Annotated in this window: 58 protein-coding genes and 2 pseudogenes (1 of these 60 only partly in view); 31 read left to right on the top strand and 29 right to left on the bottom strand. The window is 62.1% G+C overall.

The features are described 5' to 3' along the window. A protein-coding gene (locus A8V01_RS15955; RefSeq protein ID WP_025290614.1) for a DeoR/GlpR family DNA-binding transcription regulator crosses the window boundary here: on the top strand, positions 1-527 show its 3' portion. It extends 271 nt beyond the left edge of the window; 527 of the gene's 798 nt are visible here — the last part of the coding sequence; the start codon falls outside the window, past its left edge; its stop codon occupies positions 525-527. Positions 528-1,277: 750 nt separating this feature from the next. Here A8V01_RS15955 and A8V01_RS15950 read toward each other — a convergent pair. Continuing rightward, entirely contained in the window at positions 1,278-2,126 is an 849-nt protein-coding gene (locus A8V01_RS15950) for a LysR family transcriptional regulator (RefSeq protein WP_245892597.1), read from the bottom strand. Positions 2,127-2,178: 52 nt separating this feature from the next. Between A8V01_RS15950 and A8V01_RS15945 the strand changes: the two genes are divergently transcribed. From A8V01_RS15945 to A8V01_RS29300, 3 genes and pseudogenes are all read left to right on the top strand, one after another. Continuing rightward, the gene (locus A8V01_RS15945) at positions 2,179-3,081 is read left to right on the top strand and encodes an NAD(P)-dependent oxidoreductase (protein ID WP_047099720.1); all 903 of its coding nucleotides are present in this window, start codon (positions 2,179-2,181) and stop codon (positions 3,079-3,081) included. Further along, entirely contained in the window at positions 3,078-3,797 is a 720-nt protein-coding gene (locus tag A8V01_RS15940; RefSeq protein ID WP_103096777.1) for a haloacid dehalogenase type II, read from the top strand. Before A8V01_RS15945 ends, A8V01_RS15940 begins: the two co-directional genes overlap by 4 nt. 167 nt (positions 3,798-3,964) lie before the next feature. Beyond that, positions 3,965-4,348: pseudogene (locus A8V01_RS29300) on the top strand (AAA family ATPase); the annotation flags it as partial. A gap of 23 nt (positions 4,349-4,371) precedes the next feature. Here A8V01_RS29300 and A8V01_RS15925 read toward each other — a convergent pair. After that, entirely contained in the window at positions 4,372-5,355 is a 984-nt protein-coding gene (locus A8V01_RS15925; protein WP_125989423.1) for a LysR family transcriptional regulator, read from the bottom strand. Between the two features lie 37 nt (positions 5,356-5,392). On the opposite strand from A8V01_RS15925, the gene A8V01_RS15920 reads away from it, so the two are divergent. Further along, the gene (locus tag A8V01_RS15920; RefSeq protein ID WP_082733398.1) at positions 5,393-6,406 is read left to right on the top strand and encodes an NADP-dependent oxidoreductase; all 1,014 of its coding nucleotides are present in this window, start codon (positions 5,393-5,395) and stop codon (positions 6,404-6,406) included. An 86-nt stretch (positions 6,407-6,492) separates the two neighbouring features. Here the strand turns inward: A8V01_RS15920 and A8V01_RS15915 are convergent, their stop codons facing one another. Genes A8V01_RS15915 through A8V01_RS15905 form a run of 3 tightly spaced genes read right to left on the bottom strand, consistent with a single transcriptional unit; the run spans position 6,493 to position 8,542 of the window. Further along, positions 6,493-7,470 carry a zinc-binding dehydrogenase gene (locus A8V01_RS15915; RefSeq protein WP_004207037.1) on the bottom strand — a complete coding sequence of 326 codons (978 nt, stop codon included), beginning with the start codon at positions 7,468-7,470 and terminating at the stop codon, positions 6,493-6,495. 9 nt (positions 7,471-7,479) lie between these two features. Continuing rightward, on the bottom strand, positions 7,480-7,890 hold the full coding sequence (locus A8V01_RS15910; protein ID WP_025290610.1) for an organic hydroperoxide resistance protein: 411 nt from the start codon (positions 7,888-7,890) through the stop codon (positions 7,480-7,482). A 13-nt stretch (positions 7,891-7,903) separates the two neighbouring features. Next, positions 7,904-8,542: a TetR/AcrR family transcriptional regulator gene (locus A8V01_RS15905; RefSeq protein ID WP_004207029.1), complete on the bottom strand. Its 639-nt coding sequence runs from the start codon at positions 8,540-8,542 to the stop codon at positions 7,904-7,906. A gap of 86 nt (positions 8,543-8,628) precedes the next feature. On the opposite strand from A8V01_RS15905, the gene A8V01_RS15900 reads away from it, so the two are divergent. Continuing rightward, complete coding sequence (locus A8V01_RS15900) at positions 8,629-9,174, top strand: hypothetical protein (RefSeq protein WP_245892595.1); 546 nt, start codon at positions 8,629-8,631, stop codon at positions 9,172-9,174. A gap of 60 nt (positions 9,175-9,234) precedes the next feature. After that, a complete protein-coding gene (locus tag A8V01_RS15895; RefSeq protein WP_004207027.1) occupies positions 9,235-9,489 on the top strand; it encodes a hypothetical protein in 255 nt (84 codons plus the stop codon). A 126-nt stretch (positions 9,490-9,615) separates the two neighbouring features. Here the strand turns inward: A8V01_RS15895 and A8V01_RS15885 are convergent, their stop codons facing one another. Genes A8V01_RS15885 through A8V01_RS15865 form a run of 5 tightly spaced genes read right to left on the bottom strand, consistent with a single transcriptional unit; the run spans position 9,616 to position 15,909 of the window. Next, positions 9,616-12,105, bottom strand: a complete 2,490-nt coding sequence (locus A8V01_RS15885) for a heavy metal translocating P-type ATPase (protein WP_039996361.1) — start codon at positions 12,103-12,105, stop codon at positions 9,616-9,618. Between the two features lie 41 nt (positions 12,106-12,146). Further along, on the bottom strand, positions 12,147-13,913 hold the full coding sequence (locus tag A8V01_RS15880) for an oleate hydratase (RefSeq protein ID WP_103096776.1): 1,767 nt from the start codon (positions 13,911-13,913) through the stop codon (positions 12,147-12,149). A 27-nt stretch (positions 13,914-13,940) separates the two neighbouring features. Beyond that, positions 13,941-14,804, bottom strand: a complete 864-nt coding sequence (locus tag A8V01_RS15875) for a 3-hydroxyacyl-CoA dehydrogenase (RefSeq protein ID WP_004207023.1) — start codon at positions 14,802-14,804, stop codon at positions 13,941-13,943. Then, entirely contained in the window at positions 14,801-15,298 is a 498-nt protein-coding gene (locus A8V01_RS15870; RefSeq protein WP_004207018.1) for an acyl-CoA thioesterase, read from the bottom strand. Before A8V01_RS15870 ends, A8V01_RS15875 begins: the two co-directional genes overlap by 4 nt. Beyond that, positions 15,295-15,909 (bottom strand): TetR/AcrR family transcriptional regulator, encoded by a 615-nt coding sequence (locus tag A8V01_RS15865; RefSeq protein ID WP_103096775.1) that lies wholly within the window; start codon positions 15,907-15,909, stop codon positions 15,295-15,297. The genes A8V01_RS15870 and A8V01_RS15865 overlap by 4 nt, the downstream gene beginning before the upstream one ends. 160 nt (positions 15,910-16,069) lie before the next feature. Here A8V01_RS15865 and A8V01_RS15860 point away from each other — a divergent pair, with 160 nt between their 5' ends. From A8V01_RS15860 to A8V01_RS15820, 13 genes are all read left to right on the top strand, one after another. After that, positions 16,070-17,119: a catalase family protein gene (locus A8V01_RS15860; protein WP_245892588.1), complete on the top strand. Its 1,050-nt coding sequence runs from the start codon at positions 16,070-16,072 to the stop codon at positions 17,117-17,119. Positions 17,120-17,159: 40 nt separating this feature from the next. Then, positions 17,160-17,771: a hypothetical protein gene (locus tag A8V01_RS15855; protein WP_017503242.1), complete on the top strand. Its 612-nt coding sequence runs from the start codon at positions 17,160-17,162 to the stop codon at positions 17,769-17,771. Between the two features lie 3 nt (positions 17,772-17,774). After that, on the top strand, positions 17,775-18,998 hold the full coding sequence (locus A8V01_RS15850) for a Dyp-type peroxidase (RefSeq protein ID WP_245892586.1): 1,224 nt from the start codon (positions 17,775-17,777) through the stop codon (positions 18,996-18,998). After that, positions 18,922-19,140: a hypothetical protein gene (locus A8V01_RS29295; protein WP_245892584.1), complete on the top strand. Its 219-nt coding sequence runs from the start codon at positions 18,922-18,924 to the stop codon at positions 19,138-19,140. The genes A8V01_RS15850 and A8V01_RS29295 overlap by 77 nt, the downstream gene beginning before the upstream one ends. A gap of 124 nt (positions 19,141-19,264) precedes the next feature. Further along, positions 19,265-19,603, top strand: coding sequence for a hypothetical protein (locus tag A8V01_RS29290; RefSeq protein WP_017503244.1), 339 nt, complete (start codon positions 19,265-19,267; stop codon positions 19,601-19,603). Positions 19,604-19,631: 28 nt separating this feature from the next. Then, complete coding sequence (locus A8V01_RS29285) at positions 19,632-19,967, top strand: MFS transporter (RefSeq protein ID WP_237235359.1); 336 nt, start codon at positions 19,632-19,634, stop codon at positions 19,965-19,967. 97 nt (positions 19,968-20,064) lie between these two features. Continuing rightward, positions 20,065-20,421 carry an MFS transporter gene (locus A8V01_RS29280; protein WP_245892582.1) on the top strand — a complete coding sequence of 119 codons (357 nt, stop codon included), beginning with the start codon at positions 20,065-20,067 and terminating at the stop codon, positions 20,419-20,421. A 111-nt stretch (positions 20,422-20,532) separates the two neighbouring features. Then, positions 20,533-20,910 (top strand): SMI1/KNR4 family protein, encoded by a 378-nt coding sequence (locus A8V01_RS28240; protein WP_146037283.1) that lies wholly within the window; start codon positions 20,533-20,535, stop codon positions 20,908-20,910. 160 nt (positions 20,911-21,070) lie between these two features. Then, the gene (locus tag A8V01_RS15840) at positions 21,071-22,663 is read left to right on the top strand and encodes a GMC family oxidoreductase (protein WP_025290602.1); all 1,593 of its coding nucleotides are present in this window, start codon (positions 21,071-21,073) and stop codon (positions 22,661-22,663) included. A 12-nt stretch (positions 22,664-22,675) separates the two neighbouring features. Beyond that, positions 22,676-23,077 carry a DUF2147 domain-containing protein gene (locus tag A8V01_RS15835; RefSeq protein ID WP_004207001.1) on the top strand — a complete coding sequence of 134 codons (402 nt, stop codon included), beginning with the start codon at positions 22,676-22,678 and terminating at the stop codon, positions 23,075-23,077. Between the two features lie 429 nt (positions 23,078-23,506). Then, complete coding sequence (locus A8V01_RS15830; protein WP_025290601.1) at positions 23,507-24,094, top strand: recombinase family protein; 588 nt, start codon at positions 23,507-23,509, stop codon at positions 24,092-24,094. A 36-nt stretch (positions 24,095-24,130) separates the two neighbouring features. Beyond that, a complete protein-coding gene (locus tag A8V01_RS15825) occupies positions 24,131-24,430 on the top strand; it encodes a BrnT family toxin (RefSeq protein ID WP_228221671.1) in 300 nt (99 codons plus the stop codon). Further along, positions 24,411-24,746 (top strand): BrnA antitoxin family protein, encoded by a 336-nt coding sequence (locus tag A8V01_RS15820; protein WP_004206995.1) that lies wholly within the window; start codon positions 24,411-24,413, stop codon positions 24,744-24,746. The genes A8V01_RS15825 and A8V01_RS15820 overlap by 20 nt, the downstream gene beginning before the upstream one ends. Positions 24,747-24,793: 47 nt before the next feature. Here A8V01_RS15820 and A8V01_RS15815 read toward each other — a convergent pair whose 3' ends face one another. Further along, positions 24,794-26,224: an aldehyde dehydrogenase family protein gene (locus A8V01_RS15815; RefSeq protein ID WP_103096774.1), complete on the bottom strand. Its 1,431-nt coding sequence runs from the start codon at positions 26,222-26,224 to the stop codon at positions 24,794-24,796. Between the two features lie 153 nt (positions 26,225-26,377). On the opposite strand from A8V01_RS15815, the gene A8V01_RS15810 reads away from it, so the two are divergent. Continuing rightward, entirely contained in the window at positions 26,378-28,729 is a 2,352-nt protein-coding gene (locus A8V01_RS15810) for a helix-turn-helix transcriptional regulator (protein ID WP_103096773.1), read from the top strand. A gap of 76 nt (positions 28,730-28,805) precedes the next feature. Here A8V01_RS15810 and A8V01_RS15805 read toward each other — a convergent pair whose 3' ends face one another. After that, a complete protein-coding gene (locus A8V01_RS15805) occupies positions 28,806-29,429 on the bottom strand; it encodes a TetR/AcrR family transcriptional regulator (RefSeq protein WP_025290597.1) in 624 nt (207 codons plus the stop codon). A gap of 46 nt (positions 29,430-29,475) precedes the next feature. On the opposite strand from A8V01_RS15805, the gene A8V01_RS15800 reads away from it, so the two are divergent. Genes A8V01_RS15800 through A8V01_RS15785 form a run of 4 tightly spaced genes read left to right on the top strand, consistent with a single transcriptional unit; the run spans position 29,476 to position 34,209 of the window. Further along, positions 29,476-30,888: a TolC family protein gene (locus A8V01_RS15800; protein ID WP_245648743.1), complete on the top strand. Its 1,413-nt coding sequence runs from the start codon at positions 29,476-29,478 to the stop codon at positions 30,886-30,888. Continuing rightward, entirely contained in the window at positions 30,885-31,922 is a 1,038-nt protein-coding gene (locus A8V01_RS15795; RefSeq protein ID WP_004206989.1) for an HlyD family secretion protein, read from the top strand. The genes A8V01_RS15800 and A8V01_RS15795 overlap by 4 nt, the downstream gene beginning before the upstream one ends. Then, positions 31,919-33,082: an ABC transporter permease gene (locus A8V01_RS15790; RefSeq protein WP_004206986.1), complete on the top strand. Its 1,164-nt coding sequence runs from the start codon at positions 31,919-31,921 to the stop codon at positions 33,080-33,082. Before A8V01_RS15795 ends, A8V01_RS15790 begins: the two co-directional genes overlap by 4 nt. Further along, positions 33,079-34,209, top strand: coding sequence for an ABC transporter permease (locus A8V01_RS15785; RefSeq protein WP_004206985.1), 1,131 nt, complete (start codon positions 33,079-33,081; stop codon positions 34,207-34,209). The genes A8V01_RS15790 and A8V01_RS15785 overlap by 4 nt, the downstream gene beginning before the upstream one ends. 163 nt (positions 34,210-34,372) lie before the next feature. On the opposite strand, the gene A8V01_RS15780 is transcribed toward A8V01_RS15785, so the two are convergent. The 10 genes from A8V01_RS15780 to A8V01_RS15735 form a co-directional block, all read right to left on the bottom strand. Further along, positions 34,373-35,284, bottom strand: coding sequence for an alpha/beta hydrolase family protein (locus A8V01_RS15780; RefSeq protein WP_004206984.1), 912 nt, complete (start codon positions 35,282-35,284; stop codon positions 34,373-34,375). Positions 35,285-35,579: 295 nt separating this feature from the next. Next, entirely contained in the window at positions 35,580-35,819 is a 240-nt protein-coding gene (acpP, locus tag A8V01_RS15775) for an acyl carrier protein (protein ID WP_004206981.1), read from the bottom strand. 102 nt (positions 35,820-35,921) lie between these two features. After that, on the bottom strand, positions 35,922-36,221 hold the full coding sequence (locus A8V01_RS15770; protein WP_004206980.1) for a polyhydroxyalkanoic acid system family protein: 300 nt from the start codon (positions 36,219-36,221) through the stop codon (positions 35,922-35,924). 14 nt (positions 36,222-36,235) lie between these two features. Next, positions 36,236-36,661: a PaaI family thioesterase gene (locus A8V01_RS15765; protein ID WP_103096772.1), complete on the bottom strand. Its 426-nt coding sequence runs from the start codon at positions 36,659-36,661 to the stop codon at positions 36,236-36,238. 8 nt (positions 36,662-36,669) lie between these two features. Further along, a complete protein-coding gene (locus A8V01_RS15760) occupies positions 36,670-37,596 on the bottom strand; it encodes an electron transfer flavoprotein subunit alpha/FixB family protein (RefSeq protein WP_004206978.1) in 927 nt (308 codons plus the stop codon). A 115-nt stretch (positions 37,597-37,711) separates the two neighbouring features. After that, positions 37,712-38,455, bottom strand: coding sequence for an electron transfer flavoprotein subunit beta/FixA family protein (locus A8V01_RS15755; protein ID WP_004206977.1), 744 nt, complete (start codon positions 38,453-38,455; stop codon positions 37,712-37,714). Positions 38,456-38,464: 9 nt separating this feature from the next. After that, complete coding sequence (locus tag A8V01_RS15750) at positions 38,465-39,373, bottom strand: NAD(P)H-dependent flavin oxidoreductase (protein WP_017503706.1); 909 nt, start codon at positions 39,371-39,373, stop codon at positions 38,465-38,467. Further along, positions 39,370-41,160, bottom strand: coding sequence for an acyl-CoA dehydrogenase C-terminal domain-containing protein (locus A8V01_RS15745; protein ID WP_004206973.1), 1,791 nt, complete (start codon positions 41,158-41,160; stop codon positions 39,370-39,372). The genes A8V01_RS15750 and A8V01_RS15745 overlap by 4 nt, the downstream gene beginning before the upstream one ends. Before the next feature lie 45 nt (positions 41,161-41,205). Then, positions 41,206-43,557, bottom strand: a complete 2,352-nt coding sequence (locus A8V01_RS15740; protein ID WP_004206971.1) for a 3-hydroxyacyl-CoA dehydrogenase/enoyl-CoA hydratase family protein — start codon at positions 43,555-43,557, stop codon at positions 41,206-41,208. After that, positions 43,554-44,690: a thiolase family protein gene (locus A8V01_RS15735; protein ID WP_103096771.1), complete on the bottom strand. Its 1,137-nt coding sequence runs from the start codon at positions 44,688-44,690 to the stop codon at positions 43,554-43,556. The genes A8V01_RS15740 and A8V01_RS15735 overlap by 4 nt, the downstream gene beginning before the upstream one ends. Before the next feature lie 282 nt (positions 44,691-44,972). Between A8V01_RS15735 and A8V01_RS15725 the strand changes: the two genes are divergently transcribed. From A8V01_RS15725 to A8V01_RS15705, 5 genes are all read left to right on the top strand, one after another. Beyond that, a complete protein-coding gene (locus A8V01_RS15725; RefSeq protein WP_026109760.1) occupies positions 44,973-45,617 on the top strand; it encodes a DUF3422 family protein in 645 nt (214 codons plus the stop codon). Between the two features lie 211 nt (positions 45,618-45,828). Beyond that, positions 45,829-46,233 (top strand): DUF2147 domain-containing protein, encoded by a 405-nt coding sequence (locus A8V01_RS15720; RefSeq protein ID WP_026109759.1) that lies wholly within the window; start codon positions 45,829-45,831, stop codon positions 46,231-46,233. Positions 46,234-46,265: 32 nt separating this feature from the next. Beyond that, positions 46,266-47,573, top strand: coding sequence for an OmpP1/FadL family transporter (locus tag A8V01_RS15715; RefSeq protein WP_036526777.1), 1,308 nt, complete (start codon positions 46,266-46,268; stop codon positions 47,571-47,573). After that, the gene (locus A8V01_RS15710) at positions 47,573-49,249 is read left to right on the top strand and encodes a long-chain-fatty-acid--CoA ligase (RefSeq protein ID WP_017503286.1); all 1,677 of its coding nucleotides are present in this window, start codon (positions 47,573-47,575) and stop codon (positions 49,247-49,249) included. The genes A8V01_RS15715 and A8V01_RS15710 overlap by 1 nt, the downstream gene beginning before the upstream one ends. Before the next feature lie 81 nt (positions 49,250-49,330). Then, entirely contained in the window at positions 49,331-49,801 is a 471-nt protein-coding gene (locus A8V01_RS15705) for a MerR family transcriptional regulator (protein ID WP_017503287.1), read from the top strand. Positions 49,802-49,860: 59 nt separating this feature from the next. Here the strand turns inward: A8V01_RS15705 and A8V01_RS15700 are convergent, their stop codons facing one another. Both A8V01_RS15700 and A8V01_RS15695 read right to left on the bottom strand, forming a co-directional pair. Next, positions 49,861-50,133, bottom strand: a complete 273-nt coding sequence (locus tag A8V01_RS15700) for a hypothetical protein (protein ID WP_017503288.1) — start codon at positions 50,131-50,133, stop codon at positions 49,861-49,863. Beyond that, on the bottom strand, positions 50,130-50,882 hold the full coding sequence (locus A8V01_RS15695) for a DUF6796 family protein (protein ID WP_004206961.1): 753 nt from the start codon (positions 50,880-50,882) through the stop codon (positions 50,130-50,132). Before A8V01_RS15695 ends, A8V01_RS15700 begins: the two co-directional genes overlap by 4 nt. An 86-nt stretch (positions 50,883-50,968) precedes the next feature. Here A8V01_RS15695 and A8V01_RS29275 point away from each other — a divergent pair. After that, positions 50,969-51,097: pseudogene (locus tag A8V01_RS29275) on the top strand (IS110 family transposase); the annotation flags it as partial. Between the two features lie 404 nt (positions 51,098-51,501). On the opposite strand, the gene hmpA reads toward A8V01_RS29275, so the two are convergent. The 5 genes from hmpA to A8V01_RS15665 all read right to left on the bottom strand — a co-directional run. Further along, complete coding sequence (hmpA, locus tag A8V01_RS15685) at positions 51,502-52,713, bottom strand: NO-inducible flavohemoprotein (protein WP_004206960.1); 1,212 nt, start codon at positions 52,711-52,713, stop codon at positions 51,502-51,504. A 39-nt stretch (positions 52,714-52,752) separates the two neighbouring features. Continuing rightward, positions 52,753-53,028, bottom strand: a complete 276-nt coding sequence (locus A8V01_RS15680) for a TehB family protein (protein WP_004206958.1) — start codon at positions 53,026-53,028, stop codon at positions 52,753-52,755. Then, positions 53,021-53,500 carry a group III truncated hemoglobin gene (locus A8V01_RS15675; RefSeq protein ID WP_017503290.1) on the bottom strand — a complete coding sequence of 160 codons (480 nt, stop codon included), beginning with the start codon at positions 53,498-53,500 and terminating at the stop codon, positions 53,021-53,023. Before A8V01_RS15675 ends, A8V01_RS15680 begins: the two co-directional genes overlap by 8 nt. Positions 53,501-53,819: 319 nt before the next feature. Further along, positions 53,820-55,022 (bottom strand): tyrosine-type recombinase/integrase, encoded by a 1,203-nt coding sequence (locus tag A8V01_RS15670; RefSeq protein WP_103096770.1) that lies wholly within the window; start codon positions 55,020-55,022, stop codon positions 53,820-53,822. Positions 55,023-55,153: 131 nt separating this feature from the next. Then, a partial coding sequence (locus A8V01_RS15665) for a tyrosine-type recombinase/integrase (RefSeq protein ID WP_425437338.1) occupies positions 55,154-56,103 on the bottom strand: 950 nt, incomplete at its 5' end.

The raw sequence follows: 56,103 nt of genomic DNA, 5'->3' as shown, positions 1-56,103 counted from the left end.
GGGCAGCAGCTGCCGCGCTGATCCCCAATGGCGCTTCCCTGTTCGTGAATATCGGCACCACAACCGAGGCTGTGGCTGCAAATTTTGTGCATCATCGCAACCTCATGGTGGTCTCGAACAATCTCAACGTCGTTGACACCCTTTCAGATCATCAGGCGATGGAACTTGTCTGCGTAGGCGGCAAGGTGCGCACCGGCGATCGTGCCGTGGTGGGAGCGCTCGCAATGCGCTTCATCGAAAATTTTCGCGTCGACTATGCGCTCATCGGCATCTCGGCGATCGATATTGACGGAAGTCTGCTCGATTTCGCGATCGATGAAGTGGAAGTCTCGCAGACGATCATCCGTAACGCGCGCAAGGTGATCCTTGTAGCTGATTCCAGCAAGGTGGGGCGCTCGGCTCCAGTGCGCGTGTGTGGAATGGATGTGATCGATTTCTTCGTCACTGATCGGATCGACGATCCGAATCTCCGTTCCACATGCGAACGTCATGGCGTCAGTCTGATCGAGACCAGCATTACTTGCTGACCTTCCCAAGCGATAGCGCGGGTACACTTGGTTGCATGGCAATACGTCAAGTGGGCGAACAGCCTCCTGGGGCTGCTTTGGTGATGACCTTCAGAGGGACTGCGCTATCTTTCAGGAGCAACGGATCAGCCCCGATCTAGCCGATGACCAATGCCCTGCCCATAGTCTTTCGTGGCATGCATGCAATCGAGCGCCGCGACGCCCCCGCGCTTCAGGGTCAGGATCTGTAATTGCAGTTGCTAGGCGGTGCCGATCGTTTAAGGTTCTCATGGATCTGGCCGAACTGGAGCTTGGTCGTGCTGTATCGGGTCTCACAGAGGCGAACGTTGCATTGACTCGGTGCGGGCTTTGAAACAACTGACTGCCTTCGCAGATCGTTCGTCCCTGCGTTCCCTCTGCGGACACCGCCCTCGGATCAGCTTTGACGCTGCACCGCTGGCAAACTGGTTCTATCCTACCTCACGCCTGGAACAAAGTGCCATCGCGCAGCATGGCATGCATGATGACCGCGAGCCGACGAGCGAGCGCGACACGGGGCGCTTTGCAACCTTCATGGAGCGCGGAGGCCTCGTTGCTCCCGATCGGGGCAGGACAATTCGCATGGCGCAGCCTTGACACTGCTCGACCTTGTTTGCGTCGGATACGCAGTCGACCAGCGATTTCCCCTCCCCTTCCTGATCCAAAGCTGAGGGGAAACGGTGTGAAATCGCTGATCTTTATGACGTCAGGCGACTTTTCCTCTGTGCCGCGTCACAGGACCGAGCCGAACATAGCGCCGATCAGACGCAGCGACTTTCTCGAAGCTCCGTCAGACAAGCTGGAATACAGAAGGATATCCTGAGCAGGCAATGGTGGCAGGTGCAGCGCCGCCCCCATGTCGATCACGTCCGCTGGTGCGACCTGCCGCCCAAGGGCGGCAACAGCCAGCCCCGCGGCGGCGGCAGCCGCAATCGTCGCAACCCCGCCGCCGACGAAGGCTTCCATCCATGGAATAGATGCATCCTCAAGCGCACGGATTGTCATCGCCCGGACGGCGCAGGGGCTAGGCTGAACGACGATGGGTAAGGACGTCGAACGGTCCCATGTCCATCCCGGTGCTGCCATCCAGCCGAACGCCTGTTGTCCGACGACCTCTCCCCCGCGTCTCGTTTCATCGAGCGGGAGCACGAAGGCCGCACCGATCGAACCACAATCCATTGCTTCCATGATTTCACGGGTCGTACCGACTTTCATTTCCAGAACGAGGCCGGGATCCTGAGAATGCAGGCGGGAAAGCATCGCCGGGATCTGCGGACCGAAGATATGATTGCTGAAGCCAATGGAGAGCCTTCTTTGTCGGCTGCCGAAGGAGCTCAGGGCCAGATCATGGGCAGTGATCAGGTCGCGGGCAGGCTGGAGAAACATTGCACCGGCTGCCGATAGCTGCACGGAACGCGGGGTACGCTCGACCAGTTGGTGGCCGAGTTCCGTTTCCAGTTTCCGGAGCTTTGTGCTGACCGCCGACTGCGCCAGATCCATTGCCGCCGCTGCCTTGGTGAAGCTGCGCAATTCGACGATCATCAGGAAGATTTTCACCGCATCGAGATCGAGCGTGTTCATTTTGTCATCCAGATTCGAGATCGCAGATATCATAAACAATCTCGTTTGATGAATGTACAGTTCAAAGCACAACGATGGCAACCTGAAGGGAGACCAGATGACAACGCGTCTCGCCGTCATCGCGCCGGGAGCGATGGGAAGTGCTGTCGCACGCGAACTTGTCGGCAGAGGCGCGCAGGTTCTGACCGTCATCGACAGCCGCAGTGAGCGGAGCACGTTGCGCGCACGCGATGCAGGCATGATCGCCGCCGACCTGTCCGATCTGCCCGGCTGCGACCTCATCCTGTCGATCGTTCCGCCGGACGCGGCGATCGGTCTGGCGCAAATGCTGGCACCCGTGCTGCGCCAGAGCCCGACGAAACCGGCGTTCATCGATTTCAACGCGATCAATCCGGCTACCATGCAAGACGTGTCGGCGGCACTGTCCGGAACGGGCTGCGATGTGCTGGATGGAGCGATCATCGGCCTTCCTCCGCAACAGGGCCGGGACGGCCCGACATTCTACATCAGCGGCGACCCGGACGGTCGTGCCGATGTCCTCGCCAGCTTTGGCCTGAAGCTGCGCCAGATCGATGGTCCGGTGGGTGCAGCATCGGCATTGAAGATGGTCTACGCCGGGATCAACAAAGGACTTGTTGCTTTGGGGACCGCGATGTTTCTGGCTTCGGAGCGCGCCGGCTGCGCACAGGCCCTGTCGCAGCAAATGAGTGAAAGCCTCCCCAACCTCCGGGGCCAGTTGATGCATGCTATTCCGGACATGTATGGCAAAGCCTACCGATGGGTTCCGGAAATGCGCGAGATCACCGCTTTCCTGGGAGAAAACGATCCGGCCTCCGGCATTTTCGATGCAGCCTCCCAAATCTTCGCGAGCATAGCGAAGGACGCGGACAGGACGCTCATCGCTGCTCTCGACCGGGTATTGTCTCAGACTGACAGCGGAGATTTGGCGCCATGATCCTGAAAGGCGTGCGAGCCCTCGTGTTCGATGTTTTTGGCACCCTTGTCGATTGGCGCGGCGGCGTTGCGCGTGAAGTGGCGCCATTCCTCCGCCGATACGAAGTAGCTTGCGATCCGGCAGAGTTCGCCGATGCCTGGCGCCGCCGTTATTCCCCGTCGATGGAGGAAGTGCGCAGTGGCCGCCGGCCTTTTACCCGGCTGGACGTTCTGCATCGGGAGAATCTGGAATTGACGTTGTTGGATGTCGGGCTCGATCCAGAGACGATCCCGTCCTCGGAAATTGACGCGTTGAACATGGCCTGGCACAAGCTCGACCCCTGGCCCGACGTCGTTTCCGGTCTTCGGCGGCTGAAGTCCGGTTTCATCATAGCTCCGCTTTCAAACGGCAACATCAGCCTGATGATCGACATTGCCAGGCGGTCAAACCTGCCATGGGACGCCATCCTGGGTGCCGAAGTCGCTCGCGCCTATCAGCCGACCCCTGAAGCCTATCTGAGGACCGCGGAGATACTGGGAATGCGTCCTGACGAGGTCTGTCTGGTGGCCGCGCACAACAGCGATCTTCTCGCCGCGAGGAATTGCGGCTTCAGGACTGCTTGCGTGCCCCGCATTACCGAACACGGCCCCAAACAAACGAGCGATCTTTCTGCCGAGCAGGATTGGGACTTCGTTGCCAAGGATCTGGAAGCCTTTGCTGATGTTTTGGACACGTAACGCTGGCATATCAAGAGAAGCATCCCCGTGTGCCGCATAATGTGCTCCCGTTGGGACGGCTGGCGGTAAGCTTCGATCACGCCGGCCAGGGGCTTGGGGAGAACGTGCTGTCGGATGCGCTGAGGCGGATCGCATCGCCGTCCCGGATTATCGGCTTCGGCGCGGTGATGGTCCACGCGAAGGACAACGCTGCACGTCGTTTCTATTTGCGCTGCGCCGAACTCATCGATTATCCGCAGGACAGCCGCACCCTGTTTCTGTCTATCGAAACGGTGGTCGCGACTTTCGGCCAGGAAGCGGTTGGAAGCCCGTCTCGCAGCCACCGACGTGGCACGAAAGGATGGTGCTTGTTGAACAAAGGCCTTGTGGCAATTTCGGGCTGCTCAAGCGGCGGGAAATCGACTCTTCTGGCTGAGTTGAGCGCGCGCGGCCGTACAATCGTCGAGGAACGTGGCCGTCGCATCATAGCCGAAGAACTGGCCTCCGGTGGCAGCGCGTTACCTTGGGCCGATCCGGCGGCTTTCCTGCGCCGCGCCACCGAGATGGCGATGGCAGATCACATCGCGGCCGAAGATCATGAGGGGTGGATATTCTTTGATCGTGGCATGGTGCCCTGCAGATGGGCCAGGAAAGCGCGCACCGCCGGATTGGTGCGACGGCTCTCCGGCCAGACGGCCGTGATATTGTGCCGCTCGACAGCGAATTCCGACAGAACCGGCACCAGCTCGCCGCGCGCCACGTAAGGCGCCGCGACGAAGTCCGCGCTGATGCCGACACCACCACCGGCGGCCAGCGCCGCCATCAGCGCCTCGCTGGCGTCCATGACGATACCCGACGACGGCACGATCTCGACCTCGCGATCCCCGACGCGGAAAGGCCAGCGCAACACCTGGCCGCTGCTTTGGTAGCGCAGGTTCACCGTATCGTGGCCAACCAGTTCGTCCGGATGGGACGGCCTGCCCCGGGATGCCAGATAGGAGGGCGATGCAAAGCAGCAAAAGCGATGCGGCGCGAGCCGGCGCGCCAGGAGCCGCGTGTCCGCGAGATCGCCGATCCGTACCGCGATATCGATCCCGGCCTCGACGAGGTCGACGAACTGGTCGTTCAGGCGAAGCTCGACCATCACCTGGGGGTGGCGCTCCCGGAATGCGGGCAGCTTCGGAGCAAGCACATGGATGCCGATCGGCAGCGAGGCGGCGATCCTCAGCGTGCCAGCCGGCTCCGAGCGCGCCGTGATCGCCATCTGCTCGATCTCCTCCGCGTCGCGAAGAAGCAGGAGCGCCCGTTCATGCAAATCCCGGCCCTCGGGCGTCAGAGCCAACGAACGGGTGGTGCGCGTGATAAGCGGCACCCCAAGCGTCTGCTCGAGACGCTGGACGCTCTTGCTGACCGCCGATGGCGAAATCGACAGCGACCGGGCGGCGGCCGTGAAGCTGCCCAGCGACCCGACACGGGCGAAGGCGATCAACCCCGTGAGGCGCTCAAATGCTATTTGTTCCTTCATGGAAATACTAAAACGATTTCTACCAATATTATCAATCTTAATGCGCGTCGCCACATCTCCTTCAGTTTAGAAGTTTCCGAAGGAGGCAATGATGAGCGAGACAATGAAGGCGGTTCGCCTGCACGCGTTCGGCGGCCCGGACGTGCTCCGCTACGAGGATGCGCCCCGCCCCACCTTGGCGGCTGGTGAGGTACTGGTCCGCGTCCACGCGGTCGGCCTCAATCCGCCGGACTGGTATCTCCGTGACGGCTACCGCTCGCTTCCCCCCGAGTGGCAACCGCATCCCGCCTTTCCGCTGATCCTCGGATCGGACGTGTCCGGCGTCGTCGCCGCGCTCGACGATGGCGTGGAGGGATTTAGCGTCGGCGACGAGGTCTACGCGATGGTCCGTTTCCCGCAAAACGTCATGGAAGGCAGCAAGGCCTATGCCGAATATGTCAGCGTGCCGGCATCGGACCTCGCGCGCAAACCGGGCATCGACCATGTTCACGCGGCGGCTGCGCCCATGTCGCTGCTGACGGCCTGGCAGTTCCTGATCGATCTGGGTCATGACGAACCCAACCCGTTCCAGTCATTTACCCATGCACACGCGCAGCTCGAAGGCCGAACGGTCCTTGTCAACGGCGCCGGCGGCGGTGTCGGGCACCTCGCCGTGCAACTGGCGAAGTGGAAGGGCGCGCGCGTCATCGCGGTCGCGTCGGGCAGGAACGAGGCGCTGATGCGCGAGCTCGGCGCCGATCAGTTCATCGATTACACCAGGACGGCGGCCGACGAGATCGTGCGCGACGTGGACGTCGTGCTCGACGCCGTGGGCGGACCGGATACCGGCCGCTTCTTCCGCACCCTGAAGCGTGGCGGTTCTCTATACCCGGTCTATCCGCTGGGCTTCACCGGACATGCCGAAGCCGAGACGCTGGGCATTACCGTCTCGACGACACAGGTCCGTTCGAGTGGCGCGCAACTGGCCGAGGCGGCCCGCCTGCTTGACGACGGCACCATCCGCATCGTCGTCGACAGCATCTTCCCGCTCGCCGACGCCGCCCGTGCCCACGAACGCGCCGCCCGTGGCAATATCCAGGGCAAGATCGTCCTCTCCGTCGCCTGACCAAACCACGGATAGTCTGGCCCTTGGCAACGCTGATGGCTGGAGAACATCAGGATGTTGGCGATCGCCGGTCTTTCCTTCGTCGCTCAGGGCTTGAGAAGAACCTTGCCTGCTTTGCCCGCTGTCAGCGATGCGCGAACGGCGTCAGCGACCTGATCCAGCCCGAATACCGCCCCTGCCGGCAGTTTCAGCTCGCCACTGGCGACGAGGCGGATAAGTTCTCCAAGCAGCCGGCGCTTGGCTTCGGCGGGCATGGCGGCACTCACCTTGGAGCCCCAGAAGCCCTTCACGACGGCCTGTTTGAAAATAAGATTGCCAGAGGAAATCTGCATCGGCTCTCCGGCCATGGTGCCGAAGGACACCAGCAGCCCATCCTCACCCAGAAGCGACAGGAGTTCAGCGCTGGCCTGTCCGCCGATCGAATCCACAGCCGCGCGTATCGGCGCATCGCCGGTGATCGCACGCACCCGATCCTGCCAACCATCGGTCGCAGTCGAGACGGCATTGGCGATGCCGAGAGCCGCCAGCTCTTCCACGCCGGCATCGCGGCGCACGAGATTGACGATATGCACACCGCGCGCGGCCGCCAGCATTGCCAGCGTTTTGCCGACCGCGCCATTGGCGGTGTTCTGGATCACCCAGTCGCCACTTGCCACTTCGAGGAAGTCCAGAAGAGTGATCGCGCTGAACGGCATGGCGATAAGCTGCGCCGCCGCCTCATCGGAGATCGAATCCGGGACAGGGACCAACCCGGCAGCGGGCGCGAGGAAATATTCAGCCCATGAGCCATGAACCGAGGCGACCGAGACGCGCTGACCGATGGTGATGCCGGTCACGCCTTCACCGAGCGCATCGACCGTACCGACGGCTTCCGAACCGCCAATAGCGGGCAGTTCAGGCTTGTAGCCGTAGCTGCCGCGCACGGTCCAAAGATCGTGATTGTGGATCGGCGAAAGGATCGTCTTGATCCGCACCTGGCCCGGGCCGGGTTCGGGAACCGGGCTTTCTTCCAAAGCGAGAACGTCGGCCGGTTCGCCGAATGTGGTGTGAATGGCGCTACGCATGACGCCTCCTTAAACCGTGATGACGTGCAGGCGCACGTCGATGTTGTTGCGTGTGGCGTTGGAATAGGGGCAGGCCCGATGCGTCGCCTCGACCAGTTCCTGCGCGGCGGCCTCATCGAGACCCGCGATTTCCACATGAATGTCGATGTCCAGCTTGAAGCCGCCCTCAGGCGTCTGCCCGATTCCGACCTCCGCGGACGTTTTGCTACCCATCAGCGCCAGCTTTTTCTGCTGGGCGACATGGTTGAGCGCACTGTCGAAACAAGCTGCATACCCCATCGCGAACAGCTGCTCCGGGTTGGCGCCCGGCTTGCCGGAGTTCGGCATGGCGAGATCGAGGCCGAGGCTGCCGTCGTCGAGCGCCGTGTGGCCTGAACGGCCACCGGTCGCCGTTGCGCGGGTCTTGTAGAAAATTTTCATTCTTCGGTTCCTTTCACGGATGGTTGGATTGCGGCGTGCAGACCAGAATCTGCTCGGTGGCGATCATCGCCCGTTGCATCGGCGCACGAGAACGGGTGAGTTTGGCGAGCAGCGCAGCGCCAAGCCACATCTGGTAGAGAACCTGCGCCAGCGCGGACGGCTCCGCCCCCGGTGGAAGCGATCCGTCCTCGCGCGCCTCGGCGATCATGGAGGCGATGCGTTGCAGCAATCGTGCGACGCCATCGCTCAGAACGGCCCGCATGGCCTCCGACAGGTCCGCGACTTCGGCGGACAGTTTGACGGCGAGGCAATCCTCGGCCCAGCCGTCTCCGGCTTGATCACCTTCCCCGGGATCATCGAGCCACGCTCGCCAATAGCGCATCAACCGCTCGCGACCGCTTATGGCTTCCGCGGATAACAGCGAGTCCAGTTTCTTGCCGTAACCGTCCACGTAATCACGAAGAAGTGCGCAGCCGAACGCCTCCTTGGACGGGAAATAATGATAGAAAGACCCCTTCGGCACGCCGGAAACCTTCAAGATTTCCTGAAGGCCGAGCGCGGAGAAGCCCTTGCTCAACACAAGGCTGTAGCCCGTGTCGAGGATGTTTTGCCGGGTCGCTTCTGCTTTGGGTGTCAAATTCATGATCAGCATATATAACGAATAATAGACCAGTCGTCTATATGGCTATGGCGTCACCACCTACGCGGGCTCATCGGCATAGCCAATGGGAGGCATATATGAGCAACGTCGGGCGGCTCGCCGACAATATCGGCAACTTCAGCGCTGGCCGGCGCGGAGCGCCCTGCGTGGCGCAGCGATGCTTCAAGGCATCGTGGTCTGCGGGATATGCGGACACCGCATGGGTCTTCACTCACTCTGCCCATAAGAAGACCCCCGTCTATCACTGCATCGATAGCGAGCAGAGCGGGCACTGCCAGAATGTGCGCGCAAACCAGGTTGATGCAGAGGTCGAGCGGCTGTTGATCGAAGCTCTGCAACCCGATCGCATCGACCTTGCGCTTGCGGCTCATGAACAGATGAACGGCGAAAACCGGCTGCTGGAACGTCAATGGGCGCTGAATCGGGAGAAGGCGCATTACGAAGCGGAGCGTGCACGCCGACAATATGATGCCGTGGAGTCGGAAAAGCGGCTCGTCGCACGTTCGCTGGAAACGTTGTGGGAAGAGAAAATACGCGAAGCCGACGCGTCTAACAGGATTACGCGCGGTGGCATGTCGAGCAGGTTAACGCCCTGGCCGCCGCCGCGCGAACGCGTATCCTGACCATTGCCGACCCTGTTGCCCGCGTTCTCGAAGCGGGCTGGCATCGACGAACGCAAAGAGATGATGCGGCTCGTGATCGACAGCGTGACGGTCGACAAGAGCCGTGCGCAAGGCCGTATCTGGTTCGCGATCCTGTGGCAGACCGGCGCGCGAACAGAGCATGTGATCATCCGCAATACCGCCAACTATGACGATCTGGCTCACTTCGCACGCATCGAGGAGATGGTGCGAACGCTCAATGCTGTGGGATCACTCGACCGTCAGATCGCGGACGCCCTGACAGCCGAGGGCATCATGAGAAGATCGGCGCTCTGATCTATGCCAACCTCTTCGACAACGAGGGCGAAGACACCTTCTCGCTGATCTGGTCCCGCCCCAACGGCAGGCGCGCCGACTAAGACCCCACGCAAGACCCCGCCACAAGGTCGGGGCCTCGGTCCGTCATGCCTTCACTGTCCGGAGCCGCAGCGAATTGCCGATGACGCTGACGGACGACAGCGCCATCGCGGCAGCAGCGATGATCGGCGACAGCAGCAGCCCAAACGTGGGATAGAGCGCACCGGCCGCAATCGGTACGCCTGCCGCATTGTAGATGAACGCGAAGGCGAGGTTCTGGCGGATGTTGGCCATCGTCGCCTGCGACAGGCGTCGCGCGCGGACAATGCCGGTGAGATCGCCCTTGAGCAGCGTCACGCCCGCACTTTCGATCGCAACGTCGGTCCCCGATCCCATGGCGATACCAACATCGGCGGCGGCAAGCGCCGGCGCGTCATTTACGCCGTCACCCGCCATCGCCACCACCTTGCCCTGCGCCTTCAGGCGCTCGACGACCGCGGCTTTCTGGTCCGGCAGCACATCGGCCTCGACCTCATCGATGCCGAGCTTTCTCGCAACGGCTTCGGCTGTGGTGCGATTGTCACCGGTCAGCATGACGATGCGGATGCCTTCCGCATGCAGGGCCTTCAGTGCCTCAGGCGTGGTCGCCTTGATCGTGTCGGCGATGGCGAAGATGCCGCCGATGGCTTTATCGATGCCGATATAGATGGCGGTTGCGCCGTCGCGGCGTAGCTCATCGGCCTGTGCCGCGAGCGGCGCTGTATCAACCCCATGTTCGGCGAGGAAGGTGGTGCTGCCGAGCACCACATGCCGGCCCTCGACACGACCGATCGCCCCCTTGCCGGTCGGCGAGTCGAAGTCGGCGACATCGGGGATGGTGATCTTTCGCTCGTCGGCAGCCGCCACGATCGCCCGCGCAAGCGGATGCTCGGACGCCTTCTCCACGCCGGCTGCAAGCCGCAGGATGGTCTCCTCGACAAATCGCGGGGCCACGACGATCCGGGTCACCGCCGGCTTTCCTTGCGTAAGCGTCCCGGTTTTGTCGACCACCAGAGTATCGATCTTCTCCATCCGCTCGAGCGCCTCCGCGTTCTTGATCAGAACGCCGGCGGCCGCCCCCTTGCCGATACCCACCATGATCGACATCGGCGTCGCGAGCCCGAGCGCGCAGGGGCAGGCAATGATCAGCACGGAAACGGCCGCGATCAGGCCATGCGCCAGCCGCGGCTCCGGCCCCCATACACCCCAGGCCGCGAAGGCGAGCAGCGCGACGGCGATGACGACCGGCACGAACCAGCCCGACACCTGATCAGCCATGCGCTGGATCGGCGCGCGCGAGCGCTGGGCATCCGCGACCATCTGGACAATGCGGGCGAGCATGGTGTCGCGCCCGACTTTTTCAGCCCGGATGACGAGCGCGCCGGTCTGGTTCAGCGTACCTCCTACGACCGCTTCGCCGACTACACGCGTCACCGGCATGGATTCGCCGGTCACCATCGATTCATCGATCGATGAGCGACCCTGCTCGACCACGCCGTCAACCGGCACGGTTTCACCGGGCCGGACCCTGAGCCGATCACCGATGACGACGGCTTCGACAGGAATATCCTCTTCAGCATCGTTCCGCCCGATCCGCCGGGCGGTTTTCGGCGCGAGATTGAGAAGCGCGCGGATTGCGCCGGAGGTCTGCTCCCGGGCGCGCAGTTCCATGACCTGACCGAGCAGCACCAGCACGGTGATCACGGCCGCGGCCTCATAGTAGACCGCGACCGTGCCATCGGCGCCTCGGAAAGCCTGCGGGTAGAGCTGCGGCGCGAATGTCGCGACGATGCTGTAGCCCCAGGCGACCCCGGTGCCCATCGCGATCAGCGTGAACATGTTGAGGCTGCGGTTGACGATCGACGCCCAGCCACGTTCGAAGAACGGCCATCCGGCCCACAGGACCACCGGCGTCGCCAGCGCGAACTGGATCCAGATCGAGATGCGCATCGGCACCAAATGGTGCAGCGCCGGGATCAGGTGACCGCCCATCTCCAGCAGGAACACGGGCAAGGCGAGCACGAGGCCGATCCAGAAGCGTCGGGTCATATCGGCGAGTTCGGGGCTTGATCCGGCATCCGCCGCCGCGATCAGCGGCTCCAGCGCCATGCCGCAGATCGGGCAACTACCCGGCGCATCCCGGCGGATTTCCGGATGCATCGGGCATGTCCAGATCGTCCCTTCCGTTGCGGTTGCCGTTACTGCCGCAACGTGGTGATGCTCATGGGTATCAGGTCCATGCGTGTGGCTATGGTGGGAATGATCGCCATGGGCGGCAGCACCCTCATGGTGATGTGCAGCATGCGCTGCCAGTGCCGCATAATGCACGGGGTCGGCGTCGAACTTCGCCTTGCAGCCGGCCGAGCAGAAGACGTAGCGCTCGCCTTCATACTCAGCATTGTGAGCGGTCCTGGCGGGATCGACCACCATGCCGCAGACCGGATCATGGTCGACGTGACCGGACGGCGTTTCGCCGTCCGGCTCATGATGGTGATGATGGCCGTGCGCCCCAGTCACCTCGGCGGCGCGTTCGCTCTTCTGATCGTCGTCGGCCATTCATCACCTTTCGCACGCCCCGCGGGCCTATTGGTTTGCCTTCACTCCTCGATCAGATGGAACTCTTCGAGCAGCTTGGCGATCTCGGTGCCTTCGAGCTTCTTCATCAGCAGCTTGCGCAGAAAGGCCGGTCCGGGAAGGTCGATACCCTTGCCGTCCCTCAGCGGACCGATCGCCGCCAACAGCGTACGGATGTCATAGGTCGAGTTGAAGACCTCCGGCACACCGCGCTCGACATTCATCAGCGTATAGACGGCCTCCATCGGGGTTCTCACCGAATATTCCGTGGTGAAGATGCAGTCCCGCTGCTTCGATTCCGCGAACTGGCCGATGAAGGCGAAGTTGACCGCGCCCTCCGGCACCACGTCCGGCCGGTCACCCGCCTGGCGCGGCATGAAGAAGGCGGTGATATAGGGCATCATCGTGGGCACGGTGCTGGCGCCGGAGGCTGCGAGTTCGGGAATGTCCTCGACCGGCACGCCGAGGTGATAGAGCCATTCCTGGGTGATCTCCTCGCCGGTGCATTCCTGCATCGGCTTCTTCACATAGTCGCCTGGCTTGTCGACGAAGAGCGCATAGAACCAGGCGATCATCTGGTCCTTGGGCTGCTTCTTGAAATGCGGCTGGCGATGAACCGTCCAGCTCAGCAGCCACGCCGAGTCCTTCACCGTGACGATACCCGCTGAGACGATCTTGCCGGTGAAGGGGTTCCGCTTCGTGATCTTCTCGACATAGGCCGGAATACGGGCATCGAGGGCAGTGATCGACGCGGAGGCCCATTTCGTTTCCGGGATATGGCCCCCGAATACATCGGGGCGACCGAAGGCCGGATCCTTGGCAGCTATCCGCCGCCACAGGTCCCAGGCCGGCGCCGGTCCCTCGTTCAGTTTCGCTGGCGTCTTGTGGTCGCCATTGTCCGAGTTCTCGGTCAGCGACCCGATCGTGATGAAGACGAGATCGTCTGGCCCGAGATCGACGCCGCCTTCGACGCCGCGCTCTTTCCAGTGAATGCGGGTCGCTTGCTTGCGGCCGGGCTGGATGTCGAAATCGACATCGGTGACCTCGACGCCGTAGCGGAACGTGACGCCGTGATCGGTCAGCCACTTCACCAGCGGCAGGACCATCGATTCATACTGGTTGTAGCGGTTGAACTTGAGCGAGGAGAAGTCGGCGAGACTGCCGATATGATGGATGAAGCGGTGCAGGTAGAGCTTCATCTCCAGCGCGGAATGCCATTCCTCGAAGGCGAACATGGTGCGCCAGTAGAGCCAGAAATTGCTTTTGAGGAAGTCTTCGCCGAAGACCTCGTTGATACGCTTGTTCTCCATCTCCTCGCGCGTCGCGAGGAAGACCGAGAGCAGGTCCTTCTGGGCCTTGTCGTTGAGCGTCAACAGCGCTTTGTCGGGCACGTCCTGGCCCTGGTTCTGCGTCGTACGCTGGAGCGAAAAGTTCGGATCGTCCTTGTTGAGCCGGTAGAATTCGTCGAGCACGCTGGCATCCTCGATCTCCAGCGAGGGGATCGAGCGATAGAGGTCCCACAGGCACTCGAAATGCTCCTCCATCTCGCGGCCGCCGCGAATGACGAAGCCCTTTTCGGGCACGTCCAGACCATCGAGCGCGCCGCCGGGGATTTCCAGCTCTTCCAATATGGTGATGCGGTCGCCCGAAACGCCGCCGTCGCGGATCAGGAAGGCGGCGCCGGCGAGCCCCGCGAGGCCCGAGCCGACGAACCACGCCGTCTTTTTGTCGGCGCCTTCCGGCTTGCGTGGACGGACAAAGGCTTCATAGTTTCCACTGCTATAATGCATGGCAAACTCCTGTTTTTCTTGTTGGGATCAGTCGGCGGGCTTGTAGCTGTAGAAGCCTTCGCCCGACGCGATGCCGAGCTTGCCCTTGTCGATGTAGTTTTCCTTCAGCCACGCGGCGAGCGACTGTGCGTGCTCATCACCGTGCGACAGGATGTTGTAGGGGGTGTTCAATCCGATGATGTCGTAGATCTGGAACGGCCCCATCGGCGCGCCGGTGGCGATCCGCCAGACCTTGTCGACATCTTCCGGCTCGGCATAGCCGCCGGCAGCCAGATCGGTGGCCGCGTTCAGGAACGGCACCAGCAGGGAGTTGAGGACGTAGCCCGCTTTTTCCTTGCGCACCGGGATCGGCACCATGCCGATCGCGGAGGAGAAGGCGATCAGGGTATCGAACACGGCCGGATCGGTGTCGTCCGTACCCATCACCTCGGCAGTGTTGAACTTCCAGATGCTGTTGGCGAAGTGCAGCGCCAGGAAACGGTCCGGGCGGCCGGTGAAGGCTTTGAGGTCGCTCGGCAGCAAAGTCGAGCTATTGGTGGCGAAGATCGTTCTGTCAGGCGCGAGCCCCGCCAGTTTCTCGTAGAGCGCCTGCTTGATCTCGAGCACTTCCGGAACCGCTTCGATGACCAGATCGGCATTCGCAACCGCAGCCCCAAGATCGGCGGTGAGCGTGATGCGTCTCGAAGCTTCGGCTGCCTTGCCGTCAGCCGCACCCGTCACCTCTTTCACGTAGGTTTCTACAAGCGTTTCGAACCGATGCCTCGCCTGGTCGAGTGCTTCGTCGCTGATCTCATAAGCGGTAACGTCAAAGCCACTATAGGCGGCCTGGAAGGCGATCTGGCTGCCGAGGACACCGGTGCCTAGCACCGTCACTTTCAGGATGTCGCTCATTCATTCTCTTCCTTGCGTCGGGTTTCATAGAGAAACGGCGCAGCGACTTCGGCGGGCACGCGAACCAGCTTGCCGGTAGCTTTCTCGATGAGCACCCATTGCGACAGGGCCGCGACGAGCGTCTGACCGTTACTGTCTTTGAACTCGACGCACCGGGCGTATCTCGCTCCGCGCGGCTTCCCTTCGACCCAGGTTATGGCAAAGGTCTCTTCGCCCGCCCGGATATTGCCGCGGTAATCGACCTCGTGCCTGAGCACCATAGCAACATAGGTGTCGGCATCCCTCGGACGCGCGGCTGTCAGCCAGTGCGCCACCGACACATCCTGAATCCAGGTCACCCAGACCGCATTGTTGACATGGCCGAGTTCATCGATGTCTTCTTCGGTTGCCTGGAAACGGATATGGAAGCGCCGACGTTCGTCCACTTTTCCAGCCAAGGGCACGCCTGAAGCATCGCAGCCGATCCTGCGGCGTCCTTCGCCAGGAAGGCTCATGACCGGGTGGATGGCGCATCGAGGCCTGCCATCGCGCGAAAGAAGCCGACAAGCATTTGCTCTCGGGGAATAGCGCCTTCGACATCGCCCTCGACCGCCAGTCCCATCCACAGTGCATAGAGGCCGATCCCGGTCTGCAGCGGCGGCAAGGCAGGCCGAAGCGCAAAGCGCCGCGTCAGATCCGCCACAAGTTCTCCGAACAAATGGTGGCAGGCGGCCTTTCCTTCGCGATGCCGTTCAGCGAACGCGGGGTCCCGCCGCGCATGAAGCTGCAATTCGATCGAAAGCAGCGACCAATGCTGTTCGTCAGCCAGCTTAGCCAGCCGCGCCGCAAGCACTTGCAGAGTCGCCTCGATATCATCGCCGGAGCAGTGGGCGACCAGATCGCGCAGAAGCACGACCTCGTCCTGGATATGAGCCTGCAGAATCTCGACCAGCAGATCGTCCTTGCTTGCAAAATTCGAATAGAAGGCCCCCTGCGAATGACCCGCTGCACTACAGATGTTGCGGATCGACATGGCCGCCACCCCTTCTTCCACAATGGACGAATGTGCTGCGGCGAGCAGCTTATCCCGCGTCTGGCGCTGCGTTTCCTTTCGCGTGAGGCGCATGAGCGATCGACCTCCAATTCAGCACGGCATGGAAACCTTTCACCCATGTCGGCGTTCACCGTAAAACCAGATATCACCTGATATCTCGAATGCAACGAAAATCCGGTTCGAAGGATCGCCCTTGGCTGAGACCTATATCCCCTACTCCACCAGCGTCGAAGTGCTCGGCGAAGACGAGGAGCGGCTCACCGCCGAAATCCTCGAAATCATGGCGAGCACCAACCGCAAGGCGTTCGAGCGCCATCGGCATGCGGTGCGCGACGCCCATGCCAAGAGCCACGGGTTCCTGAAGGGCGAACTCGTCGTCCCGGAACTGCCGGAGCATCTGCGCCAGGGGCTTTTCGCTCGCCCGGCCACCTATTCCGTGGTGATCCGCCTCTCTTCGGCGCCGGGCGACATCCACTCCGATACCATTCCCGCCCCACGCGGCATGGCGATCAAGGTGATCGGTGTCGATGGCGAGCGGCTTCTCCCCGAAGACCAGGGCCACAACCAGGATTTCCTGCTCGTCAACATCCCGACCTTGAGCTTCGGCACGATCGGTAAATATCGCCAGCTCATCGGCCTTCTGGAGCAGAATGCCCAGAACCCGGCCTTTCTCCAGCGAGCGATGGCTGGGGTCGCGCGCGGCGTGGAGGCGGCAGTCGAAGCGGTCGGCGTCGAGCCCGGCGCCACGCTGCGCGGGCTCGCTCGCGACAATAACCATCTGCTGGGCGAAACCTATCATTCGATGGCGGCGATCCGCTTCGGCGACCATATCGCCAAGATCAGTGCCGCGCCGTTCTCCGACAACGTCCGTGCACTGACCGGCAAGGATGTCGGCGCGGTTGAGGATTCCACCATGCGCGATCTGGTGGTTGAACATTTCCGCGAGCAAGGCGCAGAGTATCAGCTCCGTGCTCAGCTCTGTGCCGATCTCGACAGGATGCCGGTCGAGGACGCCGCCGTGCTCTGGCCGGAAGACCTTTCGCCGCACCAGCCGATCGCGACCCTGCGCATCCCGCCACAGGAGGCCTATTCGCCGGCGCGGCGCGTCTACGGCGATGATGTGCTGTCGTTCAATCCCTGGCACGGTATCCGCGATCATCAGCCACTCGGCTCGATCATGCGCGTGCGCATCGCCGCCTATGAACGATCCACCCGCTACCGCCATGAGATGAACGCCCAGCCTCGTGTCGAGCCGACAAACATCGACGCCATCCCGGACTGACGCACCGATCGTCACACGCAATCACGAAAGGAGGCCAGCCATGGCCGAAACCGAAGACACCCCGCAGATCGACGAAACCCGCCTTCAAGCCATCCGGCGGCGGATCGAGGAAGTGGCCGGCGACGCGCCGCAGCTCGCCAAGCTCGCCCTTGAGCAGATGGTGACGAAGCACAATCCCGACCTCAAGGGCACGGCGGGCTCGGCTGGCCGTGTCGGCGCCCAGTCCGGCAATGTCTCCGAGCTCACAGCCATCGCAAACTTGAAGCCAGGCGGCGCGGACCGGCTGAAACGCATCTTCGGGCTGGTGAACGGCAATTTCGATGGCGCACAGAAGGTCGGCACGCTCCACAATATGCGGTTCGTGTTCTTCGACAACGACACACGAATCCTGTTCGCCACCGCCTATGACGGCGACTGGGACACCTATATCAACGACTTCGCCACCAAGATCCCCGACCTGATGGACCTGCTTTTCGCTTCGGTCGAAGGTTGGCCTGGCATCGCAAGCCCCAAGGTCAAGGATTTCATCGCCGAGCATCAGATCACCGCTGCCGGCTGGTTCGTCGCCAACCCGCAGGTGACCGTCGTCGACGTGCGCCGCCTTCAGCGGATGGAACATGCCGTCAACGAATTCCTGGACAAGGTGGGCTGAGCCATGGCGATCCTTCAGAAACTGAAAGAGCGCTTCCGGCGCGACAGCGTTACGCTCGATCTGCACGACATTCAGGCGCTGATCCTGCGAAGCCGGCCCGAGCCTTATGTCGGTATCCACGCCATGCTCCATTTCGACGAGGCGGAGGGCGCGCGCGATCTTCTCGGCCGGCTCGCGCCCCATATCGCATCTGCCGACAACTGGAGCGAGGATCTTGATTTCTGGATCGGGGCCGCACTCAGCTTCGAGGGGCTGAAGGCGCTCGGCGTTCCCGAAGCGCAGCTCAAGACATTCCCGCTCCCCTTCCAGCAGGGCATGGCCGCACGCGCGGAGCAGCTTCGCGACTTCGGGCCCAACGCGCCGGAAAACTGGGAAGAGGTGTTCAAGCCCGGCAACTGCCATCTCGCGCTGACTATCTACGCCGTGGATGATGCTGCGCTCGATAAGGCGCTGGCGACGGCGCGCACCGAACTCGACCGGAGCAGCGGCGTGACCCTGCTCGGCGAGCATCGTTTCGGCGCGCCGGATGGCGCGAAAAACCCGTTCGGTTTCCGGGATTCGATCTCCCAGCCCGCCGTCGAGGGTAGCGGCGTCGATCCGCTGCCGGGCGAGGAGCGCCCGATCAAGGCGGGCGAGTTCATTCTTGGATATGAAAGCGAGAACGGCCAACCGCTTGGCATGCCCGAGCCCGCCGGGCTGGGCAAGAACGGCACCTTCGTCGTTATGCGCAAGTACAACAGCCGGGTCGGCTGTTTTAACGCCTTCCTCAAGGCGCATGGCGAGACGCCGGAGGAACGCGAGCTATTAGCCGCCAAGATGTTCGGTCGCTGGCGGTCAGGCGCTCCACTGACGTTGTCGCCGGATCATGACGACCCGGACCTCGGCGCCGATCCGCAGCGCAACAACGACTTCAATTTCAAGGACGACCCCAAAGGCCGCGTTGTGCCGCTTGGCTGCCATATGCGCCGGCTCAATCCCCGCGACTCCGAGTTGACGCTGCTCACCGACGTCAACATTCACCGCATCATCCGCCGTTCCTCGACCTTCGGGCCGGTTTATTCCGAGGATGTGGCGCCGAAAGACGATGCCAAAGGCGATCGCGGCCTCTTCTTCATCTTCATAAGCGCGCGCTTACGACACGATCGAGTTCATGCAGCAGGAATGGATCAACCGCGGCAATTTCGTCGACCTCGGCGAGGAGCGCGATCCAATCGTTGGTCTGCATGAGGAGGACGGCCGGTTCACGATCCCGCAGGCGCCTGCGCGCAAGCGCATCGACGGTGTGCAGACCTTCAATGTCATGAAGGGAGGCGAATATCTGTTCATGCCAAGCCTATCGGCGCTTAAGTGGTTGGCAGAACAACGCTAAAGCTATTCACCTGATTGTCGGTTGAGATTTGAAGTGTGCAGAGTGACCCGGAAAGTGCGGGGCTGTGCGGAAGGTTAAGTGAGTGGGAGTTGAGTTTCGGCAAGGCTGGGGATGGTTGGTCCTTGTGGCGCTTACGATTTCGACGACCGGCGATGAAATCACGTTGCTGACGTTGATGTTCCGCACTGCCGAGAACGCATCCGGCTATGCGGTGCCGACGCTGCTGACCGCGGAGCTGCTACCCGGTCTGATCGCCGCACCCTGGGCGGGCCGCTTGATCGACCGCCGGGAGGCGGCCCGCATTCTGGTCATGGTGTCAGTTCTGCAAGCGGGCGTGATAGCATTTATCGCCTATTATCCCATGTTCACGCTCGCCGGGGCCGCGCTGTTGAGCGTGCTGTTCACGATCAGCAGCGCCGCAACATTCGCGTTGATTCCAGTGCTGGCGAGCGGCTTGGAATGACCTCGCACTCGCCAATTCCCTTATGGAAATGGTTCGCAGCCTTGGAATGCTCGCTGGTCCAGTCGCTGGGGGCGTACTGGTGGGATGGATCGGATCGCGCAATGCGCTTTTAGCCGATGCCGCCAGTTATGCCCTTTTGGCCCTCGTCGTGATGGCGAGCAGGCTTCGCCGCAAGCCACAACGGGACGATCAGGAGGAAGAGACCCTGTTCGCGGACTACCTGCCGCTGCTCCGCAATCGACGGTTGATGGTGGTTACGGGTGCGCTCAGCCTCGAAGTGTTTGCGACCGCCATAGCCGACGTTGCTTTCGTGTTTCTCGTGATGGTGACGCTGGGAGCGGGCCGACCGCGTTTGGAATGCTGACGGCACTATGGGCGGTTGGGATGTTGATCGGCGCTGGGCTGGCCGAAAGGGTTTTGGCCATAGGGTCGGACTGGCGGCGTTCGGCACGGCCGCTGTCATGGGCGCGACCATGCTGTGGATCGGCCTTGCGCCGATCGGGCTGGCAATCGTTGCCGTCGCCTTCATCCTAGGCGGCGGCGCAAACAGCATCCACAACGTCGCTGTCCGAACCTTGTTCCAGTCGGAATGCCCGCCCGCCGATCATGGCAAGGTCGCCGCGATCTATGGTGCGGTGACACGCACCGCCGTAATCGGCGGCTATGTTGCTGGCGGCTTCTTTTTTGTGCCGAATGATGCGCCAACCGCCTATCTCGTGGGCGGCCTGCTGGGCGTTGTCGCGGGCTTAGTCGGATGGCGGATATTCAATCGTAGATGGAGCGCAGCACCAATCAAAGCATCGACGCGCCAAGATTGACCTGATTGTCGTGCCCCTCCGCTAACGGCTATACCAATCAGGTGGCGTGATTGAGGCGCGGTGCGGAACGGACACGATAGCGACGCCCTAATGATGTAAGGCAGAAAATATATGACCTTTCAGTTTGATCCATCATTCGATGCAGAATCACTCCACATGCCGGGAGATTCTTTGATCGAATTAGACCAGATAGAGAGTTCATTAGGAATATTGCTGCCGTCTGAGCTTCGTGATTTATTTATTGAATTCGGATCAGCGATAGTTTTCAATAAGGATGTTGAATTTCCTGCGGAAAAATGCGCCTATTCCGATGATTCAGGAAGAATTGGCGTTTCAGTTATATATGGCCCTGTTGACGGAAGCTCAGGAATAATTCGCATAAACGAACAATTATCCATGCAGATTCCAAAAACATCTGTGGTTTTTGCGGAAATCGGTCTGGGCAATATGCTGTTAATTGACAGAATTGATGGAAAGATATCCGTATGACTGCACGATGAAGCTCTGCCTTCTAGGGCGATAACCCCCGTATACGACAGCTTTCATGACTTTATCGATGCACTGGTAGCCTTCGATCCTCCTCCCCTGCCCAGTTTAAAGGAATTGGGATTGGACTTGAAAGCGATGGGGATAGAAGAGGAGTAGCTAGATGTTACGGTTCGGCGCTGACGGAAACCACATCATTGGCGGCGGCTCGGCCGGCTGCGTCATGGCCAACCGCCTTTCTGCTGATTCGGATAAAGCTGTCTGCCTCATCGAGGCGGGGCCGCGCGATCGCAATCCCTTCATTCACATGCCGCTTGGCGTCGGCGTCATTGCCCGCACGGGATGGGTGAACTGGAACTGTGAGACCGAAGTCGAGCCTCACCTTAACAACCGGCGGCTCTATTGGCCGCGCGGCAAGACGCTGGGTGGCAGCAGCTCGATCAATGCAATGGTCTACATTCGCGGCGATCGGGCGGACTATGAGGGCTGGGGGGCGGCCGCCGGAGCTGACTGGGACTGGCCGCGCATGCGCGAGCTTTTTATCGCGCTCGAAAACAATCAGGCTATCCACGACGAGCATCATGGCAATGCCGGGCCACTTTGCGTCTCCAATCTTGGGCGAGTGAACCCACTTACGGAAGACTTCGTCGAAGCTGGGGTGGAACTGCACTACCCGCGAAATCCCGACTTCAATGGCGTGAGCCAGGAAGGCTTTGGTGTCTATCAGGTGACCCAGAAAGACGGGCAACGGTTCAGCACGGCGCGAGCGTTTCTCGATCCGGCTCGCTCGCGCAAGAATCTCGCCATCGAAACGAACGGCCTCGTCGAACGGATACTGTTCAAGGACCGTCGCGCCATCGGGGTCCGCGTCGGCGGCCGGGACCTGCTGCTGCGCCCCGGTGGAGAGGTGATCCTTTCGGCTGGCGCGGTCAATTCGCCGCAGATTCTGATGCTGTCGGGCGTCGGCTCGGCGAGCGAACTCAGGCAGCATGGCATAGAGATCGTTCTGGATGCGCCCGAAGTCGGAGCCAATCTCGCCGATCACCTCGACTATACGGCTGTGGCAACCACGGCCGATCGCGAAGGATTTGGGGTGGCGCCCAGTTTCCTGCCTCGTGCGATACGCGGCGCATGGAGCTATTTCCTTCATCATGAAGGCGAATTGACGTCAAATGCCTCGGAGGGCGGCGCTTTCCTCAAATCCGACGCCGGCCGGGAGCGGCCCAATCTTCAATTCCATTTCCTGCCGGCGATCCTGCGTGACCATGGCCGCAAGACAGCCTTCGGCTACGGAATGACCGTGCATGTCTGCGACCTTCTACCGAAGAGCCGCGGCAGGATCGGGCTCAAGATCGCCGATCCCACGGCTCATCCGCGCATAGAGGGCAATTATCTCAGTCATCCCGATGATGTGGGCGTCTTGCTGAATGGCGCGAAGCTAGCCCGCAAGCTCCTTCATGCGCCGGCGCTCGCCCGTCACTTGCGCGAGGAGGTGCGACCGGGACCCGCGGTCCAGACCGACGAGGCTCTGATCGACGACATCCGCGCGCGCGCTGAAACAATCTATCATCCGGTAGGAACATGCCGCATGGGCAGTGACTCGGCATCCGTGGTCGATCCGGCAGCCCGTGTACGTGGCATTGACGGTTTGCGCGTGGTCGATGCATCGATCATGCCGTCGATCGTGTCGGGCAACACTAACGCGCCTACCATGGCGATCGCGGAAAATGTCGCGCAAATGATGATCCGGCCTTGAGGAAGAATGGCGATGAGGTTCAGTTTCGTATTGGCAGCCATGCTGCTACTTGCAGCATCTGCGTCCGTCGAGGCACAGCGCGCTTCTTTCGGAGTGTGGAAGAATCCGCAGGACAGCGTACATGTGCGAGCCCAGCCGTGCGGAAGCAGAATGTGCGGGGTCGTGGTCTGGGCAAGTGACAAAGCCAAGGCGGATGCGCGGCGCGGCGGGACAAACGATCTGGTAGGTCTGATCCTGTTTCGCGATTTTGTTCCTGAAAAGAAGGGCGTGTGGCGCGGCAGTGTTTTTGTACCCGACATCGGCCAAACCTTCTCTGGAACAATCACCACGCTCGACGATCGGCGGATGGAGGGAAAGGGGTGCCTGACAGGGCGGATCATGTGCAAATCGCAGATATGGACGAAAGTGAACTGAAATCCGTCCAATCATCGTCTGACCGAGAGCGGCAAGCCAAGGATTTTAATAAGACACATCAAAAGCTTCTACGATAAATTGAAGAGGCGCGGAGCAGGAAGCGGGCATGGCGACAGCGATGTGTGCAGCCGCCACGGGATCAATTCGGCGACGGGCATGCGACTTGGTCAGCGTAAGCAGGCGGATAATCCGTTATTGATCGTCGCGGCCAGAAGACGGTCCGCTGCGGCAGCGGCTGCACGAACAGATTAACCTAATGGAAATCACACGATAAGCGCCCCGCCTGATGCGCCCGACGACACATTCCGCCGCTAGCAGGCATCCCCCCGGAAATTCCAGCAATCTACGCACGCCCAAAATCCGTAGCGTCCGATAAACTCTGCCGGAAAGGAGGACTGTCCCACAACAAGCTATCAGGGGTTTTCCGACATGCTTATAGGCTACATGCGCGTCTCTTCCACAGATGACCGGCAATCGGTCGATCTTCAGCGCGATGCGCTGATCGCAGCCGGCGTCGATAGCCGGCATCTCTATTCCGACAAGGCATCCGGCGCTCGCGAGGACCGGGCGAGCCTGCGGGCCTGCCTCGAATATCTCGCAGCCGGCGATACGCTGGTCGTGTGGAAACTGGATCGGCTCGGCCGCTCCCTGCCGCATTTGCTGTCGATCCTGACCGATCTCAGGGAGCGTGACGTGTCATTCCGGTCATTGACCGAGCAGATGGACACGGGAACGCCGCATGGCGAGCTGCTGTTTTCGCTGTTCGGCGCGCTGGCCCAGTATGAACGGGCATTGACGCGCGAGCGCATCATGGCAGGCCTTGCGGCCGCCAGACGGCGCGGGCGCTACGGTGGCCGCCCGCGAACGATCGATGCGGAAAAGCTCGATCAGATCACCGCCGCCCTTGCCGGTGGCGCTAGCAAGTCGTCGATCAGCCGCACGTTCAACGTGCCCCGATCGACCCTCGCAGATACGCTCGCGCGGGCCGGATGGCTCAAACCGCCGCGCCTTGCGTAACGACAAAAACATAATTATATTTCCGTAATGCCATCCATGCGCTTCTCCTGGCACCCGGCCAAAGCCGAGAGCAATCTGAAGAAGCACGGCGTCAGCTTTGCGATCGCTACTCGTGCGTTCACAGATCCTTTCGCGCTGAGCGATCAGGATCGGATCGAAGGTGGCGAGCGACGATGGCAAACCTTGGGCCTCGTGGAAGGGCATCTGCTCCTCCTCGTGGCCCACACTGTCGTCGAGCAAGACGATGACGGCGAGTATGTGGAGATCATTCATATCATTTCGGCTCGAAAGGCCGATCGAACGGAAAGGCGACGTTATGAAGAAGAAAGACGCTGATACCGTCCGTTTCCAACTCGATCCGGACAATCTGCCGCCGTTGACCGAAGCGCAACAGGCCGAACTGGATGCCCTGCAGGCGATGCCGGATAGCGGGATCGACTATAGCGACTCTCCGGCGCTGACAGAGGATTTCTGGCGGAACGGGCAGCGTGGGCGCTTCTATAAGCCCATCAAGCAGCAGGTGACGGCACGCCTTGATGCTGATGTGCTCGCCTGGCTCAAATCGCAGGGTAAGGGCTACCAAGCCCGCATGAACGCCATACTTCGCCGTGAGATGCTGGCGACCGCCAGAAGGCAGGAAAAGCCACGTTAATTTAGATAGTTAGGCTATCGGTTATCGTGATATAATCGTACATGGATTTACCCCAGAAAGCGTTTGGCAAGTCGGATCAGACGCGCTGCCCGGCCCGAATAGGGAGGAAAGACGAGAGGCAGAGCGGAGAAGCGGTTCTGGAGAACGGCGCGCTCATGACTGAAAGTCCGGAACCCGTGATGGCCATGTGCCGCCCCGATCCCGGAATTGTTCACACCGCCGAACGGCAGATGATCGTGGACGTATTGGACGATGGTAAGGTTGACGCCTGCACTGCCGGAAGTCGTGGCCGCCAGGATATGATCCACTCTCGCCCGGTCACGATCGAACACATAAAGCGCCAGCGGCTTGGGTCTTGCGTTGATCCGACCGATCACGGTTTCAATGTCATCATAGGTCAGGACCGGCAGGACGGGACCGAATATCTCCTCATGGTCGATCGCCGCCTCGGGAGCGATCGCCTCCAGCACTGTGGGCGCCAGCGCCCTTCCCTGCCTTTCGCCGCCGACAATGATCCGCCCGCCCTTGGCCAGGGCATCCGCAATCAGGCCCCCCAGTCTGTCCGCATGGCGATCATTGACGATCCTTGCGAGATAGGGGCTCGTCATGCCCGAACCATAAGCGGCGGCGATCCGGCGGCGCAGCGCTTCCACGAACCGGTCGCGGATCGAAGCGTGGACGAACACATGATCGGGCGCGATGCAGGTTTGACCGGCATTGGAGAATTTGCCGAAGGCGATCCAACTGGCGGCCGTCTCTATGTCGGCATCCGGTCCCACGATCGTGGGCGACTTGCCACCCAGTTCCAGCGTAACGGAGGTCAGGTGGCGGGAGGCTGCCTGCATTACGACTTTCCCGACCTCGGGGCTGCCGGTGAAGAAGATATGATCGAAGGGCAGCGCGAGCAGGGCCTGAGACATCTCCTTCCCGCCGAGGGCGACGGTAACCAAGTCTGGCGGAAATGTGTCGGCGATCAGCCGCGCGATGACGCCCGAGGTAGCAGGTGTCATCTCCGAAGGCTTCAGGATAGCGCTGTTGCCGGCAGCAAGGCAGGACACAAGCGGCCCCAGGCAGAGATTGAATGGGTAATTCCAGGGCGCGATGATAAGGCACACGCCGCGTGGCTGCGGCACGATCCGTCCGGCCGTGCCGAAACCGATCAATGTCGGTCCGACATGGACTGGCCGCATCCATCGGCGCAGATTACGACGGCTGTGGCGGATTTCCTGCATGACCGGAAGAATTTCCGTCAGAAACACTTCGGCCTCCGGCTTGCCGAAGTCGGTCGCCATGGCCTGGACGATCTCCCCTTCGAACTTTCGTATGGCAGCCGCGAGGCGCGCCAGCGCAGCGCGTCTTTCAGCAAGGCCAAAGCGCATCCGGCGCTCGTCCGACATTGCCTTTTGCGCGGTGAAGAGCATTTCCACCGGGCGGCCATCACAGGGTTCCTGCGAAATCGAATGGCTCTCTTCAATCATTTCATTCTCGTCGAAAACATGACCTTCGCGCGAGTCTTACGAGCGCAAAAGCAATAAGGAACTACACGAACATGTAGTATCGACCCGACATGCCTGGGAACCGAATGGACTCCAACGCTGCTTTCGCGACTGGCGGAAACGGCACTTCGCCGTGTGGAATTGACCGCGCGCGTCAGCCTGCTGCGCGCACCTTGCGGCTACGGCAAATCGGCGACGCTCGCGGCCGGTTGGAAGGAGGCGGCGGACACTGGTCGCCCGGCGCTTTGGGCAAGTCTTGCAAGCGACGACACAAAGAAGGGCACCCTGCGTCGCCTCGCCTTTCAGGCCGGAACCGCCGCGGACATCGAGTCCATTCTCCAATGGATATGGCATCAGGACAGGCCCGGGATTATTTGCCTCGATGATGTTCAGGAAGCGCCGCATCTCGAAACGCTGACAAGAGACATGATGGATGCTCTTCCCGATGATTGGCGAGCGGTCCTTGCAACCTCCGCCCCCTGGGGATTTGGCGTCCTCAACGCTGACTGGCAGGAAGTCGGCCCCGATGCCCTGGCCTGCCGCGCCCAGGATCTGAAGGAATTGATCCGGGTCCCTTCAGCCCTCGACCGGATCATATCGGACACACAGGGTTGGCCCGCATTGTGCCGCATCGCGGGCCGTGTATCCTACCGGATGCAGCCACTGCATTTATGGCCCGAGATCATCTGTTATCTCGATCAGATGGTGTTGGCGCCCTTATCGCCCGCTCTGCGCACATGGCTGAAAAAGGCGGCATTAATCGCTCCCCTCGATGCCGAAAGCCACGATTTTGCCCTGCGCGTCCACGACGGCGCGCAATGGATCGCACGTGCGCAACGCGAATGCCTCCTATTGAGGCCGGACAGTGACGGAATGTTTGCGCTCAATCCGGCGCTGCGACACCATCTTGCCTTGAGCGGACAGTCGCAGCTTCGTTCCTCTCCAAGCCATCTTCTAAAACGTGCGGCTTTTCATCACTGGCGCGCCGGCCGGCCAGCGCAAACGATAGCGCTTTCGCTGCGGGCCGGCGATCCGGCCTGGGCGCGGGGGCTGGGCGGTGAGATCGTCATGGATGTCGCCCTGCGACAAGGCCGTATCGATGAGTTGGCCCATTGGCTCGAGGGCGTGCCCGACACAGCGTTGCTGACCAATCCCATGGCTGGCCTGGGAAAGATATGGGCCCTTTCCTTCCAGCAGCAGCATGCAGGGGCGACGCACCTTTTGAAGTTGCTGTCACGCACGGATGCGCATGAGGAATTGCTGACGCTGCTCGGTGCGACGACAGCGGCGCTGAGGGACGATGTCGTCCGGGCGGAAATGCTCTGCCGGCAATGGCTCGAGCTGCACGCCCGGGAAAATCCGATGATGAAGGCCTCCGCCCTGGCCTGCCTCGCGAGCATCGTGGCGAGCCAGTCGAACGCGGCCGAGTTCGCGGCACTACGTCCCCTACTGGATCAAGCCTGTGCCCTGGCCGATCAGGGCTTTTCCCGCGACTGGGCAAAGATTGCCGAAGTGCTGCTCCTGCTGACGCAGGGGCAGATCATTCCCGCACGAAATAGGATCGACGCGCATCTGACGGATATGGTCTCCCCGGTCGCCGAGCAGACGCTGAAAACATTGCGCCTCGCTGTGCTGGCCGAAAGCGGCGTGCCTCTGGCAGAACTGGAATGGCCGTTGCTTTTCTGCGACCAGATCGTCGACGTCCGCATTCATACGGCACGGGCCATATTACGGGCCGCTCGTCTGGCCGGAGATGCGGACCTCTGCGAAAAAATCCTGACCGAACTGAACGTGAAAGCCGTACGCGACCACATGCCGCGACTGCAACTCATGGCCGATATCCTGACTGCGGAACATGAAATCGCGTCGGGTCGATCGGTCACCATCCCCAATATTCCCAGGAACGACGCCATCACTTCGGCTCACCTCGCCATTGCGGACGTCGAGTGCATGCTTCTGTCTGCGACGCGGGCGCTTGCCGACGGGAAGGATCACCTCGCGCGCCAATTGACGGACCGTATCCTGGCCCGCATCCGCAGGGCAGGATGGCAACATATCATACTCAAAACCCTCATGCTGCGTTCGGTGCTGCATCTACGTAAAGAGGCGCTGCAACTTTCCATACGGTCAGCGGAAGAGGCCTCGGAAATTCGCGACAGCACAGGACTGAAGGAAACAGCGCGGGAGTTCCGGAATATCCTGGAGCATATTCACGCGGGATGGGCCGTAAAGGCGAGGTTTGATCGGTCCGCAGCACAACATCACTTGCCGAGTTCACAACATACCGAAGGATCCGACCTGTCTCGCCGCCAACTCCATATCCTCGGCCTGGCGCGGGATGGTCTTACGAGCGCGGAGATCGCCAACATATTGGGTATCGGCGAAGATGGCGTAAAATGGCATTTTCGCGCGATCTTCAAGTGTCTCGCTGTCAACAGGCGCACCCAGGCCGTCGCCACGGCGATACAGCGCGGTCTCCTTCACTAAACGATCTCCCACGTCACAAATAGAGGCAGGCATGCTGTTGCGCGGCCTCCCGCAAGGCAAGATCAGCAATCCATTCTTAGTCGACTCTCGTTGCCGCCCTCGCCAGCATGAGATCCACGAGAAAGTCCAGAAGCTCTCCGCTTGCGACCTCGTGCGGTTCGAGCAGGCCCTGGAACATGCTTCCCTCGTGGACAGCCAGGATCAGTCGCGCGATGCGCGGGAGGCCCCGGGCAACGATGCGGGAGTCCTCGCGAAGGATGTCGGCGAGCGCGCCCTCGATGATGGCGAGGATCCGTCCTTGCCGTTCGGCATAGTGGCTCGCCATGGCAGGATGGCGCAAGGCATAGAGGCCGAACTCGGCCTGGAGCAGATACCAGTCCCGATCGAACGGATAGCTGGCGATAAAGGCCTTGAGGAAATTGTCGGCCGTCGAGCCGGGCATGGACAGGGCGCAAGCGGTCGCCTCCTCCAGCCTCGACTGCAAGCGCTCGATCACCCGGTCATAGAGGGCGAAGAACAATTCGTCCTTGGATCGGAAGCTGGAATTATAGGCCCCCCGGCTCAGACCGACGCGCTCGCAAATATCTTCCTGGGTGGAGCCATGGAAGCCACGTTCGGCGAAGGCCTCGAGAGCGCCATCCAGGATGCGCTCCCGGGTCTGCGCCCGGGTCGGGCGCGTTCGTGCCGGGCGGCGGCTCACGGGATCACGGGCGGGAGCATTTCGATACAAATATGTATTGAGTCGGTTGGATGTCAACGTTACCGTGCGGGAGCAGGAGACGTTCTTCATGACCTTGCGATGTTCGATGCTGGTTGCCGCGCTGGCGACTGCGGTCTGTCAGGGCGCGCAGGCGCAAACGATCGACAGGCTTGATCTCGATTATCGAAGCGCCCAGGCGAGGCTGCTCGAGCGGTCGGACGCGATCCAGGGCGCCGACGCCGATGTGCGCAGCAAGGAGGCCCAGAAAGGCTCCACGAGCACGTTGCGGCGTCCGACCGTCGAGTTCGAAGGACAGATGATCCGCTATCAGAAAACCCTCTATCTGCCGCTCGGCCCGCTGGCGGACGTGGCCCAGGATTATTCCATCTCTGACCCCCTGCGCTTCGAGATCGAGCGCACCAGCACCCGGCCGATCGTGACGGCGACGCTGCCGCTCTATTCCGGCGGCCAGATTCCCGCCGCCCAGGCGGGCGCCGCGGCGCAACTGGGACAGTCGCGCGCCGAACGCCAGATCGTCATCGACAACGGTCTGTTGCAGATGACCCAGCTCTATTTCGGCCAGCAGTTGCTCGAGCGCGTGCGCGATGTTCGCCGTGATGCGCTTGCGGGATTAGAGCGGCATGTCGCGGACGCCCTCAAGCTCGAACAGGAAGGGTTCATAAGCCGGGCCCAACGCCTCCAGGCGCAGGTAGCGCGCGACGACGCCGCGCGCGAACTGGAAAAGGCGCAGGCCGATCTCGCGAGTGCGCAGGTAGCGCTTGCCGGCGCGCTGCGGGCGCCGTCCGGCGTCGATCCCGTCTCCCCGATCTTCGTGATCCGTCAGCCGCTCCGTTCGCTCGACACCTATGTGGACGCGGCCCTGCGCGCCCATCCCCAACTGGATCGGCTCGGCGCGCTGGAAGACCAGGCTGAAGCGGGGGTGGCCCTTCAGCGCGCCAAGCTCCGGCCTACGATCTATGGCTTCGCCCAGTATAATTTCGATCGGCGCGACACGCTGTTGACCGATCCCGACTGGTCGGTGGGCGTCGGGCTGCGCTACACGCTCTTCTCCGGTGTGGGCCGCTCGCAAGCGGTGCAGGCCGCGCGGGAAACGGTGACGCAAGCCAATGCGGGCCTGCGCGAAGCCCGCACCCAGATCGAAATCGGCGTCACGCGGTCCTGGAACGATGCGGAAGCCGCGCGACGGCGGTTTGAGCTGACCGACACGGCCATCACTGCGGCGCAGGAGAATCTGCGGGTCCAGACCCTCGGCTATCAGGAGCAGCAGACAACCTCGCTCGACGTGATCGATGCGCAGCTCGGTCTTGCCCGCTCCCGGATCCAGCGCGCCCAGGCCGGATATGATTTCGTTGTCGCGCTCGCCCAGCTTCTCCACGTCAGCGGTCAGATCGCCACATTGCCGGACTATATCGACCAGGGTGAAAGGGTCACGCCATGACCGCCACATCGGAAACCCTGGTCACCCCGGACGAGACGGCTCCGCCGGTTCCGACCGGGCGGAAGCGCAAGTTGCTGCCGCTCATTGCTTTCCTCGTCGTGGTCATTCTCGGCCTCGGTCTCTGGCTGGCCTATCGCCCGGTTCCCGATCAGCTCCAGGGCATGGTCGAGGCCCGCGAACTGCGGATCACGAGCAAGGTCTCGGCTCGGATCACGGCCTTTCATGTCGAGGAAGGCCAGCCGGTGAAGACGGGACAGCTGCTCTATACGCTCGACAGTCCCGAGGTCGAAGCCCGCTCCGAACAGGCCGGCGGCGCGCTCGCCGCCGCGCAGGCGAATGCGGACAAGGCCGATGAAGGCGCACGGCCGGAGGATATCCGGGCTGCCGAGGCCCAGTGGCGACGCGCGCAGGCGGCGGCGGACCTCGCCCAGACCACCTATCAGCGCACCGAGCGCCTCTTTGAACAGGGTGTGCTGGCGGGGCAGAAACGCGACGAGAGCCGCGCAAACGCCCTGGCCTCCAATGAAGCGGCCCGAGCGGCGCGCGCGCAATATGATCTGGCGCTGGCCGGGGCGCGGCGACAGGATCGGCAGGCCGCGAGCGGACAGGTGCGCCAGGCGCGCGGCGCCCTGGCCGAAGTCGAGGCGGCCGAGAAGGAAACCCGGGTGTTCGCGCCGTCGGACGGTGAGATCGGACGCAGGCTGGCGCAGTCGGGCGAACTCGTGCCGCAGGGATTTCCCGTCTTCGTCCTGACCGACATCGATCATCCCTGGGTGACGCTCACCCTGAGAGAAGATCAGTTCAGTGCGATCCGCCGGGGACGGGTCCTGACCGGCCGCATACCTGCGCTCGGCGATCGTTGCGCCCAGTTTCGGGTCTTCTACATCGCGCCCGCCGGCGATTTCGCGACATGGCGCGCGACCCGCCAGTCGAGCGGCTTTGACGTGAAGAGCTTTGACGTGCGCCTGTCGCCCGTGTCGCGGGTCGATGGGCTGCGCCCCGGCATGACGGTCCTGTTCGACTGGCCGCAATGATCCGGGCCTTCGTCGATAGCGCCCGGCGCGAAACCGCCTTCCTGCGCGGCAGCGTCTGGGATCTGGCGCTGGTCACCTGGCTGCCTCTGCTGCTGCTGGCGATCGTCGCGGTCCAGTTGTCGGCAGGCGTCATGCGGAACCTGCCGATCGTCGTGGTCGACGAGGACGGCGGCGGCGTCGCGCGCGACCTCACCCGCAAGCTGGAGGCGTCACCCGGGCTCAAGGTCGCGGCGCGGCCACCGGACATGGCACAGGCCGAGCATCTGGTCCGCTCCAACGCCGCCTATGCCGTGGTCCTGATCCCGCGTGATCTCGAGCGCACCGTGCTGCGCGGCGAGACCGGCAAGATCCTCCTCTTCTACAATGCGAGCTATTCCACGCCCTCGGGTTCGGTGTTGCGTGAAGTCGGCACCGTGGTCCAGGCCCACGCAAAGGCCTTGGCCGGGGAGCAAAGCGCCGCGATCGCCGGTCCCGCGCGTGTGCGGCCGCAGCCGGTGAGCGTGCAGAGCCGGATCCTCTACAACCCGCAGGCCAGTTACGAGCTGCAACTCGTCGCCCTGATCCACCCCGCACTCCTGCACCTGCTGTTCATGATCGCGGTCGTGAGCGCGCTCGGTCGCGAGCTGCGGGACGGGACCATCGGAGCATGGCTTGCAGGGCCTCGAGGCGAGGCGGTCGCCGCCGTCGCCGGCAAGATCGCGCCCTATATCCTCATCTTCCTGCTCTGGGGGGCGCTTGCGACCGGCTATCTCGCGGTCTACCGGGGCTGGCCCGTGCAAGGGAGCGTGGCGATGCTGATGGGCGGCTATCTCGCCCTCTATCTCGCCTATGCGGGCATGGCCTTGTTCATCGTCGGGGCCACCCTTTCCATGGGGCAGGCGCTGTCGATGACCGCCCTCTATGCGGGCGCTTCCTTCGCCTTCGCCGGGGCGATCTTCCCGATCGAGTCGGCCTCCGCCTTCGCCCGGCTATGGAGCGCGCTGCTGCCTTTTACCCGCTTCGCGCGGCTGGTCGCGGAGCAATGGATGATCGGCGCACCCGTGCTCGCATCTCTTGGATCGATCCTGGCGCTGTTTGCCTTTCTCGTCGTCGGCTCGGGCGCCGGGCTGCCGCGCTATGTCTCGGCGCGGATGAGCCCGGAGGTCTGGGGACGACGATGATCGGCCGCGCCTTCCTCGCTACCTTCCGCGCCGTTCTCTCCGACCGCTCCGCCTTCATGCTGATCGTCGTGTCGACGATCCTCTATTCCTTCTTCTACCCTTCAGCCTATTCCGGGGAGGTCGCGGTCCGCATTCCGGTGGCCGTCGTCGATCTCGACGACAGCGGCGCAAGCCGCAGTCTCGTGCGCCGGATCGCAGCGCTCCAGCAGGCCGATCTTGCCGCGCGCCCGGCCTCTCCAGGAGCCGCCCGGCTCTGGCTCGAGACGACCGGCGCAGGGGCCGTGGTCATCATCCCCGAGGGGTTCGAGCGACATATTCTGAACGGCGCCCAGGGCACGGTCGCGCTCTACGGCAACGGCGCCTATCTGCTGCGCAGCAGCACGGCGCTGTCAGGCATCGGCCTGGCGGTCACCACGATCGCCGGCGAGGCGGCGAGCGATCAGGCCATGGCGCAGGGCGCACCCGCCCGCCCTGCCCTGTCGCTCGTTCAGCGCCCGCTGTTCAACACGCGCGAAGGCTATGGCAGCACGGTGTTCCCCGGGGTCGGCTTCCTCATCATTCACCAGACCCTGCTGATGGGCCTGACGATGCTCGCCGCCACCCTGCGCGAGACACTGGGACGCTTTCGTCTGCCCTCGCGCACCCTTATCGGAATTGCCCTGGCCTTCTTCGTGATCGGCTGGGCCGACGTGGCCTATTATGCGGGTTTTGTGTTCTGGTTTCAGGACTATCCCCGCGCCGCCGGCTCTCCTGGCGCCTTGATCGTGGGCGGCAGTTTGTTCGTGGGCGCGACTGTGGCGGCGGCGCTTGCGCTGGCCAGCCTCTTCCGGACACGGGAACGACCCCTGCAACTGTGGATGGGCACGTCGCTCGCCATCTTCTTCCTCGCGGGTCTCTCCTGGCCGGCGGAGGCGACGCCGGCCTGGCTGGCGCTCCTCGCGCGCCTCCTGCCAACCACCGCGGGCATTCATCTCATGGTCGGGCTCAATCAGATGGGCGCGAGCCTTGCCGAGCAGACGCGGGAGGTGCTCAACCTCGCCATCCTCATTCTGGTCTACGGAGGCCTGGCCTGGTGGCGCTTCACGAAGATTTCCGCGCCGGACCTTCAGCCTCTCAAGCCTGACTGACGCCTCAATGGAACGAGATCGTCAGGGGCACCCCAAGTGCAACCCTCTCGCCCCGGCCGACGCGACCTTGGCGCAACCCAGGGGGAGGTGTTCGAAGCGGACCTCTGCAGGGCTTCATCAGATAGAGATCACCGAGATGGGGATAAACCGGAGGCTGCCTCGACTATTGCTCTGCTTTCGCCGCCGCGAGGATCGCGGCCTCTACCGGCGCCCAGGTGGGGTCCGCAGGCGAAAGCATGTTGAAGTGGCCCGCATTCTCCAGGGTGATCACCGTCGCCTTATCGCCGGCCGACTGTGCGGCTGCTGCATAGGCTTGCGCGGCTGAAGGCTCCAGCACGACGGAAGCGACCATGAATTGAGGCACGGCCAGAGGCAGCCATTCGATCGGATTTGCCTGACGGTAGCGGCCCGCCTGTGCGTCAGGAGCGCCCCCGAACAGGTTGACGAAGATCGGGCGGCCGCAAATATCCTTGTCGAACCCGTACAGGGTTCGCAGGTCGCCTGGGCCGTCGATGGCGACCGCGGCGGAAACCTTCAGTGGATCAGCGCCGCGGACCTCGCTGTCGGCAGGCAATCTGGGACGGGCCGCCAGCCACAGGGCAGCGTGGGCGCCGGCCGAATGTCCCACCGTCACCACATGCTTCAGGTCCAGAGGCTGGGTTCGTGCCAGCACCCTCAAGTGATCGAGCGCCGCTCCCCAATCCTGGAAGGTCCCAGGCCACCCGCCGCGGGTGTCACCAACCTGTCGATACTCTATATTCCATGTCGCCACGCCCTTGTCCGTCAAGGCGCTCGCCAACGGCGCCGTGCCTGCCAGTGTCTCATAGCCTTTGGTCCAGCAGCCACCGTGAATGACCATGACGACGGGAAACGGGCCAGGACCTGCAGGCAAGCGCAGTTCACCGATCTGCAGAGGATCAGGACCATAGGCCTCGACGAGCGTCGGAGCGGTGACGGGAAGGGCGTGGAGTTGGGGCGGTCCGATCAGCGCATGTTGGTTATCCGACGGCGTCTGCGCCCAAGCGGTGCTCGTGACAATCAAGACTGTAGCCAGGCCTAATGAACGGTATCGCATGATCTACCTCTTTCATGCATCTTCCCGCTCCGACGTTACCAGCCAGTTCGTCAAATGTGAGAAGACAGCGATTCGTCATTAGATAACATGGTTCGCTATATTCTTTTCGGAAACACCATTCCGTCATCGAGTGGGCAAAGCGATAGATGAAATCCCGTTTCTGGCGCAAAGCATATGGCGGCTATGCGCGATCACGGTAGCCTTGATCATGGAAGTGATACGTCAGGCGACCAAAGAGCTGTCTAGATTTCATTGTCGTCGTGAATTGCGGTTTCAGAGGATCGTGGGTTTTATCTCACTTGGCTATCCATGCTTCGACCAGCTTGACCGCATCCTCTACTGTTTTGACCTCACCGGCGGCTTCATCCGGGATAGTGAGTCCGAATTCGTCTTCAAGCGCCATCACAACTTCCAGCACATCGAGACTATCCACGCCGATGTCATCGTAGAAAGACGAAGCAAGGGCAATCTGATCCGGATAGACGCCGAGCTGACGGCTAATGATCCTGAAAACTCGGGGAGCGATTTCTTCCATCACAAAGCCCTCGCGCGGACACTATCGGCTAGGAAACAGGGCAGATTCTCGTAAACTCAATCATCGCAGAGCAACGATATTGTCCTGCGGCCAGTAAATTCATCATGCCTTGCTGAGCATTTTCTCGGCGCTCGTTTTCACAAAATCCGAAATCTGTCCTGACATCATTTTGAGGAACAGCGGTACGCTGACGTCGCCGCGAATCTCGCTATCCTCAATGTCGAGTTGCACCGGGATATTCTGCCCCATCGCCCCGATGACCAAGTGTAGTGCGTAGTCCGATACCCACTCGGAACTGAGCGAACCGCCTCCCGGGATATGCGCTGCCAGCTTGGGCAGGCCGGCCTCGATCCTGCTCTTCGCTTCGATTTTACCAAGGCTGTGCGGGATAACGACTTCCATATCTTCTTTCCTGTTCAGGCCGTCCGATCGACGAGCAGCAAGGTCGATGTCGCGGAGGCATAGAGTTTGCCGGCCATGTCGATCAGACGCGCCTCGGTATGCGCCACCCTCTTGCCCATCGACACCACCTGGCCGATTGCACGGACCATCCCGACCCTGTCGGTCAAGGGCGCATGATAGGCGACCTTGAGTTCGAGCGTGACGCAGTTGATGGGCACTTGGGCCGCGGAGTTCGCCGCGATGCCGCAGGCCGAATCCAGCAGCGTCGCGGCATAGCCACCATGGGCGATGCCCATGAAATTGTAGGTCTGCGAGGTGGGCGTCGCGACAAAGACGACCTTCCCCTCCTCCGCCTCAAGCAGATCGATGTCGAACAGGTCCATCATGGGCGGCCGGGTGCCGGCCGCCATAAACTGTTCGATCTCTTCCAGACCGGTCATCGCTTACCTCAAAGCTTTTCGGTCAGTTCAGGAACGATCTTGAAGAGGTCGCCGACCAGGCCGATATCGGCGACCTGGAAGATGGGCGCGTCCTCATCCTTGTTGATCGCGATGATGGTCTTGCTATCCTTCATGCCAGCAAGGTGCTGAATCGCACCCGATATGCCGACGGCGACATAGACTTCCGGCGCCACGATCTTGCCGGTCTGGCCGACCTGAAAATCGTTGGGCGCATAGCCAGCATCGACCGCCGCGCGGCTTGCGCCCACACCCGCGCCCAGCTTGTCGGCCAGCGGATCGATCACGCCATGAAACTGCCCGGCCGAGCCCAGCGCTCGCCCGCCCGAGACGATGATTTTGGCCGAGGTGAGTTCCGGGCGCTCGGACTGGGCGATCTCGGCACCCACGAAGCTGGAAAGTCCCGCATCCGTGCCCGTCGCAGCCTCGATACTGGCCGAGCCACCCTCGCGGGCCGCCTTCTCGAAGGCTGTGCCACGCACCGTGATAACCTTCTTTGCATCAGACGACTGGACCGTCGCGATCGCATTTCCCGCGTAGATGGGACGCGTGAACGTGTCAGCGCTTTCCACCGACAGGATGTCGCTGACCTGCATCACATCAAGCAAGGCCGCCACGCGCGGCGCGATGTTCTTGCCATTCGAAGTGGAAGGCGCCACGAACGCGTCATAGCCGCGCATCAGGTCCGCGACGGCCGGCGCGACATTCTCGGGCAAAGCGTGTTTGAACGCCGCATCGTCGAACGTTACGACTTTGGCGACACCCGCGACCTTCGCAGCAGCCTCGGCCACGCCGCCGATGCCCGCACCGGCAACCAGCAGATGGACCTCACCAAGTTTGGCAGCGGCGGTGACGGCCGATAGCGTCGCATCCTTGACCGACGCATTGTCATGTTCAACCCAGACGAGCGTATTCATAACTTATTCTCCGAGAAATCCGCCCCCGCTTCATCTCTGTGCGCACAGGATGAAGCGGGGTGCGCCGTCACTTGCATGGGAGAGGTTCGGCAAGTTCGGCGCGTTTGAAAGTTTATCAAATCGCCATTTCCTTGAGCCTGGCGACCAATTCATCGACGTCGGCCACCTTGATGCCCGCCGAGCGCTTGGGGGGTTCGGTCACCTTGAGCGTCTTGAGGCGCGAGGCGATCTCAACACCGAGATCGGCCGGCGTCTTCGTCGCCAGCGGCTTGGATTTGGCCTTCATGATATTGGGCAGGCTCGCATAGCGCGGTTCGTTGAGACGCAGATCGGTCGTCACGATCGCCGGCAGTTTGAGGCTTACGGTCTCCAGACCGCCATCCACCTCACGGGTCACCGCGACAGTCTCGCCCGATACTTCGACCTTGCTGGCGAATGTGCCCTGCCCCCAACCGAGAAGGGCTGCCAGCATCTGGCCGGTCTGATTGGCATCATCGTCGATGGCCTGCTTGCCGAGGATCACCAGGCCCGGAGCCTCCTCGGTGGCGATGGCCTTCAGGATCTTGGCGACGGCGAGCGGCTCGACCTCATCGTCAGTCTGGACGAGGATCGCGCGGTCGGCCCCCATGGCGAGCGCGGTGCGCAGCGTTTCCTGCGCCTTGGCGACGCCGATCGACACCACCACGATTTCGGTCGCGACTCCCTTTTCCTTGAGGCGGATAGCCTCTTCGACGGCGATCTCGTCGAACGGGTTCATCGACATCTTCACGTTCGCCAAATCGACGCCCGTCCCATCCGCCTTCACGCGCGGTTTCACATTATAATCGATAACCCGCTTGACGGGCACAAGCACCTTCATGGATCAATCCTACTCTGATTGTAATGCCGCCTGATATTCGGCAATGAGTCTCTCACAGATGGATCGGGCCGGTTGGACGGCAGTGGTAGCGCCGACACCGTGGCCTGCCGACCAGATCGTCTTCCAGGCCTTGGCCTCCTCCGAAACCGAAAGCGCGCCATGTGGCTCAGGGAGAGTCGCGGCTTCCAGCGAGGGCCGGAGAAAATTGGCCCCGACGCCGGTGACCCGGTCCGTATAGACGATATCCGCTGGTCCGGCCCCGATCACCATGTCTTTCTGTGCCGGCGAGGCGAGACTCTCTTCCGACGCGATGAAGTGGGATCCGATATAGGCAAGATCGGCCCCCATCATCTGCGCGGCCGCGATCTGGTGGCCGCGCGTGATGGCGCCGGAAAGCGCCAGCGGCCCCTGGAAGAAGCGCCGTATCTCGTCAACCAGTGCGAACGGGCTCATCGTGCCGGCATGTCCCCCCGCGCCGGCAGCGACCGCGATCAGACCGTCGACGCCAGCTTCGAGCGCCTTTTCCGCATGACGCACGTTCGTCACGTCGTGAAAGACCAGCCCGCCATAGCCCTGAACCACCTGGACAAGATCCGCGATGGCGCCGAGCGAGGTGATGACCAATGGCACATGGTGCCGAACGATCAGTTCCAGATCGGCGTCGAGCCTCGGATTGCTCTTATGGACGATGAGGTTGACGCCGAAGGGCGCCGCTCCCGGCATGGGAGCCAGCCGCTCCTCGATTTCATCCAGCCATTCACCGAAACCTTGACTGGTGCGCTGGTTGAGCGCCGGGAAAGTACCAAGCAGTCCCGCCTCGCAGCAACTGACGACAAGGTCCGGTCCCGACACAAGGAACATCGGCGCAACGATGGCTGGAATGGCCAGCCGCTTTTCGAGGCTTGCCGGAAGCGTCAAAACACGTCGTCTTCCAGCGCCATCAGCGACTTCTTGCCCGCCTTGATCGCCAGGAAGCTGGCGGTCGCCTGAGGCAGGATACGCTCGAAGAAGAACGTCGCCGTCTTGATCTTGGCATCGTAGAAGCGCTTGTCCTCGCTGCCGAAGAAGAGCTGCAAGCCTGCGATCTTGGTCGCCTTGGCAAAGCAATAGCCCATGGCCACCAGGCCCATCAGACGCAGATAGTCCGCCGACGCCGCGCCCGCCTCTTCGGGATCCTTGAGCGCCCGCTGCGCGACCGTGGCCGTCGAAAGCTGCAGCGCCCCGAACGCCTTGGCGAGCGCCTCGATCATCGGCTTCATCGGTCCGTCGACGTTGTTTTCCTCGATGAAAGCCGACACCGGATGGAAGAAGCTGCGCAGATAGCGGCCCATATGGGCGCCGAGCTTGCGGCCGACGAGATCGAGCGCCTGAACGCCGTTCGTCCCCTCATAGATCATGGTGATCCGGGCATCACGGGCATATTGCTCGACGCCGCTTTCGCGGATGTAGCCGTGGCCACCATAGCATTGGACCGCAAGGTTCGCGCTGTCGAACGCAAGGTCGGTGAAGAGCGCTTTGACGACGGGGGTCATGAGCGCAATGAAGTCACTCGCACGCTGGCGCACTTCGGGTTCGGGAGAATGTTTTTCCGCGTCCAGGGCGCGCGAGACCCAGGCCGAGAGCGCCCGGCATCCCTCATTATAAGCCCGCATCGTCATCAACATGCGGCGAACATCGGGGTGAACGATGATCGGATCGGCTGCCTGATCGGGATATTTGGGTCCCGAGAGCGCCCGACCCTGAATACGATCTTTCGCATACCAGGCCGCCGCCTGATACGCCGCCTCGCCCACACCCAGGCCCTGGATGCCGACGGAGACACGCTCCGTGTTCATCATCGTGAACATGGCGGCCATGCCCTTGCCAGGCTCACCGACGATCCAGCCGATCGAATCATCGAAGTTCATCTGGCACGTCGCCGACGCCTTGAGACCCATCTTGTGCTCGATCGCGGCGCAGGCGACGCCGTTCGATTGACCGGGAGTACCGTCCTCCCTGGGCAGATATTTGGGGACGAGAAACAAGCTGATGCCCTTCACGCCCTTGGGGGCGTCGGGCAGGCGGGCGAGCACGAGATGGATGATATTCTCGGTCAGGTCATGCTCACCGGCGGAGATGAAGATCTTGGAGCCGGTGACCTTGTAGCTGCCATCGCCCTGCGGGACCGCGCGGCTGCGCAGGAGCCCGAGATCGGTACCGCAATGAGGCTCGGTCAGGCACATCGTGCCGGACCACTGGCCGCTCACCATCTTGGGCAGGTAGGCCTGCTTGAGCGCGTCACTGCCATGGCCCTCGATCGCAGTGGTGGCACCATGGGTGAGGCCCGGGTAGAGGCCGAAGGAGAGGTTGGACGAGCAGATCATCTCCTCGACCAGCTTGTTGACCGCTTCCGGCAGCCCCTGCCCACCCCATTCCGGATCGGATGCGAGCGCGGTCCAGCCACCTTCGGCGAACTGCTTATAGGCTTGCGCGAACCCCGCCGGCGTCCGCACAACGCCGTTTTCCAGATGACACCCCTCCTCGTCGCCCGACCGGTTGATCGGCAACAGGACGTCGCGACAGAAGCGCGCCGCCTCCTCGAGGATGGCATCGGTCAGATCCGGTGTGAACTCCGACAGCGCGGGAATATCCCCGAAGCCGTCATCGGCATGGAGTTCGTTGAGCACGAAGCGCATGTCGCGCAACGGGGCGTCATAGACTTGCATATTTATATCTCCTGACCGGTCGGCCATCCGGCCGCCGGCCGCCAATCAGTTACGCAGCGGCTTGCCGGTGACGAGCATCTGCTCGACGCGCGCCTGGGTCCGCGGGTCGCGCACCAGTTGCATGAAGGCCTTGCGCTCGAGCGCCAGCAGATCCTCTTCGGTCACGATGTCGATGAGATCCTTCTCGCCGCCCGTCAGGACGTCGGCGAGCGCGCCGGATACGACACCATCGTAAGATGTGGCGAGGCCACGGGCCTGGAAGCCTTCGACAGCCATCGAAAGAGCGGACTTGCCTCCCGCGCCAGGCAAGCGGAATTCCGGAGCCACAGGCGGTTTGTAACCGTCGGCCAGTTCCAGTGCCTTCGCCTTGGCGTCCGCCAGCAGACGGTCCCGGTTCATCGTAATGCCGTCCGAGGGACGCAGGAAGCCATGCTCCTTCGCCTCGGCGGCCGACTTTGCCACAGTGGCTGTCGATACCGTCTCGAAGACCTTGGCTACGGCCGGCATCGGCCCCTTGGGCATGCCGGGACTGGAGCGCCAGCGATCGATCATTTCACCGCATCCGCCCCAGCCAGGGATCAGACCCACGCCGCACTCGACCAGACCCACATAGCTTTCGGCATGGGCCTGCACGGCATCACTGTTGAGCAGGATCTCGCAACCGCCGCCCAATGCCATGCCGGCCGGAGCGCTCACGACCGGGAACAGCGCATATTTGAGCGCCTTGTAGGCCTGCTGCCCGCCCGCGACGAGCTTTTCGATCTCGCCCCATGCCGCGATGTTCAGTGCGAACAGAGCAAGACCGAGATTGGCGCCGGCGGAGAAATTGCTGCCCTCATTATAGACGACGAGCGCCTTGAACTTGTCCTGCACGACCGGGATCGCCTGACCGATCAGCTTCATCACATCGCCGTCGAGCGCGTTCATCTTGCCGGTGAACTCAAGGCAGGCAACGCCGTCGCCGACATCCCAGAGTGCCGCCGAACCATTTTTGAGGATCGGCTGGCTATGGAGCTTGATGTCTTCCAGCAGCAGCACGCCCTCGGGCCGCACGACATCATGATAGTCGCCGGCGGCATCGAGATATTGCCGACGGCCGTCCTGCACCCGGTAGAAAGGCCGATCTCCGGCTACCTTGAGGATCGCGGGAACATCCCGCCCCTCGGCGGCCAGCCGTTCGGCGAGCTTGCCCGGCCCAAGGCGATCGATCAGTTCGAACGGCCCGAACTTCCAGTTGTAGCCGAGCTTCATCGCGTCATCGATGCCGACGATGTTGTCCGCAGCTTCACCGACCAGACTCGCGGCATAGGAAAGAACCTTGCCGAGAATTTCCCAGGCATAGGCGCCGACCTTGCCGGGCGCAGCAACCAATGCTGCCAGGTCCTTCTCGGCCCGGCCCGGCAAGGAAGCCGGCTTCACCGATACGCGATATTCGCCGGTCGCGAGATCGAGCGCTTTCTTGGTCTTCGTCGCCTTGTCGAACGCGTAGAAACCGCCCTTGCCCTTCCGCCCGGTAAAGCCTTCCGCGATCATCCTGTCGACGAGCGGCATCGGCCTCACCGTGTCGAAATAGGCGTCACCTGCCGGCAGCGTCGAGGACAGGCTCTTCGTGAGCAGCGGCATGAGGTCGACGCCAACGAGATCGACAAGGCCGAAAATGCCGGTCTTGGGCACGCCCATCGGCTTTCCGCCGATCTGGTCGGCTTCCTCCACCGTCAGCCCCTGGTCCATCGCGGCATTGATCGCGACGGCCAGCCAGTAGGTACCGATGCGATTGGCGATGAAGCCCGGCGTGTCCCGCGCCGGCACGATGCGCTTGCCGAGCTTTCGATCGACGAAATCCGAGACGCGCCTCGCCACAGCCGTATCAGTGTCGGGGCCGGTCACGATTTCGATGAGCCGCATGTAGCGCGGCGGATTGAAGAAATGGGTGATCAGGAAGTCCTGTTTGAACTGATCGTCCCGCCCCTCGACCAGATGGCCAAGCGGAATCGTCGAGGTATTGGACGATACCGCCGTGCCCGGACGCTTGAGCTGCTCGAGCTTGGCGTAGAGCGCCTGTTTGATGTCGAGCCGTTCGACGATCGCCTCGACGATCCAGTCGCATTCGGCCACCCGCTCGAGATGGTCGTCGATATTGCCCGTTTCAACGAGCTTCGCCGCAGCCTTCGACATGAAGGGCGCCGGATCGGTCTTCAGCATCTTCGCGACCGCACCCTTCGCCACGGCGTCACGATCGCCGCCCTCCTTGGGCACGATATCGAGCAGCAGCACCGGCACGCCGGCATTGGCGACCTGCGCTGCGATGCCGGCGCCCATGACGCCTGCGCCGATCACGCAGACCTTTTTGATGGTTTCCGGCGGGGCGCCGACTGGCTTGATGGCCTGCTCGCTCATTCCGCCGCCTCCAGCACGGTGGCGATGCCCTGACCGCCGCCGATGCACTGGGTGGCAAGCGCATAGCTGCCGCCTTCGCGCTTCAGCAGAGCCGCGGCCTTGCCCACGATCCGCGCACCGGTCGCCCCCAGAGGGTGGCCTATCGCGATGGCGCCGCCGTCCAGATTGACCTTCGACTGGTCAAGCCCCAGGTCGCTGATGCAGGCCAGTGACTGGCTCGCAAAGGCTTCGTTGAGCTCGACAACGTCAAGCTGGTCCACACTGAGCCCCGCCCGCTGCAGCGCCTTGCGCGAGGCCTCGACCGGTCCGATGCCCATGATCTCCGGCTGGCAGCCAGAGACAGCAACCGACTTGATGCGGGCAAGGATCGGCAGTCCATGCGCGCGCGCATAATCCTCGCTCGTGACCAGGATTGCGCTTGCGCCATCGGTCAGCGGCGAGGACGTTCCCGCCGTTACCGTGCCGTCCTGGCTGAAGGCCGGCTTCAGCCCGGCGAGGGTTTCCGTCGTCGTGCCGGCACGCGGCGTGCCATCCTTGTCGACCACGCCCGCCTTGGTCGTGATCGGCACGATCTCGGCCTCGAGCTTGCCGGACGCGATAGCCGCGGCCGCCTTGTCCTGACTGGCGACCGCAAAGGCTTCCTGCTGGGCACGGGTGATCTGATATTTGGTCGCGATATTCTCCGCCGTGTCGCCCATGCCCATATAGGCGGCGCTCTTCTTCGCGAGCTCGGGGTTCGGCAGCGGATTGAACCCCATCATCGGCACGCGGCTCATCGACTCCACGCCCGCGCAGATGAAGGCCTCGCCGGCGCCAAGCTGAATCTGGCCCGCAGCGATGTGGACCGAGCTCATCGACGATCCGCAGAAGCGATTAACGGTCATGCCGCCGACAGAGAGCGGCAGGTCGGCGAGAAGACCGATAAGGCGCGCGATGTTGAAGCCCTGCTCGCCTTCAGGAAAAGCGCAGCCCAGCACGATATCCTCGATATCTTCGGCCTTCACGCCGGTCTGCTGAATCAGTCCGCGAATGACCTGAGCGGCCAGATCGTCAGGGCGGACGCGCGCCAGCGCGCCCTTGCCTGCCAGGTGAAAGGGGGACCGGGCATAGCCCGCAACAACCACATTACGCATCGATGATAGCCTCTCCAGGGAATCGGACATCTGATTACCTAATGGTGCGTGAAATGACGTTTACGTCAACTAAAATCTTTGGCACTCTTCTCACGCCGTCGAGGGAATCGTCATGCACCGGTTCCCGGGAGGCTTGATATCGGAGGTCTTGGCCGAGGAACGTACGGATGCTCGCCAGTGAAAAACCGCGCACTCTCATCCCGGCGATGATGCTCGCGCCCGTCTTATCGACGGCTGCGCCTCTCCCCAAGCGCCACTGCACCTGTTTTCGAAGGCGCACACATGCGATTTTCTGAGCATCCCCTCCGGCGTCAGATCGTCGGCGAAATGCATCTGCGCCGTTTTCCTGCACTCGAATTGCCCGCCATGGCATTTCAGACGGTTCGCCTGGTCGATGAGAATGACCGGGAGAAGGAATGGCTGATCCTGCAGCAGCGATGTGCCTCTGGACTCGATCGCAACCTGCGCCACCTGGAAACGGAGTGGTCCGCCAACGGGCGGCTGGCCTGGGAAAGGCACAGTGAAGCGGTCACCACGACGCTAACGTCAACCTCGGTCAGCGCGGACGCGCAGTTCTGGTCTGCTCCCGACGTCGGCCCCTTCAGTGATACCTTGCAGTGGATGGAAACGCTGCCGGGCCTGGTCATCCGCGCAACCCACATCGTCGTTGTGGCGAACGATAGCTACGCCGAGCCGGTTGTCGATCGGGCCGACTTCCATCCGGGCCATCTCGTCTCCTGCATCATCGGGGATAGCGTCCGGATCTGGAGCGACTTTCGCATTCACGCCGGCGGCTACGGGCGCCTGGTCGTTGCCGCGAACGGGGCGGCTGACGGCGAAGTGTCGCGTTCCATCCAGCGCATTCAGGAACTGGGCAATTATCGCAATCTTTCCTTGCTTGAAGGCACGCACAGATCAATAGCTTGACGGCGTCACACACGAACACGCCCGAACCCTGACGACGGGGCCAGCAGCGCCTGACCCCTCCAATTCGCACACAACCTAATAGGCATTTTGATGACGCATTGAGCTATTGACTTACCTATACGTCATTGAGATGGTTATGGGACGCTGATTTGCCGCATATTGGCTCCAGACGTGAAACAGACGGTCGCCTGAAGGCGCGCGGAGAGGAACAATGTCGATCATTCTGACACTACTGGCTTCGAGCACTGCATTGCCCGCCGACACCGTTGTCGGTCGCTGGCAAACCGAGAGCCGTCATGGCGTCGTGGAAATCACCCGCTGCGGGCAATCGATCTGCGGTGCCTTGATCAGTTCCGACGGGATCAAAGCCAACCCCGAACTACGTGACGAAAAGAACAAGACCGCTGCGTTGCGCGGTCGTCCGCTTCGTGGATTGCAGATTCTGCAGGGTTTTACGTGGAAGTCGGGCAGTTGGTCGGGTGGTTCCATCTACAACGCTGAGGATGGCGGTACATACAGCGCGACGGTCACGTTAGCCGATCGGGATCATTTGCGCCTCAAGGGCTGCATCGTCTGGCCCCTGTGCAAGACGCAGACATGGACGCGCCTCCGATAAGCACGAGGAATTTGACAATCACGAAAGGGGAGATGGGCGTGGCAGGCAAAAATTGGAAAGTTGGGATCGCAACATCGGCCGTGGCGGCTGGATTGCTCGCGCCGCAAGCCGCGAGCGCGCAGGCCTTTTACCTTCAGGAACAATCGTCCAGAGGTGCCGGACGAGCCTTTTCGGGCGAGGTCGCCGACCAGGGCGTACAGTCCCTCTGGTGGAATCCGGCTGCGATCGCAGGCATGGAAGGAGTCGATGCCCACCAGGCCGTAAGCGTAATCCTTCCCAAAGGGTCGGTTGACAATGTCAACACGCTCATTGTCCGTCCCGGGCAGTCGGCTGCGGCTGTAGGCGGGAGCCAACGCTCTCGTGATCCGATCAATAATGGCGTACTACCCTCCGGCGCGATAGCCGTCGGCCTGACATCACGGCTCGCTTTGGGGCTGACCGTCGCCTCCCCTTATAGCTTCACAACCAATTATGATGCCGACAGCTGGGCACGGTATAGCGCCGACAAGACCAAGCTGCGAACATACGACATCCAGCCATCGATCGCCTACCTCGTTACGCCAAATCTCAGCATCGGCGCCGCGCTTAATATCGAATATGCCGACGCATCATTGTCCAACTATCTGCCGAACCTATCGCCTCTTCTCGCCGACGGCCACCAGGAGCTGAAAGGCAATGGTTGGGATCTTGGCTGGTCGGCCGGGCTGCAATATCGCGCCGGCCCCATGCAACTGGGCGCCAGCTACAAGTCGAGCGTGAAGCATAATCTCGACGGTTCGGTGACGACGACCGGTCTTCTTGGTCCGCTCGCCGGGCAAAACAGCGTAGTGAATGCAAACGCCACGTTCGAGACCCCCTGGCAGGCGATCTTCGGAGCGCGCGTGGCGGTGTCGCCCAAGGTCACCCTCAACGGTCAGGTGACCCGCATGGGTTGGTCGAAATTCGACGCTATCCGGCTCGGCGCGCCGCTCAACGTTTCAATCCCGGAAAATTACCGGGACACTTGGAGCTTCGCAGGCGGCATCGATTACGCGGTCACACCAGCCTGGACCGTTCGTGCCGGCGTTCAACACGCCCAGACCCCGACGCGCAACGGCAATCGGGACGCTCGAGTGCCTGACAGCAACCGTTGGAATTTCGCTGCCGGCACAAGCTATGCCGTGTCTTCCCGGTTCACGCTCGATGCGGGCGCAGCGTATATTACGTTCAAGGATACGACTATTGATCGCACGACAGCGGCCTATGCCGGCACGGCCGTGCAGACGCCGATCCTGATGGACGGCAAGCTCGAGGACGCGCACGCCGTCGTGCTGTCACTCGGCGGACGTTTCCACTTCTGATGCTGGAGATCGCCATGCCCCAGCCCGCCATCAGCGCCTTCCCGTCGATACCGGAACCGGCAATTCCGCCACGGCTCCTGACCGACCTCCTCGACAATGCGTTGAACCTTTATCCCGAACGCGTCGCCATCGACTTTCTCGGGCGAACCTGGACTTATGCGCAGGTGGGGCAACTCGTTCGCCGTGCAGCACGTGGATTGCAGGATCAGGGGCTGCGCAAGGGCGATCGGTTCGGCCTGTGCCTGCCGAACTGCCCCTATTTCGCGATATTGTACTTCGCGGCGCTGCGCGTGGGTGCGATCGTGGTCAACTTCAACCCGCTCTACACGGAGCGCGAACTGGAGCATCAGATCCGGGACTCGGGAACGCGCATGATGGCGGTACCGGACGTCCGGATAATCCACGAGAAAGTGCAAGCCGTCGCGCCACGTGCCGGGCTGGACAAGATCGTGTTGTGCGGCATGAGGGATATGCTGCCCTGGCTGCAAGGCCTGGGCTTTGCGCTATTCAAGCGAAAAGACCACGCGCGGATACTCGACGAAGGCCTTCATGTCCGGCTCAAGGCGCTTCTCGCCCATGATGCCGAACCTGACGCGGTAGAACGTCACCCTGATGATGTCGCGGTCCTTCAATATACCGGAGGCACAACCGGCGTGCCCAAGGGCGCAATGCTGACCCACGCCAACCTCACGGCGAACAGCGCCCAGATGGTGGTGCATGTGGGAGGACTTCGCCCGCAGCAGGAGAGAACTCTCGGCGTCCTGCCCATGTTTCACGTCTTCGCACTCACGACGGTGCTCAACTTCTCAGTCGAAATCGGCGCCGAAATCGTCCTGCTGCCACGGTTTGAGATGAAGCAGGTTCTCAACACGATGAAGCGCAAGCCGCCGACACAGTTCTTCGGCGTGCCTACGATCTATGTTGCCCTGAACGCGCTTCCGGACGACGAGATACCCGATCTCTCGGCCGTGCGCGCCTGTATATCCGGCGGCGCACCGCTCCCGCTCGAGGTACGCGAGGAGTTCGAGGCACGCACGCGTGCCAGGGTCGTGGAAGGATATGGGCTCTCCGAAACCGCCCCGATCATCGCCTGCAACCCGTTGTTTGGGACGGTGAAGGACAATAGCTGCGGCCCAAGTTTCCCCGGCACCATCATCGAGATCCGAGATCCGGAGAATCCCTCGCGGGTTCTTCCCCAGGGAGAACGCGGAGAAGTGTGCGCCCGCGGCCCTCAGGTGATGAAGGGCTATTGGCAGCGCCCTGCAGAAACCAGTGCTGTCTTCGTCGATGGCGCGCTACGAACCGGCGATATCGGCTATTTTGATGAGGATGGCTATCTCTTCCTCGTCGACCGCATCAAGGACATCATCTTCTGTGGCGGATATAATGTATATCCCCGGATCATCGAGGATGCGGCCTACCAGCACCCGGCGGTAAAGGAGGCGATCGCAATCGCGATTCCTGACGCCTACAGAGGTCAATCTCCCAAGTTGTTCATCGCGCTGCACGAGGGATCGAACCTGACCGTCGATGAACTCAAGGTCTTTTTGCAGGATCGCCTCAGCAAGATCGAGATGCCCAAGGCCTTCGCATTCCGGGACAGCCTGCCCAAGACGTTGATCGGCAAACTTTCGAAGAAGGATTTGATCGAGGAGGAGAACAAAAAGCTCGCCTGAGCCTCTATCCCCTGTCAAGCTACGAGGCTTATGCGCTTGAGTGGTAGGGTAGCCGTGATTGGAGGACAGGGAGTGGATGGCATGGGGAACTCGCTCCACCTCGCCGAGGACGATGAAACGCTTAAGGACGCGGATCGCGACAACCCCACGCACAAGGGGAGAACCCGCGCAAAGGATGCGGATTTACAAGTGTACGGCATCCAGGATGTCGCTCAGGAACTCGGACTGACACTTCGCACGCTACGCTTCTACGAAAAGGAGGGGCTTATCGCCCCTCAACGGGTAGGCAGTACCCGGGCATATTCCAGGCGTGAGATCGGACGCATACAGCTGATTTTGCGCGGCAAACGCCTTGGCTTCTCCATCAAGGAAATCAAGGAGTTTCTCGATCTCTACGATGCCGATCCCGAGCATAAGGAGCAAATGGAGCGATTGATTGCCCGCATCCGGGAAAGGTTGGTCGACTTGAAGACGCAGCGCTCTGCGCTCGACCTGACAATCGACGAGCTTACAACCATCGAAGTGGAAGCGATGGCAAAGTTGCAGCGATAATTTGGTCATCCCATTCTCTAACCGAGCGGTAACGCTTGATCGCGGCGCCCCCGATCCAATCAAGCCGTCAAGCGACGAGCGCCGCGCCGATCGCTAAGGCCGCCCCAGAACCGCGCCATGATCATCCAGGCGATGCCCGACGCGGTCATCGCCCCGCCGACCTGCCATGGCTCGAGGCCAAGCACGCGCGCGATGGGGCCCGCGAGCGCCACGAACGACATCATCGCCATCGAGCAGACGAAGGTCTCGAACATCAGTGGCTTCATGCTGAAAGCGCCTGATGCTTCCTCCCCCACTTGTTCGTCGCCTGTCGCTGTCGCAGCTTCGGTCATGCTGCTTCGTCCCGTGATGCGACCGGCGAACGGCCACCATTCCAGAGCAGCGCCGTCGAGACGGCATAGACAACGAGCCAGCCGAGGTTGAACGCGGCGCCGTCAAGCCAGGTGTGCGCCGGCTCGGGCAGGATGCGCGCGATCAGCATGCCGATCGCGACCAGCGAGACGGGATTGGCCAGCGCTGCGAACCAGCGTGGCCAGGCGGTGCGGCCCAGCGCGATGACGATCCCGAGGAGCAGCAGCGCCAGGCCCAGCGTCACGATCGGCATCAACCAGGCGATGAGCAGGACATGGTAGAAGTGCTGGCCGAGATCGAGCAGCGCGCCATGGGCCGCGGCCGGCGTTTCGAGGATCGTCTTGTAGGCCATGCCGACATAGTAGAAGCCCGCATGGCCGAGCGGAGACCAGGCGTTGCCGGCGACCAGCAGGACGAAGGTCAGCCAGCGCCACCAGCCCATCGCCGGACGCAGCCCTTCGAGCAGATGCCAGCAGCCCGCGAGATAGAAGACGATGCCGGCATCGGCCACCAGCGCGCCCGCGGCGAGCCGCGCCTCGGAGGATGGAAGCATCAGCGCGACACCGTCGAACTGGATGCGATCGGCATAGGTCTTCAGGATCAGCGGATAGTCGTCGGGACTTGCCCTAGCCCCGATGATCAGCGCGTCGCCAAGCGTCCAGAGGATCGCGCCGATCACGCCCGCGATACCGCAGAGACGAAGAAGCGGGAGCCGCTGGATATCCGTCATAGGCTTGTCCTTGCTTCGGCGCGGGATCGATCGACGAGACGCATGATCTCCTGGGCGATCAGCTCGGGCTCGCTGAACGGAACCATTGCCAGCGCTACCGTCGCCTGGCGGCCACGGGCAAGCCTCAGCCCAAGGTGACCACCGCGATCGCGCGTGAACTGTTCGGCTATGCCTGGGACATCGCCCGTCGGGTGTCGCCGGCGATAGCCGGCTGATCCACCCACGACATTAACGAGAGGAGGCGCCAGCGCACCAACTGCATAGCCTTGGCCGACGTGCCGCGGGCACCCGACTGTGATGGGCAATCCACGGTGTACGGTGGGGCAGGTTCGTCCGACGCCCGAACTTATACGGAGGATAGGCCCAGCGACGGATACGGATAGTGCGGTAATCAACCCGCGGATGAGAGCATGATCAATCGTCGTCGATCAGGCGCCCGCGGCACACCCGCCAAGGTCAATGCGACCGCTGGTCTCGAGGCCAGCGAAGGAGTAAACTCGGCCAGCGTCTCGGATGGCAGTCATGAGAGCGTATATCTGTGCCCGTTTTATGTGACGCCCCCGACATGGCGGTTTGAGTAGACGCGGAGAAGGGCGATGTCGCCCTTCTCCGCGCTCAGTCAGGCGGCGAGCAATTCGTCCGCCGGACCGAAGAATTCGTAATGAATGCGGTCGGATGGGACGCCAGCCAGCGACAAGGTCGAGACGGCGTGCCGCAGAAACGGGCGTGGTCCGCAGATATAGTAATCGGCCTCACCTACAGGCGTGTTGGCGACCAGCCATTCATCGGTAATGATGCCGGCGACGTCATAATCCCGTCCTGCGACTTCATCTTCGAGCGGGGTCTGATGAAAATCGGTGACGGTGATTGACTTGCCCCGCCCAGCGACAGCGCGAACATGATCACGCATTGCGTGGGTATCGCGGTCATGAGTTCCGTGGACATAGTGCACGGGGACTCCCGCCTCGCCCTCAGCAAGCGTTTCGAGCATGGCCACCATCGGGGTCAGCCCCACGCCGCCCGACAGGAGGATCACCGGGCGTTCGACATGCGCTGCCAGGAAGAATTCGCCTGCAGGCGCGGCAACTTTGAGCACCGTGCCCGGCTTGGCTTCATCATGAAGCCAGCCTGACGCAAGACCAAGCGGCTCACGCTTGACCGAAATGCGATAGGTTTCGCCGTTGGGGGCTGCTGAAATCGAATAGTTGCGCTTGACTGGCGGATGTCCCGGAATTTCAAGCCAGAAGGTCAGATATTGCCCGGGCTTGTGCCGCATGACGGCCCCGCCATCAACGGGGCGCAGAACGAAGGAATTGATGACGCTGCTCTCACGCACGACGTCCTCGACGCGAAAATCGCGCCAGCCATTCCATCCGCCGGTCGCATCCTTCTGTTCTGAGTAGACTCGCTGCTCGCGGGCGATCAGGATGTTGGCCAGGAACCAGTAGGCTTCGCCCCAGGCAGCGAGAATCTCATCGGTGGCCGCATCCCCCAGCACCGCCTTGATCGCCCCCAGGAGCGCCTCGGCAACGTGCGGATAATGTTCGGGCAGAATTTGCAGGCCAACATGCTTCTGCGCGATCCGCTCGACCGCCGGGGCAAGCGCACCGAGATTTTCGATGTTGCTCGCATAGGCGAGAATGGCGCCGGTCAGCGCCCGCGGCTGCGAACCGGCATCACCATGGTGCGATTGGTTGAAAAGGTCGCGAATGTTCGGGTTCTGGAACATCCGGGAATACATCTCGTTCACGATGTCGAGGCCATGCGCTTCGAGCGCGGGGACGGTCGCCTTGACGAGCGCAATGGTCTGATCGCTGAGGGGCTGCGTCATCAACTTCTCCTTTTTGAATGCGTTGAAAATCCCGGAATGTCAGAGCTTGGGAATGTGATCGTAAAAATCCACCTGCATCTTCATCGGCCCTGTCGGCGTTACGAAATGCGGTTGCTGAGGGAGAATCAAGCCAGGCTGGTCAGGCGTCAGGACGATCTCCGAAGGTGGCTCGAGGTAGGTTAGCCGGAGTTCGCCCTCCAAAACCCGGATCACGCCCCAAACACCAGCCTTCGTGTCATGTCGCGCGCGCAAGGCAGCCGGCAGAGTGTCCTGGTTGAACACCGGCGTGGAACGGTAAGGCAAGATTTCAGCCATGGGTTTGCCCTGGTCGCTCGATGGCATCCTTACGTTCCGCGTTGGCGACCGATGCAGCACTCCGTTCCTCCAGTTGGAAGAACATCGCCAGTTGCAGGCTCTCGGCGATGCGCCGCGCCTTCGCTTGTAGCGCCGCTGCCGCTTCGGGCGTCATCCTGTCATTGGTCGTTTGAACCCAGAGTGCGAGCCAGCGCTCGAACAGCGCGGGCGTTATCCTGGCCTTATGCTTCAAATGGGCCGGCACCGGTTGCCCCTTGTATCGGCCACTGGTGAGCATGACGGAGGACCAGAACGCAGTCAGCTTCCCAAGATGCTCCGGCCAGTCATCGATCGCATCGTTGAAAATCGGCCCAAGCGCGGGATCGGCGCGGACCCGCGCGTAAAATTCCTCCACCAAAGGAGTCAGCTCTTCTTCTCTGATTTTCGAGACACCGTCCACGACTCGCGCTCCAATCATGTATATATAATACATCGATCATGATTGCGCATAAACGCAAGGCTAGCGCATATTTCCAGGTCGTCGGTCGCGGCGATGTACACAGCCTGAGAAACTGCTCAGCCCCGCTAGTTTAGCCTTGAATCCGAAACACGAAGGCATAGCATCAGCCAGCGACCCGAAGGAGTCTCGGTAAGACGTAGACACCTTTCCTTGCCCGCCCGTCAAAAGACGGGCGGGTTTTCTTTTCCGATTCCGTAGGACATTCGCTGGAACGCTAATCCGCGTGATCTGGCGCACTCGGAATTTTCAAACACCGTCACAAATACCTAATTGTGCGCAGCTCAAGATCTAATCACCCGATTTTCGCGATCAAGCGGCCGGCGGCACCCTGCTCTGCCGCCAGATTGCGATTATAGGCGAGCGGCATCCGGGGACTCTTCCAGCGTAGCGCATCCATGATCCCCGCCAGATCCTCGCCGCTCGCAAACAGATCCTGGTTCAAGCCCACCCGCGTCGAATGCGCGCTCACGCCCTTGAGCAACTGCGCCAGATCATCGGCGGTGAGGTCGCTCAGCGCGCCCTTGTCGAAGGCGCGCCGGATCATTGCCCGCCAGATCGGCCCGATCGAACCCGCGTGCAACGCCCCCTCTCCCACATCATATTCGGTGCGCGCCGGCACCACCGACTTCGGCAATGTCTTGCGCAGATCCCAGCTTTCGCGGCCAGAAATCGTCTCGATCCGCCGCCCCTTGACCGCGGCCCGCGCCTTGTAGCGGCGCACCTGCACCCGGCGAAACAGCGGTCCCTCCTCGATGTCGGCAGCCGCAGTCCAGGCGGCGATCGCCCGCACCGAGCGCGGGCTGAGGAACGCGGTCGCGCCCTTTCCCTCCTGATCGCCCTTGCTGCGCGAAATCGTCAGCAGCCGCGCCTCGGGATCGATGGCGTCCACAATGTGCTCGACCTCGACCGCGACCAGCTCGGAGGCGCGCAAGCCCGTGTCGTAGGCGACCGACAGCAAAGCCCGATCCCTGAGCCCCGGCAAATCATCCGCGCAGGCCTCAAGCAGCCCCCGCACATTAAGCCCCCGGGGTGCGTCCCGCTCGACATTGCGCACCGGCCCCTTGAACCGCAGCGGCCGCGCCTGGGCTTGCGTGCTGCCCTTCTCCCGGCGGATCGCGCGGAGCCGCAGCTTGACCAGCTCGGCCTGGGTGGGATCCTTGATGTCGAGCAGCTGGTGGATCTTGGCGATCGACGCCTTGTAGCGACCGAGCGAGGCGGGTTTCGCCCCCTGCCCTGCCCGGGCATCGAGATAGTCGGCGACCGTCTCGGGAGTCGCCGGCGAGGTCACGCGCCCGTTTCGGCGGCACCAATGGTCGAACGCCTCGATGTCGCTGGCAAGCGCGCGCAGGGAATGCGGCGAGGATGCCGCCTGATAGGCGGCGATCAGCTCGGCGTTGATCGTGATTGGCGATCGACAGTTCAGCTTGGTCACCTCCCAGGCGAGGTCGACGGCCTGTCGGCCTCGCCGGCTGCTGATGGGCGCTGGGAGGCTCATCTGGACAGCGCGACAATCTGGTCGAAGCTGTTGTCGGACGCCAAAATAGAGCGCAATGGCGTGCAATGCGCTGTTATTGAGCGCCACAATAGACTGCATTCAAAGGGCGCAGCAGCGGCAGGCAGATCCGGTTACTGATCGGCGAACCGCTTGGCCAATCTGGCGCTTGCCCCACTTTTAGCGGCAAGCTTTGAGCCATACCGCAAGACGGTACGCGCATCGCGCCACCGGTAGGCCTGCATGATAGCTGGCAGTCCTTCTCCTGCCGCAAAATTGTCCTGGGCCACCCCGACCCGGATCGAATGTGACGAGACCGTGCTGAGCCAGCGGTCGCGTTCGGCTTCGCTCATTTCACCGAGCAGGCCCTTCTCCCAGGCGCGACGGATGAGCCGCCTGTAAATGAGTGTGATGCTGTTCGGGTGCAGGCGCTCGGTGCCGATGCTGTCGATCGAGCCGTCGAAGTGCGTCGTCACGCGGCGCAGCAGCGGACCCTTGTCCACCCTGCCCGCTTCACGCCAGCGGGCAATCGCCGCCATCGTCGCGGGAGAAAGATAAGCCTCGGCTCCGGCTTGCTTTCGGTCGGTCTTGCTTGAAGGGATGTGCAACAAACCGGCTCCGTCGCTGTCGGGCCCCTCGATATGCCCGACATCAATCGCGACCAGTTCCGAGCGCCGCGCGGCTGTATCGTAAGCGATGCGCAACATGGCCGCGTCGCGCATCCCCAATTCATCGCGGCGGCAGGCCTTGAGCACATGGGCCAGGCACACGCCAGAGGCGGGACTGTCGAGATCAGCGATGTCGCCCTTGAACCGGATGGCGCGCGCCTGCCTCTGGCGCACGCCGAGATGATTGCGCGCCGCCTTGCGCTCGAACTTGACCAGCGCTGCGGCGGTCGGATCCGTCAACCCTGCCATGCGGTAGGCCCACCCGACATGGACGAGGTAGCGCTCGATCGTGGCCATGGCGCGGGTCTTTACGGACGATGGATCGATCCCGGCAAGCGCACGGATCCAGGCGGCGACGTCGGCGGGTTCGGCCGCACCCGGTACAATCCGGCGTGAGTGGCACCACTGTCCCCACA

It is taken from the genome of Novosphingobium guangzhouense, assembly GCF_002896965.1.
Lineage (GTDB): Bacteria > Pseudomonadota > Alphaproteobacteria > Sphingomonadales > Sphingomonadaceae > Novosphingobium > Novosphingobium guangzhouense.
This window is presented reverse-complemented; position numbering and strand designations above follow the sequence as displayed.

Excerpts from the sequence above, each read along its gene's own strand:
- A8V01_RS29295 (WP_245892584.1), top strand. The coding sequence starts at position 18,922 with ATGCAGCAGGAATGGATCAACCGCGGCAATTTCGTCGACCTCGGCGAG.
- A8V01_RS15745 (WP_004206973.1), bottom strand. The coding sequence starts at position 41,160 with ATGCAAGTCTATGACGCCCCGTTGCGCGACATGCGCTTCGTGCTCAAC.
- A8V01_RS15765 (WP_103096772.1), bottom strand. The coding sequence starts at position 36,661 with ATGACCGGTCTGGAAGAGATCGAACAGTTTATGGCGGCCGGCACCCGG.
- A8V01_RS15915 (WP_004207037.1), bottom strand. The coding sequence starts at position 7,470 with ATGCGTAGCGCCATTCACACCACATTCGGCGAACCGGCCGACGTTCTC.
- A8V01_RS15670 (WP_103096770.1), bottom strand. The coding sequence starts at position 55,022 with ATGAGCCTCCCAGCGCCCATCAGCAGCCGGCGAGGCCGACAGGCCGTC.
- A8V01_RS15910 (WP_025290610.1), bottom strand. The coding sequence starts at position 7,890 with ATGAAAATTTTCTACAAGACCCGCGCAACGGCGACCGGTGGCCGTTCA.
- A8V01_RS15835 (WP_004207001.1), top strand. The coding sequence starts at position 22,676 with ATGAGGTTCAGTTTCGTATTGGCAGCCATGCTGCTACTTGCAGCATCT.
- A8V01_RS15830 (WP_025290601.1), top strand. The coding sequence starts at position 23,507 with ATGCTTATAGGCTACATGCGCGTCTCTTCCACAGATGACCGGCAATCG.
- A8V01_RS29285 (WP_237235359.1), top strand. The coding sequence starts at position 19,632 with ATGGTTCGCAGCCTTGGAATGCTCGCTGGTCCAGTCGCTGGGGGCGTA.
- A8V01_RS15755 (WP_004206977.1), bottom strand. The coding sequence starts at position 38,455 with ATGAAGGTGCTTGTGCCCGTCAAGCGGGTTATCGATTATAATGTGAAA.
- A8V01_RS15895 (WP_004207027.1), top strand. The coding sequence starts at position 9,235 with ATGATGCGGCTCGTGATCGACAGCGTGACGGTCGACAAGAGCCGTGCG.
- A8V01_RS15820 (WP_004206995.1), top strand. The coding sequence starts at position 24,411 with ATGAAGAAGAAAGACGCTGATACCGTCCGTTTCCAACTCGATCCGGAC.
- A8V01_RS15920 (WP_082733398.1), top strand. The coding sequence starts at position 5,393 with ATGAGCGAGACAATGAAGGCGGTTCGCCTGCACGCGTTCGGCGGCCCG.
- A8V01_RS15675 (WP_017503290.1), bottom strand. The coding sequence starts at position 53,500 with ATGTATTATATATACATGATTGGAGCGCGAGTCGTGGACGGTGTCTCG.
- A8V01_RS15680 (WP_004206958.1), bottom strand. The coding sequence starts at position 53,028 with ATGGCTGAAATCTTGCCTTACCGTTCCACGCCGGTGTTCAACCAGGAC.
- A8V01_RS15740 (WP_004206971.1), bottom strand. The coding sequence starts at position 43,557 with ATGAGCGAGCAGGCCATCAAGCCAGTCGGCGCCCCGCCGGAAACCATC.
- A8V01_RS15905 (WP_004207029.1), bottom strand. The coding sequence starts at position 8,542 with ATGCTGATCATGAATTTGACACCCAAAGCAGAAGCGACCCGGCAAAAC.
- A8V01_RS15760 (WP_004206978.1), bottom strand. The coding sequence starts at position 37,596 with ATGAATACGCTCGTCTGGGTTGAACATGACAATGCGTCGGTCAAGGAT.
- A8V01_RS29280 (WP_245892582.1), top strand. The coding sequence starts at position 20,065 with ATGGGCGCGACCATGCTGTGGATCGGCCTTGCGCCGATCGGGCTGGCA.
- A8V01_RS15950 (WP_245892597.1), bottom strand. The coding sequence starts at position 2,126 with ATGAACACGCTCGATCTCGATGCGGTGAAAATCTTCCTGATGATCGTC.
- A8V01_RS15880 (WP_103096776.1), bottom strand. The coding sequence starts at position 13,913 with ATGCATTATAGCAGTGGAAACTATGAAGCCTTTGTCCGTCCACGCAAG.
- A8V01_RS15735 (WP_103096771.1), bottom strand. The coding sequence starts at position 44,690 with ATGCGTAATGTGGTTGTTGCGGGCTATGCCCGGTCCCCCTTTCACCTG.
- A8V01_RS15710 (WP_017503286.1), top strand. The coding sequence starts at position 47,573 with ATGCTGGAGATCGCCATGCCCCAGCCCGCCATCAGCGCCTTCCCGTCG.
- A8V01_RS15855 (WP_017503242.1), top strand. The coding sequence starts at position 17,160 with ATGGCCGAAACCGAAGACACCCCGCAGATCGACGAAACCCGCCTTCAA.
- hmpA (WP_004206960.1), bottom strand. The coding sequence starts at position 52,713 with ATGACGCAGCCCCTCAGCGATCAGACCATTGCGCTCGTCAAGGCGACC.
- A8V01_RS15840 (WP_025290602.1), top strand. The coding sequence starts at position 21,071 with ATGTTACGGTTCGGCGCTGACGGAAACCACATCATTGGCGGCGGCTCG.
- A8V01_RS15700 (WP_017503288.1), bottom strand. The coding sequence starts at position 50,133 with ATGACCGAAGCTGCGACAGCGACAGGCGACGAACAAGTGGGGGAGGAA.
- A8V01_RS15850 (WP_245892586.1), top strand. The coding sequence starts at position 17,775 with ATGGCGATCCTTCAGAAACTGAAAGAGCGCTTCCGGCGCGACAGCGTT.
- A8V01_RS15870 (WP_004207018.1), bottom strand. The coding sequence starts at position 15,298 with ATGAGCCTTCCTGGCGAAGGACGCCGCAGGATCGGCTGCGATGCTTCA.
- A8V01_RS15780 (WP_004206984.1), bottom strand. The coding sequence starts at position 35,284 with ATGCGATACCGTTCATTAGGCCTGGCTACAGTCTTGATTGTCACGAGC.
- A8V01_RS15715 (WP_036526777.1), top strand. The coding sequence starts at position 46,266 with ATGGGCGTGGCAGGCAAAAATTGGAAAGTTGGGATCGCAACATCGGCC.
- A8V01_RS15725 (WP_026109760.1), top strand. The coding sequence starts at position 44,973 with ATGCGATTTTCTGAGCATCCCCTCCGGCGTCAGATCGTCGGCGAAATG.
- A8V01_RS15785 (WP_004206985.1), top strand. The coding sequence starts at position 33,079 with ATGATCGGCCGCGCCTTCCTCGCTACCTTCCGCGCCGTTCTCTCCGAC.
- acpP (WP_004206981.1), bottom strand. The coding sequence starts at position 35,819 with ATGGAAGAAATCGCTCCCCGAGTTTTCAGGATCATTAGCCGTCAGCTC.
- A8V01_RS15940 (WP_103096777.1), top strand. The coding sequence starts at position 3,078 with ATGATCCTGAAAGGCGTGCGAGCCCTCGTGTTCGATGTTTTTGGCACC.
- A8V01_RS28240 (WP_146037283.1), top strand. The coding sequence starts at position 20,533 with ATGACCTTTCAGTTTGATCCATCATTCGATGCAGAATCACTCCACATG.
- A8V01_RS15885 (WP_039996361.1), bottom strand. The coding sequence starts at position 12,105 with ATGGCCGACGACGATCAGAAGAGCGAACGCGCCGCCGAGGTGACTGGG.
- A8V01_RS15695 (WP_004206961.1), bottom strand. The coding sequence starts at position 50,882 with ATGACGGATATCCAGCGGCTCCCGCTTCTTCGTCTCTGCGGTATCGCG.
- A8V01_RS15770 (WP_004206980.1), bottom strand. The coding sequence starts at position 36,221 with ATGGAAGTCGTTATCCCGCACAGCCTTGGTAAAATCGAAGCGAAGAGC.
- A8V01_RS15945 (WP_047099720.1), top strand. The coding sequence starts at position 2,179 with ATGTACAGTTCAAAGCACAACGATGGCAACCTGAAGGGAGACCAGATG.
- A8V01_RS15795 (WP_004206989.1), top strand. The coding sequence starts at position 30,885 with ATGACCGCCACATCGGAAACCCTGGTCACCCCGGACGAGACGGCTCCG.
- A8V01_RS15825 (WP_228221671.1), top strand. The coding sequence starts at position 24,131 with ATGCGCTTCTCCTGGCACCCGGCCAAAGCCGAGAGCAATCTGAAGAAG.
- A8V01_RS15720 (WP_026109759.1), top strand. The coding sequence starts at position 45,829 with ATGTCGATCATTCTGACACTACTGGCTTCGAGCACTGCATTGCCCGCC.
- A8V01_RS15865 (WP_103096775.1), bottom strand. The coding sequence starts at position 15,909 with ATGCGCCTCACGCGAAAGGAAACGCAGCGCCAGACGCGGGATAAGCTG.
- A8V01_RS15875 (WP_004207023.1), bottom strand. The coding sequence starts at position 14,804 with ATGAGCGACATCCTGAAAGTGACGGTGCTAGGCACCGGTGTCCTCGGC.
- A8V01_RS15705 (WP_017503287.1), top strand. The coding sequence starts at position 49,331 with ATGGGGAACTCGCTCCACCTCGCCGAGGACGATGAAACGCTTAAGGAC.
- A8V01_RS15790 (WP_004206986.1), top strand. The coding sequence starts at position 31,919 with ATGATCCGGGCCTTCGTCGATAGCGCCCGGCGCGAAACCGCCTTCCTG.
- A8V01_RS15815 (WP_103096774.1), bottom strand. The coding sequence starts at position 26,224 with ATGATTGAAGAGAGCCATTCGATTTCGCAGGAACCCTGTGATGGCCGC.
- A8V01_RS15900 (WP_245892595.1), top strand. The coding sequence starts at position 8,629 with ATGAGCAACGTCGGGCGGCTCGCCGACAATATCGGCAACTTCAGCGCT.